Below are 50,683 nucleotides of genomic sequence, written 5' to 3'. Positions count from 1 at the left end.
CTCTACGCTGAAATTGGGAAATTAACCAAACACATTATTGCATCTATTGCCCGAAGGCAATATATTTTGATGGCTTTATCTGTAGCTGGCTTTTAGAGAATTGGTATTACTCAAAACATCCCAACTATTGAGCCAAACCTCTACTTCCCCTACTCTCCCTACTCTCACAAGGGAATGTAAAAAACCTACCCCAATGAGCGTAACCCCACCCGCTATTTGTGACAATTGCGTAAGTCCTCAAGCCGTAATACCAGTCTAATCAACGGTTAAGTCTCAGTATACTGAACATGAATCAAAACGGATTTCTCTAGCTAGATTCGGGTTTGACTGGGTATTTGCCGATGATAAAAATTTGTCCTGATTTCATGTTTTTCCAGGAGTATCTAAGAAATTAGGTGATTCATTTTACCTGTAGTTGGGTTCTATTTGGTACTAATTAAGATTTTGAGGAAAAGAAATAAACTAACTTTTATTTACTGATCATCTGTGCAAATGCCTGAATAATGACCATAGAATTCACTGGGAAAGACCAACTGTATAATAAATTGCCAATATTTAAAATGATTTACGGCTTATTTCATCCTCAAGACAGTTAAAAATTTATATCATCTTTGGGAATTTAGACTTTGATATATAGCAATTAAATAGGAGAAATAATGGCAATGAAACATGGGAGAAATAAGGGCATATTCGGTAAGATATTTTTGTCTGTTGTGTTGGTACCAACCTTATTTGTTGCGGCTATATCTTATCGGGTAGGTGCTGAAGATACAGGCTTATGTTTTATGGTGACATCTTCAGGTAAAACTGTGAGTTTAGGTAAATTGTGCGGTAAAACTGCCCAGAAACCAGAGACGAATACAGCCGCTATCACAACTGAAGCACCAGAGAACAAAGAACATAAATCATCTGGATTGAAGAGTAATAAAAAAATAGACACTAGAGTAGCACGAATTCCTATTAAACGGCGAATCGGCAGAACTCCAGTAATAGAGGTAAATTTTAATAATAAACAGTCTTTCGATATGATTTTAGACACTGGTGCAAATAGCACTTTAATTACCCGCAAAATGGCTAATAAATTGAATATTAAAACTACTGGTTCAATTGCTGCACAAATTGCTGACGGTAGTCAAATCAAATTATTAACTGGACAGGTAAAGTCTATAGCAGTGAGTGGAATGGTAGCTCAAAATTTAGAAGTAGCGATCGCACCTAACGCAGGAATTGGACTATTAGGCCATGATTTCTTTGGTGAATATGACATTAAGTTATCAGCAAAGGAAGTGGAGTTTCATCGGCGCTAAATTAAAACGCGATTAAAAAAAATAAAACTTATAAAAACTTAATTTGACAGGTAAAGAAACAGAAAAAACTCAGTTAAGCATTTAAGCGCGCTCGGCGAAAATCCTCTGTCAAAATGATTGTAGAGATGTTCTGCTATAACGTCTCTACGAGGGTTTCAAACCAAGCATATTTAATTACCACCAGATGTCTAATTACCTTCATAACACTATGAGCGATCGCCCTGGGAAGGTTAACATAGCTGAAAACTCTGAAAAAGCTCGTAAAGTATTCCTTTGGGCTTTGGAGTATTGAATTTTCACTTTCACCTTGCCCTAGCAGTCTCTCCCAGAATGATGAGTGAGAGGGGACAGAAACCTGATAGATTTAGCTATCAGCGAGTAAAAAACTTGTAAAGATGAAAGTCCTGGTTATTGGTGGCGATGGGTATTGCGGTTGGGCAACCGCACTCTACCTTTCTAATAGAGGTTACGAAGTTGGTATTTTAGACAGTTTGGTGCGCCGACACTGGGATAATGAACTAGGTGTCGAAACTTTGACTCCGATCGCACCAATTCAGCAACGTATTCAGCGCTGGCAAGACTTGACTGGTAAATCTATTGACTTGTTCACTGGCGATATTACGAATTACGGCTTCCTGTCCAAAGCATTACACAAGTTCCAACCAGAGGCCATAGTGCATTTTGGTGAACAGCGTTCCGCACCATTTTCCATGATTGACCGTGAACACGCTGTTCTCACTCAGGTGAACAATGTCGTAGGTACATTGAACCTGCTGTATGCAATGCGGGAAGACTTCCCAGACTGCCATTTGGTCAAACTGGGAACTATGGGTGAATATGGTACACCCAATATAGATATTGAAGAAGGCTATATCACCATTGAGCACAATGGTCGCAAAGATACCCTCCCGTATCCCAAGCAACCAGGCTCAATGTATCACTTGAGTAAAGTCCATGATAGCCATAATATCCATTTTGCCTGCCGCATTTGGGGTTTACGGGCCACAGATTTAAATCAAGGCGTGGTTTATGGTGTCCTCACCGAAGAAACCGGTATGGACGAACTGCTAATCAATCGTCTTGATTATGACGGTGTATTTGGAACTGCACTCAACCGCTTCTGTATTCAAGCCGCAGTCGGTCATCCCCTCACAGTCTACGGTAAAGGCGGACAAACCCGTGGCTTCTTGGATATTCGGGATACAGTACGATGTATTGAGATAGCGATCGCTAACCCTGCTCAAGCTGGAGAATTCCGTGTCTTCAACCAATTTACTGAACAATTCAGTGTTGGTGATTTGGCAATGATGGTGAAAAAAGCAGGTACTGCCATGGGATTGAATGTAGAAATCAACAACATTGACAACCCCAGAGTAGAAAAAGAAGAACATTACTTCAACGCCAAAAACACCAAACTCCTCGATTTAGGTTTACAACCCCACTACCTTTCTGATTCCTTATTGGATTCATTGTTAAACTTTGCCGTCAAGTATCAGAAACGAGTAGATTTCAACCAAATTTTACCCAAAGTATCTTGGCATAGAAACTAGTGGAAAATTGGGAACAATGAATTAGGTGACAGGGAACAGGTGACAGGTGACAGAAAGAGAGGGGGTGTAGAGAAGAGGGGGAGGAAAAATGAAGATATTCCTCCTTGTCCTCCTTATCCCCCTTGTCCCCCTTGTCCTCCGTTTCCCCCCCTGCCTTCTGCCTTCTGCCTTCTGCCTGCACTCAATCATTTTCTATGAGAATTGCCCTATTCACCGAAACCTTTTTGCCCAAGGTTGACGGCATTGTGACACGTTTACGTCACACCGTTGACCATCTCCAACGTGATGGAAATCAAGTATTGGTAGTAGCCCCTGAGGGAGGGATTAAAGAACATAAAGGAGCGAAAGTTTACGGCGTTAGTGGTTTTCCCTTACCTTTGTATCCAGAGTTGAAAATGGCCTTACCTCGTCCTGCCATTGGTCATGCCTTAGAAGAATTTCAACCGGATATTATTCATGTTGTTAATCCAGCAGTTTTAGGACTCTCTGGGATTTTTTATAGCAAAGTATTAAAAATTCCTTTGGTGGCATCCTATCATACCCATTTACCCCAATATCTCCAGCACTATGGCTTAGGAATGTTAGAAGGGTTACTATGGGAATTACTGAAGGGGGCCCATAACCAAGCGATGTTAAATTTGTGTACATCGACAGCAATGATGGCTGAATTGACAGCCCACGGCATTGAACGGGTAGATTTATGGCAGAGGGGAGTGGATACAGAATTGTTTCACCCAGACCGTGCCAGTTTAGAAATGCGATCGCGATTATCTCAAAATCACTTAGATAGTCCCTTGCTACTCTACGTCGGCCGCTTGTCTGCGGAAAAGGAAATTGAACGCATCAAGCCGATTTTACAAGCTATTCCCCATGCCAGATTAGCCTTGGTGGGAGATGGCCCCCATCGTTCCACATTAGAAAAACACTTTGCTGGTACCAATACCCTATTCGTAGGCTATCTGATGGGAGAAGAATTAGCCTCAGCCTTTGCCAGTGCTGATGCCTTTATTTTTCCCTCCCGAACTGAGACACTAGGATTAGTGCTTTTAGAAGCAATGGCTGCTGGTTGTCCGGTGGTTGCTGCCCGTTCTGGTGGAATTCCTGATATTGTTACTGATGGGGTCAATGGTTATCTTTTTGATCCCAAAGCTGATATCCAGGCCGCCATTGATGCTACAGTTCTGCTGTTAGAACAACAGCAAAAAGCAGCCATTATCCGTCAAAATGCTCGTCAAGAAGCGGAAAAATGGGGTTGGAGCGCAGCTACACGCCAACTGCAACATTACTATCAAAAAGTCGTTTCTACACCGACTCTGACAACAGCTAGCTAAAATTTTGGTTTGCTCTCAAGGCGGGATAAAACCCGCCCTAAAGCTCAAAAAATGCCAAATTTCCCACGTAATCACATATTTATGAATGATTAAACCCACAGTTAACATTTAAACTCCCATGACACTTCCTACCCCTGGTAGCGTCTTGGCTACATTAACGGAACTAAATCAAGTTAACCAAACCCAGGACTTGCTCAGTCGGGTAACAGAACTGTCGGTTAACGAGTTTGTGTGCTTACTGGACTTTATCACCGCAGAATTCCAGCAATTTCTTAGAGCTATTGATTTACTCAATAATGAAGCTTTAGAAAGCATGTTGGAGAAAGTCCTGCAAGCTATTACGTTGAAAATTGGTCAAATTCTCCAAGCAGAACACACAGCCATCTTTTTAGTTGATAATGATAAAGGTCAACTGTGGTCAAAGGTTCCTCAAGATAATAGCCAAAAGTTTTTAGAAATTCGTATTCCTATTAATGTTGGCATTCCTGGTCATGTAGCGACTACAGGCGAATATTTAAATATATCAGAAATATATTCTCATCCTTTATTTAGCCCAGAATTAGAGCAACAAATGGGCTATAAAATTCATAATATTTTATGTATGCCAGTGGTCAGCAGCAAAAATAAAATTGTTGCTGTAGTCCAATTGGTAAATAAAGCAGGTGATGTTCCTTTTACTCAGGAAGATGAAGAATCCTTTCGGGATTTTGCTGCTTCTATCGGCATTATCTTAGAAAGTTGTCAATCTTTTTATGTTGCCGCTCGTAATCAGCGTGGAGCTACAGCTTTATTAAGAGCTACCCAAACCTTAGGGCAAAGTTTGGATTTAGAAGCCACTTTGCAAATGGTGATGGAACAGGCGAGAATTTTAATGCAAGCTGATAGAAGTACCCTGTTTTTGTATCGCAAAGAAATGGGGGAATTGTGGACAAAAGTAGCAGCAGCAGATGGTCAACATTTAATTGAAATTCGCATTCCGTCTAACCGGGGTATAGCTGGTTATGTGGCTTCTACAGGACAAGCTTTGAATATTCCTGATGCTTATAAAGACCCCAGGTTTGACCCGACTACAGATAAAAAAACGGGTTATTTAACTAGAAATATTTTATGTTTACCTGTATTCAACTCCGCCAATGAATTGATTGGAGTCACGCAATTAATTAATAAACATCAAGGTAGTTTTACAACTTCCGATGAAGAATTTATGCGAGCGTTTAATATTCAAGCGGGAATCGCTTTAGAAAATGCTCGTTTATTTGAAAATGTGTTATTAGAAAGACAATACCAAAAAGATATTCTCCAAAGTTTATCTAATGCGGTAATTTCTACAGATATGCAAGGACAAATCGTTACTATTAATGATGCGGCGTTAGAGTTACTAGGTTGTCCTTTACAAGCAACAAATAGTAAATATAATAAAATTCTCTGGGAACAAAATTTAATCGGTCGTCCCGTGTGGGAAATTGTGCCACTGGAAAACTTGCAAATGCGTTTGGAAGACAGTTTAAAACATGGTGCTAGACATTATGTTCCAGAGCAAAGTTTAATAGTGGGATTATATGAAGAAGTTAATAATGTTGCTTCTCTAGGATGGAGAGGGAAGAAGTTAATTTTAGCCATACGCGATCGCACCAATCCCGATATTTTCATCCCCTGGAATCAACCCCTAATTCCCCATTTACATAGGTTGCGTGGGGATGCAGTCACACTATTAGAGCGCAGTATTAATCTCACTGTGAATCCCTTAACCAACCCAGAAGGAGGCGTGCGGGGAGGGTTGGTGGTATTGGAAGATATCAGCCGAGAAAAACGGATGAAAAACACCATGTACCGTTATCTTACACCCCATGTAGCCGAGCAGGTGATGGCTCTTGGTGAAGATACTTTAATGGTAGGTGAACGGAAAGAGGTGACGATTTTATTTTCTGATATTCGCGGTTACACCACACTCACAGAAAATTTGGGTGCAGCTGAGGTGGTATCGCTGCTGAATCAGTATTTTGAAACTATGGTGGAAGCAGTTTTTAACTATGAAGGAACCTTAGATAAGTTTATTGGCGACGCTTTGATGGCGGTATTTGGTGCACCTCTACCACTGACAGAAAATCACGCTTGGCGAGCAATTCAGTCGGCTTTGGATATGCGACGGCGGTTGCAAGAATTTAACCATAGAAGAATTATTCAGTCCCAACCACAAATTCATATTGGTATAGGCATTAGTTCTGGAGAAGTGGTATCAGGAAATATTGGTTCCCACAAACGGATGGACTATACAGTCATTGGTGATGGAGTCAATTTAAGTTCTCGATTGGAAGGTGTTACCAAAGAATATGGCTGTGATATTCTGTTGAGCGAGTTTACATACAAATTATGTAGCGATCGCATTTGGGCCCGGCAACTGGATAAAATTCGCGTCAAAGGTAAACACCAAGCCGTAGATATTTATGAATTAATTGGCGATCGCACCATACCCCTAGATGCTGATACCGAAGAATTTCTGCACCTCTATCATACTGGACGCACAGCTTATTTAGAGCGAGATTTTCCACAAGCGATCGCTTATTTTACAGCCGCTCAACACCTCAACCCCACAGACCAAGCCGTTAACCTCCATCTAGAACGTGCCCACAATTATCAAAAAAGCCCACCACCAGAAACCTGGGATGGTGTGTGGACAATGTTAGGGAAGTAGAAGAAAAGTGTAGAAGTCAGAAAAAATTTCTGCTCCTACACCCTATTTTTCTTAAGCAATCAAAGTGAAATTGCTACTGGTCAAAGTAATTTCAGGATTACCTAAACGAGCAAACTCAAACACCGACGCTGCACCCAAAACATTACCATTTTGGTTATAGAATAAGCTGCCAGTGCTTTGACTAAAGACAATACGAGCATTACTTGCATCTACAAAACCATCATCACTCACCACCGCAAAATCAGTTAAAGCTTGTCCGGCAGCATTTGTTACAGCAGTGAAGGTCGCCTTTTTCAAAACGATTGAGTCTAATCCAACTTCAAACTGACTAATGTAATCTACACCTAAAGTAGTGCTAAATGCTCCACTACCTTGGAATAAATATTTATCATTGCCAACATCTCCCGTCAGAACATCATCACCTAGTCCTCCCCACAGGGTGTCATTGCCACTACCACCAGAGAGCATATCATTACCAGCTTCTCCCCACAGTCGGTCATCACCAATGCCACCAGAGAGAATATCATTACCATTGCCACCATTCAGAGTGTCATTTCCCCCTAAACCTTGCAATTGGTCATTGCCATCACCACCATTGAGGGTATTGCTTAAACTATTACCTGTGAGACGGTCATTACCTATGCCACCTGTGGCATTTTCAATCACATTATTGGCAGAGAGAATCAACTTGAGATTGCTATTAACTGTTTGTGATGTAGTAACTCCCAAATTGATATTTGCAGCTACAGTTGTGCCACTAAAGCTAATAGTATCAATTCCCCCTGTGGTAGTTTCGCTAATAGTATCCGTTCCCAAGGCAGTTGTAGCTGTGAAAATGTAAGTATCATTGCCAGTTAGACCTGCAAGGGTATTATTGCCACTATTGCCTCTGATGACGTTACTGCTTGCATTTCCAGTCCCATTGATAGCTGCGGTGCCCGTGAGAGTCAGATTTTCGACATTGGTGGGTAAGGTAGTGGTGACAGATGCAGTTAAGGTATCGGTGATAGTTGTAGTTGCAGTGTGATTTGTACCCAAGGTGGCATTAGTTGGACTACTCAGCTTCAGAGTGAAGGTTTCATCAGCTTCATTAATGGCATTATTGAGAATGGAAATGCTAATAACTTGACTGGTCACACCAGGGTTAAAAGTCAGGGTTCCCGTCCTAGCAGTATAGTCACTACCAGCTATTGCAGTACCGTTAGCAGTGGCATAGTTAACAGTAATTGTTTGGGTGCTGGGGTTGGAGAGAGTAACGGTGTAGGTAACAGTTTGGGAACTTGTCAAACCTTCCACAACCTTTTGGTTCAGACTAATATTCAGAGTTGGGAGGGGGTCTGTATCAGCAATATTCACCGTTGCACTAGTAGTTGCACCAAGAGTGTATCCTGTCCCTAAACCTAAATTGAGGGTAACTGTTTCTGTTAACTCATCTATATTGTCATTAGTGGGATTAACAGTCACCGTTGCAGTGCTACTACCTGCGGCAAAAGTAACTGTACCAGTGAGATTGGTGTAGTCTGTACCATTAATAGCGGTTCCTAAAAGAGTGTATTTTACCGTCAAGGCATTGGTTGTACTACCTGTTCTTGTCAGGGTAAAAACACCAGAGTTTGGACTTTCACTAGCACTACTATCTGTTGCCGCAACAGTAATGACAGGAAAATCATCAGCAAGAGTAATAATTTGATCTGAAAACTGCACTCTTTGAACTCCAGATAAAGTATCTATGCCATCACGATTACTTATTGAATCCGTAATGGTGAATACACCGCCTGTGCTGCTAATTTGATATTCAGAACGAGCACCTGAATAAATAGCAATATCGTTGCCAGCACCTCCATAGAGAGTATCATTACCAAGCCCCCCAGTTAATCTATCATCACCCTGTTCAGCGAATAAACGGTCATTACCATCTTGACCGCGTAGGGTATCGTTACCTAAACCACCAAACAAATCATCACGAGCGGTAGAGCCGGTGATATTGTCATTCACAACTGCTGTTCTAAAGTTAAAATCACTGGCTTGAAGTTGACCTTTGGTAATGCCATCAATTTTCAGTTGATAAGAATAATTACCGCTATTAGAGTGGCTGTAGTAAGTAGTAATGACGGCATCACCTTCAATATCCTCATTGGTGAGAAGTAAGAGGGTATTATAGTCACTAATACCAATAGTTCTCAGGTCAATTTTGTCTTGTCCCTTGACAAAATCAGCGACTAAATCTTGGTTAAAAGCCAGAGTCGAATCATCAAAGTATTCGAGGACAAATTGATCGTTACCTGTGCCACCATAAAGGGTATCATTGCCAAACCCACCAAATAAGATATCATCACCTTGTTCAGCGAATAAACGGTCATTGCCATCTTGACCGCGCAGGGTATCGTTACCTAAACCACCAAACAAATCATCACGAGCGGTAGAGCCTGTAATATTGTCATCAACAACTGCTGTTCTCAAGATAAAATCACTGGCTTGAAGTTGATCTTTGGTAATACCATCAATTTTCAGTTGATAAGAATAATTACCACTATTAGAGTGGCTGTAGTAAGTAGTAATGACGGCATCACCTTCAATATCATCATCGGTGAGAAGTAAGAGGGTGTTATAGTCACCGATACCAATAGTTCTCAGGTCAATTTTGTCTTGTCCCTTAACAAAATCAGTGACTAAATCTTGGTTAAAAGTTATAGTCGAATCATCAAAGTATTCGAGGACAAATTGATCGTTACCTGTGCCACCATAAAGGGTATCATTGCCAAACCCACCGAATAAGATATCATCACCCTGTTCAGCGAATAAACGGTCATTGCCATCTTGACCGCGCAGGGTATCGTTGCCTAAACCACCAAACAAATCATCACGCGCGTTAGAGCCGGTGATACTGTCATTCACAACTGCTGTTCTAAAGATAAAATCACTGGCTTGAAGTTGACCTTTGGGAATACCATCAATTTTCAGTTGATAAGAATAATTACCGCTATTAGAGTGGCTGTAGTAAGTAGTAATGACTGCATCACCTTCAATATCCTCATTGGTGAGAAGTAGAATAGTGTTATAGTCACCAATACCAATAGTTCTCAGGTCAATTTTGTCTTGTCCCTTAACAAAATCAGTGACTAAATCTTGGTTAAAAGTTATAGTCGAATCATCAAAGTATTCAAGGACAAATTGATCGTTACCTGTGCCACCATAAAGGGTATCATTGCCAAGCCCACCAAATAAGATATCATCACCTTGTTCAGCAAATAAACGGTCATTGCCATCTTGACCGCGCAGGGTATCGTTACCTAAACCACCAAACAAATCATCACGCGCATTAGAGCCTGTGAGACTGTCATTCACAACTGCTGTTCTAAAGTTAAAATCACTGGCTTGAAGTTGACCTTTGGGAATACCATCAATTTTCAGTTGATAAGAATAATTACCACTATTAGAGTGGCTGTAGTAAGTAGTAATGACTGCATCACTTTCAATATCCTCATTGGTGAGAAGTAAGATGGTGTTATAGTCACTAATACCAATATTGCTCAGATCAATTTTGTCTTGTCCCTTAACAAAATCAGTGACTAAATCTTGGTTAAAAGTTATAGTCGAATCATCAAAGTATTCGAGGACAAATTGATCGTTACCTGTGCCACCAGTCAGGATATCGTTTCCCAGTCCCCCAAATAATTGATCATTGCCACCTTGTCCAGACAGAGTATCATTGCCATTTAAACCTTGAATGATATCGTTATCAGAACTTCCTGTGAGATTGTCATTACTTGATGTCCCTGTCTGTTGTTCTACCTGAAGAGTTTGCCCGTCCACAGTAATAGTTGCGCTATCATCTTCATTCTTCAATGACTGTAGAGTCCCAGAGTCTAAGTTGTAACCCTGCACTAACTCTGCAAATATTGCTCCCTCATCTCCAGCACTATCTATGAGGTTAATTTGAGCATCAACAAAATGTCCGATTTCTTCTAACAACAGCTGAGTCAGGGTTGCTGACGTAGCAGTAGCTAAAAAGCTATTTGATAGATAAATCTGATTAGTGCTACTGGCATAAGCACCGTTAGCATGACCAAGAATGGTACTGTCCAGAATTTCTATTTGGGGAATTTGACTAAAATCTCCTGCTTGCCATTGAGAACGTAGAGTTTCGGCAGCACTGTGATTATATTGTGTACCAAAGGCAGTATCAAAGGCTTGCCAGAAGTTATCTGCACGAGAAAAAGCACTTAGTTGGTTATGGACTAGACTCAGAGATGATTCGATTAAAATACTGAAGGACATAATGTAGTACGTTACCAAGAGACTCACTTAGTATAAAGACTGCTTTAGGAATCGTCACTGTTCCAGAGAAAATGATTTTAAATGTTTTTGTGCTTCATCACGTTTATTCTCGTTAATACGTTTTATTTAGTAAGTTAATTTGATGCTACCCAATAGAACTTTGGGATTAGATGCTAAACAATGATGTAAAAACTGCATAGATAAAAGATAGAAACTAGTGAATTTATTTTCAATAAATGGCATTAATTACAAAATTTCCGACTAAAAAAGCAGCTATTTATATGTCAGATTTCATAGAATTAATAATGGAGTTTTTTGTTTATCTCCTATAGAGTTTGCCTTGCATTAACCGTATACCCTATAGGTTTACAGATGGTAAATTGTCAACTTAATTTATATCGATTTTCTGATAAAATCAAAACCTCGACTCCTTTAACATAGATTAACGTATGAGCAAGGGAACTCTATTCGATAAAGTTTGGGATTTACACACCGTTGGTACACTTCCTTCAGGACGATCGCAGCTATTCATTGGTTTACACCTTATTCACGAAGTTACCAGTCCCCAAGCCTTTGCTATGCTCAAAGAAAGGGGTTTAAAAGTTTTATTCCCACAACGCACAGTAGCAACTGTGGATCATATCGTGCCGACTGAGAACCAAGCCCGTCCTTTTGTGGATAGCATGGCGGAAGAAATGATCCAGGCGCTAGAAAAGAATTGTCAAGATAACGGTATTACTTTCTATAACATTGGTTCTGGTAATCAGGGGATCGTCCATGTGATTGCCCCGGAATTGGGTCTAACTCAACCAGGAATGACGATCGCTTGTGGTGATAGCCACACCTCTAGTCATGGCGCTTTTGGGGCGATCGCTTTTGGTATTGGTACCAGTCAAGTTAGAGACGTTCTCGCCTCCCAAACCTTGGCTTTATCCAAGTTGAAAGTCCGCAAAATCGAGGTTAACGGTACCCTCAACCCCGGTGTTTACGCCAAAGATGTAATTTTGCATATCATTCGCACCCTTGGAGTGAAAGGTGGTGTAGGTTACGCCTACGAATACGCAGGAACCACCTTCGAGCAAATGAATATGGAAGAACGGATGACCGTTTGCAACATGGCCATTGAGGGCGGTGCTAGATGCGGCTATGTAAATCCCGATCATGTCACCTACGAATATTTAAAAGGTAGAGATTTTGCCCCCACAGGTGCAGCTTGGGATCAAGCTGTGGCTTGGTGGGAATCAATTAAGAGTGATGCTGATGCTGAATATGATGATGTAGTCGTCTTTGATGCTAAAGACATTCCTCCTACTGTCACCTGGGGAATTACTCCTGGTCAGGGCATTGGCGTGGATCAAACCGTACCCAGTCCTGAAGAAATGGCTCAAGAAGATAGATTTGTAGCAGAAGAAGCTTACAAATACATGGATTTATATCCCGGTCAGCCTATCAAAGGGACAAAAATAGATGTTTGTTTTATTGGTAGTTGCACCAATGGACGCATCACTGACCTGCGGGAAGCAGCAAAAATTGCCAAAGGGCGCAAAGTTGCAGAAGGGGTAAAAGCTTTTGTAGTGCCAGGTTCAGAACGAGTCAAGCAGGAAGCAGAAGCGGAAGGATTAGATAAAATCTTTGTCGACGCTGGGTTTGAATGGCGGGAACCTGGTTGTTCCATGTGCTTGGCCATGAACCCCGACAAACTCCAAGGCAGACAAATCAGCGCATCTTCTTCTAATCGCAACTTTAAAGGTAGACAAGGTTCCGCTTCTGGTCGGACTTTGCTGATGAGTCCAGCTATGGTAGTCACTGCGGCCATTGCAGGAGAAGTCGCAGATGTGCGGGAATTGCTTCAATAGGTGACAGGTGAAAACTATGGTTAGTGAAATTAAAACTATTTCTGGACGTGCTTTACCCTTGATTGGGAATGATATCGACACTGATCGCATTATCCCCGCACGCTATCTCAAAGCCATTACCTTTGACGGCTTAGGTGAAGCTGCGTTTATTGATGACCGCAAAGCCTTGAATGGTAAACATCCTTTTGATTTGCCCCAATATCAAGGAGCGAAAATATTAATAGTGAATCGGAATTTTGGTTGTGGTTCCTCACGGGAACATGCACCACAAGCGATCGCTAAATGGGGCATCACTGCATTAATTGGCGAAAGTTTTGCAGAAATCTTTTTTGGTAACTGTGTGGCTATGGGCATTCCTTGCGTAACAGCTGATTCAGCCACAGTCAAACAGTTGCAGGAATTGGTAGAGGCTGGTTTGCCGACCCATTCAGGCACCAATAATGATGCTTCTAAACCCGCCCCTACTGTCACCATCGATTTAGAAAAATTACAGGTGCAAATCGGCGATTTTACTGCCACAGTTCACATAGATGAAGGAACTAGAACCGCCTTTACCTCAGGTACTTGGGACGCTTGCGGCCAGTTGGTAGCCAATGCAGAACAAGTGAAGGCAACTGCTGCGAAATTACCTTACATTGCTTGGGGAAAATTAGCAGCTAGTTAAAATATAAATTCCAGACCTTGCACCTATCCACCCCCGCAGTAGACGACTTATAACTACAAGGGTGAAGGTGTAAAGGTTAGTGGCTACAATTTAGATAAAAATTATTGGTACTTGATTCTACCTCGGCAGGTAGCCAGCCCTCAGTAGGGTTTACAGGCAGAATGAAGTCCAACACCCTTACCTTAGAGATTTAAGCCATTTGGTTTTCAATTGCCCACCGTGCTAATTCAGTACGGTTGTGGAGGTTGGTTTTACCCAACATATTGGAAACGTGGCTTTCCACAGTCCGCTGACTAACATTTAATTCTTCAGCGATTTCCCGATTAGCCAATCCTCTGGCTACAAACTGCACCACCTTGAGTTCGGTTGGTGTGAGTTGAACATCGAAGGGAACTTGGATGCGAGATCCATTTTCTCCTCCCTTAGATTGATGTTCCTTCCAACGGATAGTTTGTTTGAGTGAAGATTCTACTTGCGCTACGAGTTCTTCTGGTTCAAAGGGCTTTACCATATAGACATCAGCACCTTTGTTGAGACCTTTAACTCGGTCTGCACTTTGTCCCTTAGCTGAGAGGAAGAGAACAGGAATCCAGCTAGTGCGTTCGTTTTGCCGTACTTGCTCAACAAAAGTATATCCGTCCATTTCCGGCATCATCACGTCACAGATAATCATATCTGGAACTTCGTGTTCTAAGATTTCCAGAGCTTCTCGTCCGTTTTCAGCTGTGATGACTTCATATCCCCGGAATTCTAAGTAGTCCTTCACCAGCAAGATGAGGTTAGGGTCATCATCAATAAGTAGAAGTCGTTTGTGATCTTTCATGCTGGGTTCTTTCATAGCAGTGGCACTTGTCGCGCTACAATCCATCAAGGTCTTGAATAGTTATCCTTTATGGTGGATTATTGAGATGTTGTCTCTTTTCCCACTTAACTTGCCTTTACAGCCTGAAAGTCTCAAAAAGTATTGGTCACTTTTAAAAGACTGATAGCTGTTGGGCAAAAGTCCAGTAAGGACACGTAGAGCAGTAGTATTTATAATGCGCTATTATATATCGCTTTGAAAGACGCAGGCTAAAAAACTCTGATTAAATCATAATCATTGTATTTCTTAAAGTTAGTGTTGCCTGAAGATGACCCTAGCTCAAAACTAACCCGCGCTTTCATTCGCGTACTGCTGCTACACAATATCCTTCGGATGTTAGACCTCAGAGGGAGGTTGACTGTCAACCGGGGAATTTACAGGCAAAGGATGGGTTAAAAATAAATTTTCTTCCATCATCCGGCCGATTCAGTGAGCTTAGACATTTCCTCAGTGACTTCTGGGTCAAATTGGACGAACCCAGACTACAACTGATTGAATAGCCTTCTTTCTCGAACAACCTACCGGCAAGCTTTAGACTTGGGTACTCAAGAGGAGATTGGGGTGACTAGTTGAGCATCTGATGGAGTAATGGCTCCCACAAAAGCTGTTATCAGTATCCCCAGAATTCCAGACTAGCTTGTTTTGAGCAGTATTGGACAACTCTCTGCTCAGATCCACCAATGAGATGTTGCTGAAAGTTTGCTAGTCCTAGAGTTTCTACACAATTACCCAGGTCTTGACCCATCGGAGGTTGATTACGCCTGGGAGTGATTTGGGAGTTCTGACTCACTGTATTGTTACTCATTGAGTGGCTCCCTGATTACTGTTCTATAACAATTTCCCGACTTTGCAAATAAAGTTGTCCATATAAAAATATTCATTACTTACGGAACAGAACCTGATAATTAAAACAATTAGGTATTAATACTTAAGTAGCCTAATCTAGCCCTAGTTCGGGAACCCGTACATAAGGAATTGTTGCCATTGGCCGCTTCCCTTCGGTAAATTAGCACTCAGAAGTTGAGAGTGCTAACAAGGCGAGAAAATTTCGTATGGCAGCTGTATCTCTAAGCGTATCTACAGTTAAACCTTTAGGCGATCGCGTATTTGTAAAAGTGAGCGCCTCTGAAGAAAAGACCGCAGGTGGTCTGTATTTGCCCGACACCGCAAAGGAAAAGCCCCAAGTAGGCGAAGTAGTTGCCCTTGGCCCTGGCAAGCGTAACGACGACGGTAGCCGTCAGGAATTGGAAGTCAAAGTTGGTGATAAAGTGCTGTACTCCAAGTACGCTGGCACTGACATCAAGCTCGGCACTGAAGAATATGTTCTTCTTTCTGAGAAAGATATTCTCGCAGTCGTTGGCTAATTCGGTGATTAGGGGCTGAAAAATTCAAAATTCAACTAGATGTTTCCTCATTTGTGGATGATTCTCATTTGAATTTTGAATTGGCAAACAGTGAAACCCCACTGACAACTAAGAACTAACCAATAAGCAATTCAAGAGAATTAAAAGACCTATGGCAAAGCGTATTATCTACAACGAAAACGCCCGTCGCGCTCTAGAGCGAGGCATTGACATCCTAGCTGAAGCAGTGGCTGTTACCCTTGGGCCCAAAGGTCGTAACGTAGTCCTAGAGAAAAAGTTTGGTGCGCCCCAAATCGTTAACGATGGTGTAACCATTGCTAAAGAAATTGAATTAGAAGACCACATTGAAAACACTGGCGTTTCTTTGATTCGTCAAGCTGCTTCCAAGACCAACGACGCTGCTGGTGATGGTACCACCACTGCTACCGTTTTGGCTCATGCCATTGTAAAAGAAGGTCTGCGGAACGTAGCTGCTGGTGCTAACGCTATTCTGTTGAAGCGTGGTATCGACAAAGCAACAGCTTTCTTGGTAGAAAAGATTGCTGAACACGCTCGCCAAGTTGAAGATTCTAAAGCGATCGCTCAAGTTGGTTCCATCTCTGCTGGTAACGACGAAGAAGTCGGCAGCATGATTGCTCAAGCAATGGACAAGGTGGGCAAAGAAGGCGTAATTTCCCTAGAAGAAGGGAAGTCTATGACCACCGAATTGGAAATCACCGAAGGGATGCGCTTTGACAAAGGCTACATCTCTCCTTACTTCGCCACCGATGCAGAACGCATGGAAGCGATTTTTGATGAGCCTTACATCCTGTTGACCGACAAGAAGATTGCTTTAGTACAAGACTTAGTACCTGTACTTGAGCAAGTTGCTCGCGCTGGTCGTCCCTTGGTCATCATCGCTGAAGATATTGAAAAAGAAGCTTTAGCAACCTTGGTGGTTAACCGTCTCCGTGGTGTACTCAACGTAGCTGCCGTTAAAGCACCTGGATTTGGCGATCGTCGTAAGTCTATGCTGGAAGATATCGCTATCCTCACCGGCGGTCAAGTGATCACCGAAGATGCTGGTCTGAAGCTAGAAAACACCAAGCTAGATAGCTTAGGTAAAGCTCGCCGCATCACCATCACCAAAGACAACACCACAATTGTCGCTGAAGGTAACGAAGCTGGTGTAAAAGCTCGTTGCGAACAAATCCGTCGTCAGATGGATGAAACAGAATCTTCCTACGACAAAGAAAAACTGCAAGAGCGTTTAGCTAAATTATCCGGTGGTGTAGCTGTCATCAAAGTTGGTGCAGCAACCGAAACCGAAATGAAAGATAAGAAACTGCGCTTAGAAGACGCTATCAACGCTACCAAGGCTGCTGTAGAAGAAGGTATCGTTCCCGGTGGTGGTACAACCTTAGCTCACCTCGCTCCTCAATTGGAAACTTGGGCTAACAGCAACCTGTCTAACGAAGAATTGACCGGTGCTTTAATCGTTGCACGTGCATTACCCGCACCTCTGAAGAGAATTGCTGAAAACGCAGGTCAGAACGGTGCTGTAATTGCTGAACGTGTGAAAGAGAAAGACTTTAACGTAGGCTACAACGCTGCAACCAACGAATTCGTTGACTTGTTGGCTGCTGGTATCGTTGACCCTGCTAAAGTAACCCGTTCCGCACTGCAAAACGCTGCTTCCATCGCAGGCATGGTGTTGACAACCGAATGTATCGTTGTTGACAAGCCAGAACCTAAGGATGCTGCTCCTGCTGCTGGTGCTGGTGCTGGTGGAGACTTCGATTACTAAAATCTAAAATCTTTTCCTAGTATCAATAACTGCCGCTTCCGCAAGGGGGCGGCTGTTTTTTTTGGAAATCGAACCGCAGAGGACGCAGAGGGAAGATTTTGTTTAAGTTCCTCTAATCTTCAAAAGTTCGTTTAGTTGACTGTTTAAGTCTGGAGAGCCATTGATGGATGATAAACTTCTCCTTTGTAGGGTTGCCAAATATAACCAGAGCTAAATTCTTGGAAACCTGATAATGTTTCTAATCCTTGTGTCAGTTCTGTAGATAAAACTAATCCTGGAATAGATAAATTAGGTAAGTCTTCTATCAGTTCACTATAGGTTCTAAATTCATCAACTTCTACACCAACTAAAGCATAACGAAACGGAAAAAGAAAGCCTTTGTCTTCACATAGTAAGTTAACAGAGTGTAGGTGTTCATAGAGTAAGTTGCCTAACTCTGTCATTAGACCAGCAGTTTTAGGATGGTCTATTCCTACTTCACTAATATTATTTGGGTAAACCCGACACCACCAGTTGTTCTCTATATCTCGAAAAGTATCTACACGACATTGGTATTGGCGAGTCTTGTAGTCTATATATGTTAACCATTGGAAATATCCAGCAAATATAATGGCACTTTTTTCATCAGAACCGATCTCTGCCGATAAACTAAATATCCATGCCATGCCTGTAGCCTCCTATTGTAATAGTTCTAATCAACTCTTTCCCAATAATTTTGGGTATTTGCTAAGGCTAATTCGTACTTTTCTAGTAACATTGTAACTCTTGGCAAAATGCTAACGTGAGTTGGACTATCCTGAACAGCTTGTAAATCTCCGGTAATGTTGATGTCATCAACTTGCCATAAGGGGTCTTTGCCAATTCCACCAAATTTGGCTGGTTTGCGATTTGGTGGTAAAACTTCAATTGATAGAGAAACAGACATTCCTTTTGTATCTTTAACAGCAACAGCAACTACTTCTCCGCAAGATTCACGTTCTGACTCTGGTAATAAATAGCCTTGCTTATCTAGATAACCTAAAGGCATTTGTTCAACATTTATATCAATGCCTAGTCTAACTCCTAATAGTCTGGCAGACCGACCGATTTTGGGCTTACCATTTTCATCCATCATGCCTCTATAGTAGAGTTTTACCATTGGCTAATATTACAAGACTATACTTGTGATGTTTTTTGCTGTTGTTTTTGACGGTTAGCTAGCGCTTCCCCCAGTAAAATCGCGGCCATTTGGCTTTTAGTTCTTTGCTCTTTTTTGGCAATCTCCTCTAATGCTTGCCATGTCTCGTCAGGAATTACGGCGTTAAGTTTTTTACTCATGGATAACAGATATATATGTTATGGTATCATCTCATCACACATCATACCATGACGTGATATACTAAATTTAGTAATATCCAAAATAGTTTTTAGTCTTTATCTAAAAAAATATGTTCCTTATTCGATCTAATTCCTAAATTCTTATCCAAAAATTTTCAATGATATAATTCTATACAACAAATATATAATTTTATGAGGAAATTAAACCATGAATCAAGGTATTAACCATCAATATAACTATCAAAAATTAACGACTATAGTCAATAACTTAATTGACAATAACCCTCTTTATCTAGAGAACTTAGATAAACAGAAAATGATTAAAGAAATGAATAAAATTTTCGATCCTAACTCTGTACCTGATGTTAATAGTATTTCAGAAGCAGAACTAACTAAACGAATTAAAAGTATTTTATCCTTACATTTAGTCTCAGGAATGCTGAATGATTTTACTCCAGAACAAATGCAAATATTTGATGAATCTGTAAAACGTGGTAGTTAAATGGGTTATTTATTAGATACGAATATTGTTTCAGCATCGCTAAAGCAAAATTTAAAAATTGCATTAAAAATCACTGAAATGCGTCGTCAAGGTGAATTACTTGCCATAAGTGGCATAACTTACTATGAAATTCAAAGAGGACTTATCCGAACCAACGCCACGAAAAAACTAGCTTTATTTCAGCAATTTTGCCAAGATTATCCGATTTTATTTTTAAATGATTTGAGAATTTTTGAAAAAGCTTCAGAAATTCATGCTGATTTAACAAGCGGAGGAAAAATCATTCAAGATGCAGATATTCTGATAGCTGCTACAGCCATAATTGGTAATTTAACTTTAGTCTCTAATGATTCTGATTTAACTAGAGTTAAAGATTTACAGTTGGAAAATTGGTTGGTTGTTTAATGTAGGTTGGGTTGACGATAGGAAACCCAAAAATTGAAGATTTTTGGTTCTTCGGTACTTTTTATGGAGAACCCAGTTCCAAATCATTGAAAACCTTATTGTGTAGGCATTTCATTAAAAATATTACGCATAATATTTTATAAGCCTTGCCTCGTAAGGGTTTTGTGGTAATCAATCTTCAATTACCATAAAATCTACGCAAGAACCACATTTTTTCTGAATTAGGATGTCCAGGATTTGAGTATTTTCAGGATTTTTGAAGAAAGTGATTTTAAGAATCCATCCTGCATATTATTTAACATCTTATCCAATTTATCCCATATAAGTTGATTCCAGATATTTTCATTGGTGTTATCTGTGAATATTTCCTTGTCTTGTTTTTGATCAGTTTCAACAAATTTATCCCACGGATCTTGATTGTTTACTTTTTGACTATCGAATTTATCCCAAACATTTGATGAATTAGTATCAAGTTTACTCCAAGGATCTGAATTTCCAACAGCTACCTTGCTAGATTGATTTTTATGTTGTTCTAAGATATCCCAATTAGGACTATTCAAATCTATAATCGGAATTGATCCAGTATTTTGTTGTATTGTTATTGTATTAGGTAGAAAATCCCATTCGATTTTAGCCCCAGTGTAAGCACTAACTAAATTTTCCAGTGGTGGTAATTTTTCAATATCTGATTCCTGACAAAGTTTCTCTAATTCTAAAGTTAAATACTGAACTTCATCTGACAGTTGTTTAAGTTCTTTAAATATTTTTGATAAATGTGGTTTTTCTAAATCTTTGTCAGAAAAAAGTAGTCTTTCTTCAAGTTCTATGTTTTGCCAATAACTTGGTTTTTCGGAAATAGCCAGCAATGATAAGTAAATAATAAGTTCGGAAAAATAGTCAGATTTTGGACTAAGTTTGACTAACTTATTTCTCTGAGAATGTTGATATCCAGGCAATCCTTTAATATTATCTTTTTCGTTTTTTAATTCTGGAACATACAAACCATCATAGTCAATTAAGCATATATCTCCGTTTTTTCTGATCATAATATTACCATGTTGTAAATCTCCATGAGAAATATGATTGTCATGGAGAATTGTTACCATTTCTAAGAATTTAGCAGCAAAATTACGGATATGAATAGGATGCTTAATATTATTAGCTATAAATTTTTTAAAGCTAATACCATCAATCCATTCCATTCTAATAATTGGAAATTTTTGTCCATTGACTAAAATTCCCTGTTCTTTGTAAGCAAAATCAACAAAGTAAGGAAGTTTAACTTTTTTTAGGTAGTTATCAATTTCTATGTACCTAATTTTTAAATCACCTAAATCCTCTACCCAGCATTTAAGAGCATAATTAGTTGTGTTAGTTTTAATTTTATAAACAATAGCTTTACCTCCATTGTATGAAAGTAAAATATTAGGATTATGGGTTTGCATCATGGGTTTTCCTACTTTCAAAACATCATCAAGTAGGAATCTGTCAAGGTTTCTTACAGATGTATCATATTCGTTTCTCAATGGATATTTCATTATTGTATATCCTTCTTTTTTATATACCCTTCAAGCCTTAATTTATACCAATCTTTTACTGCATCAAATTCAATTTCCTCGAATATTGATGGCTTTTCTAATTTTCCTAAAAGAGTCTTATCTAAATCTTCTTTTTGAGTATGAGGTATAGGTAATAATCTAATTTTATCAGCATTAATTTTAACTTCGCCCTTTCTACAATTTTCACAACTTTTATCAACTATTCTTGTATAAGCATAAAAGTTTGTTTGAAATTTAATCCATGTGCCTCCTTCTTCGAGGATTAATACTTCAGGTGAATTAGATAGTGATTGTACAATAACATCTGTAAAATTTTGATCTTTATAAATGCTAATTTCTTCTTTCATTCTGATAAATTTATGTACATATTTAGTAGATGCAGTAGTTGTATTTATTTGATTATGGTCTGAGTTGCTAGTATTGGTTCTGTGAATGAAGAACCATAATGGCAAAAGTAAAATTCCTAAAACAAAAACTATACGCTGGCGTTTCAAGCTTGAGTTTTGCTCTTGTAATTCATTAATTCTTAAAACAAGTTCATCGTTACTAATTTGAACTTTTGTAATGCTTTTATGTGTAATATTATGAGATAAAATAGAAGAAATAAGCCGATACCAAATATGAGGAATTAAATTGTTAAAACTTGCATTTATTTGAGGATAATTTTGATTTATTATAGGTGTTGTACATTCGGTTTTATCTTGAGATAATTCATGATGTCTCTTGCTGGTTTCTGTTGATTCTAAATAAGAGTTATCTTCTATTTCAGATTGTTTATAATTTAAATATTGAAAAGGTTGAGTATTTCCTTCTTTTTCATGTGTTGTTTCTAAAGAAGATGGGTATATGATGCTATTAGGTATAGATAAAATTAACAATGTGACATCATCATTTTTCATTTTTATACTTTGAGCATTTCTAGCAGATGTCACAAAACTTTCAAATTTATCTTGTGAAGCAGAAATACTTAGCAAAGTTTCAAAAATGTTAAACCTATGTTCTACACATTTAAAAATGTATTCTGCTAAAGCATCTGTAGCTAGGAGCAAGTAAGTGTTATTTGTGGATATTGTCTGATTTAAAGATAGTTGATAAAAAGCTGGTTGAAATTGATTATCTTTGGGATAACTTGCAAAATATCCTGGACGATCATTAAAATCTTTTGATGCTTTTAATAAATATGTTGCAGTCAGTTGATATTTGTTACCTGATTGATCACCTTCGACAATAAATAAACAACTATCTCCTACAAGAGACAGTTTTAGTTTATCTGCAATAAATTGTAAACCGATAAATGTGGATGTTGCTGATTCATGGAAATTCAAACGATTTTGATTTGTTACCCAAACAGGGCTATTTTCATTTTTAGCTTTTATGATTCGCTTTTCTACCTCTAAAAGCCATTTTTCTTGAATGGGTTGCAACCATGTAGTCCAGTTATTTGGGTTAATATCAGGGTTTTGGCAAAAATGATTTACCAAAAGTTCTGCCCATATACTGGGATAAAAGGATTGACTTGCACCATCAGTGATAGCAAAACAATTATTTTCGGGGTTAACTTGAAAATAATCCTGACAATCATTAATACTTTCATTTTCTTTATGCGTCCTACCATGAAAAATTATTTTGATTGACATCTTCTTGTTAACCCCGAATAATATTGAATGATAGAAAACTTTAGCGCAAAGCTCCTAAAGAGCCAAAATTGAGAATTCTGATCAATGTTTCTGCATCAGCATTAAATACAAAGCCTCTAGAACCTGGCTGAACATTAAAACCTACATCTTTAGCTCTAGTAGAAAGATTTTCTGGTAGTACAGAGGAAATATCAAACAAAAAGTTTGCAAATTTATTACCACTAAATCCAGTATTAATGTTTGGCAACTCTATCTTACCTGCTGATACTGTGTCAATATGTGCATTCATAATAATTACATTGCCATCAGTGGTTTTGAGTTGTGCTAATTTTTTAGCTTTAGCAGCAGCACTATCTAAATCGTCAGGCTCTCCATCAGTAATATTAATAACAATAGGTGGAAAACTATTTGGATTGTTAGCAATAAATTTTTCTACACCTTGATAAGCTTGTTTAAAAGCTTCTGCCATATTTGTAGAGCCATTGGCAATAGGATTTACAAACACTCTAACCACTTCATCCACTTCAACCAGTCCACCCGCACCATCAGACACTTTCTTCTTGACAGTGGTTGTATTTGGATTTTTAGCTAAATCAGATATCTTATCCAGAAATAGTACGCTTACGCGAGATCCATAGCCAACCACAGCGACATAACATCTATCTCTAATATCATCACCAACTGTACAAGCCGTAATAATTTCTGCTATAACTCTATTAACTGCTAATGCTGCAAAGTTAGCTTTAGTAGATCCGCCATAAGCATCTGACATTGAACCTGATTGATCAATTAGGATAACTATAAAACCTGGTTTAGAACTGCTTAATTGCTCTTGGTACACAATTATATTACCCCTACAGACTTTCAGTAGCTAAAATCATTACTTTGCATAAATGGTATCTCGTAATGATTTAAGCTTATTTGCTTATATATAGTATTGTCCAAGTCTGAGAGTGAGATATAATTTAATACACAATAATTCATATAAAAGAACTATATAAACATGTAAAATAATAGTGATCTGAATGGAAGACGAAGATATCTAGAATGTAGGCGCAATCAGCTTCATAGATTTCTTCCCTGGTTGATAATACTTACCCTATTGATGCAAACAGAACTTCTGCGTAGTGTACGAAAAATATGGGTTGGAGATTGCTTGATTGCGGTCGCAATGATGAAAATACGTTTATCTTACCTAAGTTCTAGAAAATATAGCCTGCAAATTTTATTTGAGAGATGAATACCTTTTATCTCTGCTATAGACAAGAAAAACATGGGCAGTATCAAAATTGTCAATGCTGCTAGTGGTGATTTGCGGAAATCTCAGTTAAAACAGGTATTGTAGGCAAATCACGGGAAAATTACATGTCCCTTGCAATTTCCGATACTAAGGTGACATCTGTATCCAGGTCAGCACAGCTAGGAAAAATCAAGCTGCTTGGTACTTTGGTATGCAGCATAGTTTTTAGTACCTGTTCTCCCTTCCTTACCTTACCTGTTGTCAGTCAGACTCCCAACCCCCCGGCCACAAGTTCAACGAATAGTTTGGGTCAACAACTGCTGCAACAAATTTATCAATGCTTACTGGAGAAAGTCCCTGAACCGCAAAAAACTACGCCTGATAGACTGCAAATAGTTGCTTCCGAATGTGTGTTGCAGACTATCATGCTAGACTCTAGCGGAAAATATCGGCCAGATGCAAGCGATCGCTTCGCTGCTTTAATAGAAGCAACTCGTGTCAAGCTTCCCCAACAAGTCACCAGGGGAAAAGCTAATGTTCAACTCAATTTTCTGCCTACCAATGGCATTTTTACCGTTCCTGTGAAAATCGGTAATCAAACTCAAAATTTCTTATTAGATACTGGTTCTGGTCAAACTATCATTGATTCCCAAATTGCTCAACAAATTGCTCTACGTTTAAATCTGCCAAGTATCTCTATTCCCTCAGAAATTCTAAAACATAAACCAGTAGTTGGAAATAATCTTGGTCAAGCACCGGCTAATGTACATATTTTACCACCAGTATCTATTCAGTCTGCCAGTGTGAGTGGTCTTTATGCTTTGGGATTACCAACAGACAGATTACCAACTAAGATATCTGGTATTTTGGGTCTAGATTTTTTGAGTAATTTTGATGTTATTCTCAATCCTCGACAGCGACAATTACAACTTTTATCTCCTTCCCCAACAGTACCAGACGCGATTCCACTTGTAGGCAGTTTTGGGGTATTAACTACCCAAGTTTACATTAATGGGGAAGGCCCATTTCGATTTATTGTGGATACTGGTGCTTCAGCTATGATTTTATCCAAGCGGTTAGCACAAAGATTAAACTTAGATGACCCCAGACTAGACAAAACTGAAGAAGTATTTGGTTTTGGTGGTAGTGAAAAAGTCAAAAAAATTAAACTATCTAAACTAAATGTACAACAACATCAAGCTTATGTAATTGATGCGTTGATTTTAGAATCTAGTCCCCTGTTAAAAGTGCCAGGAGTAGAAGGAGTAATTGGACAAAACTTCTTGAATAGATATAAACAACACTGGCGGTTTAGTAAAAGAAATGGGTTAGGATTAGTGGAAGCAGGAAGTTTAGTTTTAACCCCATATTAATAATATGAAAAAATTAATTCCCATTCTGTCTATAATCTTCTGCTGTACGTGGTTGGTAAGTTGTGGTAATTCATCTGCTGATGCAGATAAAGAAACTAAAATAGATGCAGTTTCTCAGTCTCAACCACAAACAACAACCCAACCAGTGACTAATAGTGAACCTGAAGACAAGGAAACTGAAGAATCAGAGTCAGCAAATTCTGAAAATCAGGAAGAAGAAACACAATTAGCCAACAACACAACTACTAGGGAAAACAATAAATCTAAAAATAAACCTGTTAAACAACTTCAGGTTGGTACAGTTACAGAATTAGTTAATGGTGACCTACTTTGTTATGCAACTTTAGTAGATGATAAAGGTACTCCACATAATGTAGGTGCATCTTTTGAGATTTGTGCAGATAGTGCAAAATATCTGAATAAGAAAGTTAGAGTATCCTACGAAATAGCTTCTGTCAATGATTGTGAAAGTGCAGAACCTTGTGGTAAAACTCGCAAGGAATCTATTATTACGAAAATGGATGTTATAGATGAGAAGTCATCTGAGAAATCATCCACTGATTCGCAGAATCAAGCAAAGAATAGTGATTCCCAAACTTTAAGTAATGGTGAATGGACTATCACTATTGGTAATTCTGATTCCTGGACAGGGGTAAATGGCACAGGCAACCTCAGTTATAAAGGTTGTGATGCTAAGGGTAAATGTTTAAACCTCACAGGAGGAAAAGTCGTTTGTCGGGATGGTAAATGTTTAACTGGTTGGGCAAATGGTGACTATACTTATGTTTTAGAACAGCCAATGAGTGAAGATAGTAATAATAGTAGTGAGGAAACTACTCTCACTGTGAGAAAAGGTGATAATGAAATTTTAAAGGCTACAGGATTTAAATCTGTCCCTGCTAATTAAATTATCGTTGTTAATAGATAGCCGTAGACAAGGTAGTTAGGACATTAACTCAAACTACAACATAGACACCTGTCACCTGTCACCTGTTACCTGTTACCTGTTACCTGTCACCCAATTCTGGAAAAATTCTGTCCCCTGTATTATGGTCGAAAATAAATAATTGACTCAAATCTAGCTGTAAATTTAATTTTTCTCCTGGATGTAAGCGCATACCTCCGGGAACTTGGATATTTAACAATGTTGAGGAACTGGGTAAACTAGCTCTTATTAAGGTTTCTCTTCCTAATGGTTCGACAACTTTTACTTCCACTACCAGTGAAGATAAATCAGGGGTAATGTGAATATGTTCTGGTCGAATACCTAAATTCACATTTTGACCAGGATTTAAATTTAATTTGGTTTGAACGTCAGAGGGAATTGCTAATATTTGTCCGTTAATATCAAAATTTTCACCCTTATAAATAGCTGCCAAAATATTCATAGGTGGATTGCCTACAAATGTAGCTACCATTTCATTGGCAGGAGAGGCGTAAACCGTTTGTGGGTCGCCAATTTGTTGAATTCTGCCCCGATTTAAAACCACGATTTTATCTGCTAAAGTCATGGCTTCGATTTGGTCGTGGGTGACGTAAATTGTTGTAATTCCTAATTGTTGATGTAATTGTTTTAATTCTGCCCTAGTATCATCTCGCAATTGGGCATCTAAATTAGATAAAGGTTCATCCATTAAAAATAATTGTGGTTGACGCGCGATCGCTCTTCCTAATGCTACCCGTTGCTGTTGTCCCCCAGATAATTGCTTGGGTTTACGGTCTAGCAAATGTTCTAGAGAAAGCGATCGCGCTACCGTCAAGACCCGTTCTTGAATCATATTGCGGTCAACCTTCCGCATCTCCAGGCCAAAAGCGATGTTTTCCCTCACAGACATGTGGGGATAGAGGGCGTAATTTTGAAATACCATCGCCACATCCCGTTGTCTAGCGGGCACATCATTCACCAAGCGATCGCCTATAAACACTTGTCCTGATGTCACCGTTTCTAGTCCAGCTACACTCCGCAAAATCGTTGATTTACCGCAACCAGAAGGCCCCACCAAGACCCAAAATTCCCCATCAGGGATTTTAAATGTAATGTCTTCTATAGCGGTAACTTGATTGAATTTCCGATTCACCTGGTCTAGCTGAACTGTTGCCATGCTTAATTAATCCCCTGAACTTGCATTTTCTGATGTTTGGGCAACAAGCAATCACCCTTTCTGACTTCCCAATCGCTTCTAGCCTTGATATCCCCATAAGGGAAGACTGAATTGACAGTGGGAGAATTGCCAGGGAGATAAAGACTTTTCAGCCTGTTCCCTGTTCCCTATTACTAAGTTTTATGCCAAGCAGGGTGTGAAAGTAAAGAAGCAATTACACGCACACCCCGTAATTGATTAGACAAAGGTAAATGACCCTTGGGGGCGCTTAAATCCCAAATAAATTCATTGGGATATCTTGTCCATTTGATACCTTCCTTCCAGCCAATTTTGCTCCATAAGCTGTCCCAGTTCTTGCCTAAACTTAGCCAAATATCTCGCTGGACAGAATAGCCAAATTTACCTTCAGAATGAACCAGCCAAAGCCGATTAATTGTTTGTAAGTCCTGAATGGGTAAAGTATCCACCTCTGTGAAATACAACCATTTTCTCTGTGCTGCTTGTGGCCCTGCCAATTCGCACAAATTTTGATTAGTGAGGCGATCGGCGGCTTGGTAGTCTTGACGGGCTAAAAGCTCTTGCAAAGGATTGTAATTGATCCCACAGTCTGATTTTAGAGGTACAATTCCCTCAGGAAAATTAGTTTGTAGAAATTCTCTGGCTGTAGGTGCATCACAGTTGTAGAGTGCTTGGTAGGCTTTGCCATCAATCCAAGTTGCTGGGGTATCGCGACGTTTTAGTAAAAATTCCTTCAACACTTCTAACCCCTCATTACCCATTTCAGCTAACTGCGGGATGAGTTGTTGTTGGATTTTTTCAGACCCAGCGATTAACTGGAGGCGAAGAGAGTCGATGTCATTAGCAGTGCCTGATACAATCATTGGGTCTGTCATGCCATTACTCGTGTTAGCGTGAGCGTGAACAAGCTGTTTCAGCTATCGGTTATTCTACAAAACGAAGCACAGATAGCGAAAAGTAGTTTACAGAATAGAGGGGAAGTTTGAAAGCCCCTGAGCATGTTTCTGGATAGAGAGAAACATCTAGGCTAGAAAGTGGGCATAGGCAAAGTCTGCCGCAAAATCATCAAGACTCAGGGCTGCTTTGATTCCCACCTTAGCCATAAATACTGTATCAGTTACCGTAGGGGATAATCTGCGCCTCATGACTGGGTGAAGACAAGGCAAAGCAAAATTCTGTAAACCTGCCACAGGAATATTTTCTCATTTTGTGCAGCAGGATCTGTATTTGGAGCGTGTGAAGATATGTACGAAAAGATTACCCCCCCAACAGCCGGAGCAAAAATCACCTTTAAAAACGGTGAACCAGTTGTGCCTGATAATCCTATTATTCCTTTTATTCGGGGGGATGGTACAGGGATAGATATCTGGCCTGCCGCGCAAAAAGTCATGGATGCGGCTGTTGCCAAAGCATACAACGGTAAACGTCAAATTAGTTGGTTTAAGGTTTACGCTGGGGATGAGGCCTGTGATTTATACGGCACTTACCAGTATTTACCCCAAGATACCCTCACCGCCATTCAAGAATATGGAGTTGCTATTAAAGGGCCTTTGACCACACCTGTAGGCGGGGGAATTCGCTCTTTAAACGTAGCATTGCGACAAATTTTTGACCTTTATGCTTGTGTGCGTCCTTGCCGTTATTACGCAGGAACACCATCTCCCCACAAAAATCCAGAAAAACTGGATGTAATCGTCTATCGGGAAAACACAGAGGATATTTATTTAGGGATTGAGTGGAAGCAGGGAAGTGAAATAGGCGATCGCTTAATTTCTATTCTCAACAAAGAACTCATCCCCGCAACCCCAGAACACGGTAAAAAGCAAATTCCCCTCGACGCTGGGATTGGCATCAAACCCATCAGTAAAAGCGGTTCCCAGCGTTTAGTCAGACGTGCCATCAAACACGCCTTACAACTGCCCAAAGACAAGCAACAGGTCACACTGGTGCATAAGGGCAACATCATGAAGTACACCGAAGGTGCTTTCCGGGACTGGGGTTATGAATTAGCTACCACCGAGTTTCGTCAAGAAACCGTCACTGAACGGGAATCTTGGATTTTGAGCAACAAGGAGAAAAACCCCAATCTTTCCTTGGAAGACAACGCGCGGCAAATTGACCCTGGTTTTGATGCTTTAACCCAGGAGAAGAAAGCCCAAATCGTTAAGGAAGTGGAAACAGTCCTCAATGCTATTTGGTCAACCCACGGTAACGGCCAATGGAAAGACAAGGTGATGGTTAATGACCGCATCGCCGACAGTATTTTCCAACAAATCCAAACTCGACCAGATGAGTATTCTATTCTGGCCACAATGAACTTAAATGGCGATTACTTGTCCGATGCGGCTGCGGCTATTGTTGGTGGGTTAGGCATGGGGCCAGGGGCAAATATAGGCGATGCCTGTGCGGTTTTTGAAGCCACCCATGGTACAGCACCCAAACACGCAGGTCTAGACCGAATTAACCCAGGTTCTGTAATACTTTCCGGTGTGATGATGCTGGAATATCTGGGTTGGCAAGAAGCGGCAGACTTGATTAAAAAAGGTTTAGGAGATGCGATCGCTAATCGTCAAGTCACCTACGACCTCGCACGGTTATTAGAACCACCCGTAGAACCATTAAAGTGTTCTGAATTTGCTGACGCAATCATCAAACATTTCGGTTAATTTCAGTTAATTATCGGGGCGGGGTTTCCCCGTCCTATCAATTATTTTTTATTTATAAAAAACTCAGATAAAGCTGCATTGAATTAAGGTTAGCAACAGATGATTTAGAAACTCTGCGACAGAAAATGCAAGAATATATGGATGCAGGGATAAAACTAGGATAGTTAATAAATCCTCAACAGCAACAAGTAGAAATTTATCGTTTAGGACAAAAGGTAGAATTGCGAAATTTGCCTACAGAATTATTAGGTGAAGACATATTACCAGGATTTAGTTTGAGTTTAGATCGTTATTGAAATATCCAATTTAAAAGTGTGATTTCATCACCCAACGTCATTTTGCCTCCACCAAGTTTCATGTTTTGTAGGGGCGGGTTTATCAATATCTTGAATTGCTCAACCAGGGTACTTGTGAACCCGCCCCTACCATCACCATTGACTGTGAGTTTCAGTCGAATGGTTTGATCCCTAATTTCTTGATAAAACCAAGAACAGCTTTAACTCAAATTCCGGTAAATTACTGATCAGGGTAAATAACACTGACTAGTCGCTGAAAAGTAGCAATGACAAGGGTTTGAAGGGATTTACTCTTTTATTTTTGCTATAGAAGGTGAAAATTCAACAGAAATTAGACTTGTCTTGGTTTGACTAAGAGTAAAAGATGCTCCCATATCAAAACCACCAAGATTTTGTAATAATCCTTCTGTCAGTCCCATTTTTCCTGAAATTGAGTAAGAATTATCATTAGTTAATTCAATTGACGCTGTTAAGCATTTTCCATATAAACGAGCATGAACAACTGCTGCCCAAGCTGGCTCATAAGGAAGCCAACTATATGCCTCTTCATTAAATCGACTTTGTAGTTCTGGAGTCCAATTAATTCCCCCAAGAGAGAAAGTTCTCGTTGATTCGTTTAATTCATTAATATCTCTTTTTAATTCTGCTTTTACACCACCTGTTCCAGTAATTGCGGCATTAGCTGTAGTATCAGATGTAGTTTTCCCTAACTGTTTTTCTTGAATTGTAATTTTTGTTGCCCCTAAATCTACTAATAAGCGAATTAGTTCAGCTTCTCTTTCTGCATAAAGTAACGAATCAAAGGTTTCAATTGGAATGTATTTCTTATTTTTAGATTCTAGGGGATGTGCCCTATAGAACCTTCCTGGCAATGGATGACCTGGAGAAAACTCAAAGTCTTCAGGTATAGATGAATAAGGAATCTCTCCTAAAAACGCAGACCAATCTTCTAAATTAAGCTCCTTTATTACTTTACTAATATCTGCTGTTAAATCATTTTTTTGTTGGTTAGTATAAACAACATCTCTTTTTGATTCTTTATTTTGGTTTTTATCCTCATTATTTGATTCTCTTTTTATATTAAGAATATCTCCTAATACTAATGTAGTGATTACACCAAGTGGTAGAGGTATAATTAAATCAGCTAATAACGCAACTCCTATTCTAGTCATTTTCTTAGCAATCTTATAATAGGTTAGTTTATTATCTTCATCAAAACTAGCAACATTAGTTATTGCCGAAGATACTGTGTCTTGCAGAGTAACAGATTCAATTGGTAAAATGTAAAGTAAAGGTTTTTGCTTTTCTTTAGACATTTTCGTACACCCTATAAGTATGAGTTAATTATCTATGATAAGTTATCAAAATCATCGATTCTGACGGAATTACCTGAACCAGAATTTGTATAGGAAACCGGAAAAGATAAATATGTTGGCTTTTCAAAACAGTTTTTAAAATTTAATATTCTAAAAACAGGGAAAGCGATCATACTCTCATATCATTTTACTTTGAAGATACACATAATTAAAAAACTCCCAACTCTGGCGATATCTGAATTTTAAGGTTTTCAATTATGTGCAACCTCAATGAAAATTCATATCAGACCGTATCGCTGGTATTGGGATATGGTAAAGTCACGTTACTGATTTTGTTATTAGGTCAAAATTAAAAAAGTAAAATAGAGATACTGAAGATTGCTTCATATCAATAACGCAAAGCTTCGCTAACGAAATCACATTTGATATTTAATGAGGTTGGCCTAGTTATAAGTCAATAGTACATAAGAACTAAAATCAAAGCATTACACTTCATTGCAAATTGAGAAGATGGGTAAAAAAATCATGATAACTTTTGATAATGTCCAGTAAATGCACAAGATTCGTTAAAGGAGAACATAGTGGCAATGGAATCCAATGTCTTAACGGGCGCAGGTGTAGAAGAAAACCAAGATTTCAGCGAATATGTTGCTAATCTCCAGTTGCACATGACTCTTCAAGCTCGCAACCTGGTTCCACCCCTCAAGCAGACATTAGCCGATAGTCGCCAACAATTGCTGCATCAAACTCAGGCTCATTTTGAAAAGCTGGCTTCAAGACAAGGATTTTAAAACAGCTGGAAATTCAACAGCTTTTTAACCGGAATTCCCATACAATGACAGCAGATATTGTTGTGTCCACATCAATGGTGTACTGACAATCTCTGCTTTTTATACTTTTTTTACGTATTTAGTTACGAAAATCACTCTTTGGAAGCAAGAGTTTAGGAGCAGAAAGCCGTTAAGATAGTTGCAGTACATCACTCATTGTATTTATTTAAGGTTAAATGGCGGCTTGAATCAAAATGACATCAATACTCCCTAGAAACCTCAGCGTTGTGATCCGTCCTGTCCAGTATCGGGATTTGGATGGTATTGAGCGCATTACTCAAGACTCTTTCACAACCCTGTCACCTCAACAGGCGAATTTTGCCATGGAGCAAATGCAATGGCTACGTCGCTGGTATGGGTTGCTTAAATTTTTGAGTTGGTTTCCCAATCCCTTAAAGTACCGCTTCTGTGGTTATGTAGCGGAACAAGGGAGGACACTTTTAGGGATGATTCAAGTGTCACCATTTAACCGCACCCGCAGCACTTGGCGCATTGATCGGGTGATGTTGGAGCGGAGTGGCGATAAGCTGGGCATAGGCTCACAGTTATTGCGCCATTGCTTTGAATCAATTTTAGAAGCGAGAACTTGGATATTAGAAGTTAATATCAACGATATTGAAGGGTTGGCTCTCTATCGGCAAAATGGATTTCAGCGTCTAGCAGAAATGACTTACTGGGAAATTAGCCCAGAGTTGCTAGGGGAATTGGCGCAAGGTGAACCAGATTTACCCAATCTGTTACCAGTTAGTAATGCTGATGCTCAGTTACTCTATCAATTAGATACTGCATCCATGCCCCCTTTGGTGCGTCAGGTGTTTGACCGCCACACCCATGATTTTAAAACTAGTTTGTTTGGTGCGATCGCTGATGGTATTAAGCAATGGGCAACTAAAACAGAAGTTGTCAGCGGTTACGTCTTTGAACCCCAGCGCAAAGCAGCTATCGGTTATTTTCAAATCCAGCTAGAGCGTCAAGGTGACACGCCCCACGTGGCTACCCTCACCGTTCACCCTGCTTATACTTGGTTATATCCAGAATTATTGTCTCAATTGGCTCGCATCGCCCAAGATTTCCCTCAACAAGGTTTAAGGTTGGCTTCTTCTGACTACCAACCAGAGCGAGAAGAGTATTTGGAAAGTATTGGAGCCAAGCGGATTGAACATACTCTGATTATGTCACGCTCAGTGTGGCACAAACTCAGAGAATCTAAATTCGTTTCCTTAGAGGGAATTCAATGGCCGGAAGTGCTACAAGGGCTACAACCAGCCCGGAAACCAATTCCTGGTGGGATGTCCTGGGTAGAACCAGACACACAAAAACATTCTGACCGCATTGTGCCCAACAAGTCAGATATAGTGTCTTTGCCTAACAAAAACTTAAATCTAGATGCATCTTGCCAGTCCGATTCAGCAGATGCTCACCAGGAGTAAAAATCGCGTGATGCCTCAAACTCAATCAAAGTCATTTGTCTCAGCCCTTGGTTTAGATGTAGGTAGTAAAAGGATTGGTGTAGCGGGTTGTGATGGTACTGGCTTGATTGCAACGGGTATTACCACCATTGAACGCAAATCTTTCCGCGAGGATGTAGAGCTAATTCAAAAACTCGTGAGCGATCGCCAAGTGCAGGTTCTGGTTATTGGTCTACCATATTCTATGGATGGGTCTTTAGGATTTCAAGCCAGACAGGTGAAGAAATTTGCTCAGAGGTTGGCTCAAACCCTTAACTTGCCTTTGGAATATGTAGATGAGCGATTAACCTCATACCAAGCAGAACAAATGCTAATTGCTGAAAATCGTTCACCATCCCGTAACAAAGGCTTGATTGATCGCAAAGCTGCGGCATTGATTTTGCAACAATGGCTAGACACTAGACGCAGTTTGATTCATAGACCAGTAGCCTGTGTTGAAGATTGATACCTATTAACATGGTATTCTGAAAACTATTACTCAACTGTATCTCTAGATTTGTAATGAAAATTGTCTGTAATTTCCCACAGCAATGATTATCACAGTCACGAGTATTGATAAAGTTACATCTTGGAGCTATGTTTTCCTCTCAATTTCCTGAAGAAAATGATCACGACTACGAAGGTTCTATCACTTTAAGAGATGAACAGGGGCGATCGCTTGATTGTTATATTGAGCATTCCCTGTCGGTAGATGGGCAAGATTATGTTTTACTTCTACCTGTTGACTCACCGATAGAAATTTTTGCTTGGCAAGATAATGGTGCTGAAGAAGAAGCAATTTTGGTAGAAGATGATGCCACAATTGACAAAATTTTTAGTACAGCCCAAGCAGTTCTATCAGAGCAGAATTTAATCTTGAAAAATACTGCTTATGCGTTAACAGTCGCAGGTGAGTTACCCCCTGTTGAGGAATCGGAACTTTTCACTTTAGAAATAGAAGATGATGAGTCGAATTTAGAACCGGAACAACTACAACTCATCACTACTTTCTACTATGAAGAGCAGGAGTATGCAATCTATACTCCCCTAGATCCACTACTCTTCTTTGCGCGGATTACCAAAACCGGCGATCCAGAACTACTCTCCCCTGAGGAGTTTCGTCAAGTTCAGCCCCTACTAGAAGAACATCTGTTTAATCAAGTTGAATAACCATCAGAGAAAATTAAAAAATAAAGATTAAAAATACAATTTTTAATTGGGAATTTTTGATTTTCGATTTCTCCCTTGCCAACCTATAGCAGGTGACACTTCGACTGCGCTCAGTGCATCGCAGGTAACAGGTGACAGGTGACAGGTGACAGAGCTAAAAGCCTTTGTTTGTCTAAGTTTTAGTGTTAGTTAATGTCCTAAGCGCTCTGTCCATTGCTATATTTTTTGTCTTAACCAACTCATATTTTTTTGTATGTTGGATGAGAAATGTGGCAGTAGTAATTTCTTGCTAGTATCTGGGTTTTGTAGATCCCTGGAGGGCAATTATTTTGCCCTATGAGATCCGATTGTTCAGATAAGTAGATAAGCAGGGAGAAAAAATCCTTACTTTGATGCAATAAAACTGTGAATTAGGTAGATTTCATGGGTAGGGGTTGAACATATCTAAATCCTGGCAGAAATCATTTACATATTTCATATTTGATCAAAAATATCAAGCATCATCGCAAATTCTTATTTATTCTGCACTCTCGATGTAGCTCAATAATCAATAATATGAGTTTAGCTCATAAAATTTAGATGACTCAGGGAACTGGAAAGAAGGTGTAACTCTTAACTATGAATTGGACGAATCTCCTACAGCCTGATTTGATTTTGACAGGTTCAGTCTTAAACTTAACACCGGATATTATTCAAGAATATGGTCTAAAAGGTCTGGTATTAGATGTAGATGACACCTTAGTCCCAATTAGAGTTGCTTCGGCTTCCCCAGAATTACAAAAATGGGTAGAAGAAATACGTGGACATGTTTCATTATGGTTAGTCAGCAATAATTTAAGTGAAGCGCGTATTGGTGGAATTGCTCGTTCTTTGAATTTACCCTACTATCTTGGTGCTGCCAAACCTTCCCGTCGTAAACTGAGAGCAGCACTAGAGGAAATGAAATTACCTGTGGAAAAAGTGGGGATGGTAGGCGATCGCTTATTTACTGATGTCCTAGCTGGTAATCGCTTAGGTATGTTTACTATTTTAGTAGAACCGATAGTTCATCCTGATGTCACCGACTTGCGTAATCACCCAGTGCGTAACTTTGAAGTATGGATATCAGAGATATTAGGTGCGTCCATTACACCTAAGCATACAAAAATTCATAAAGATTGATAATTTGTCAGCAAAGTAAATCTAAAAAAATAGTTAAGAATCCCTCGCCTTATTCAAAAATCGCAGAAGATTATGTATAAATAACATGGAGTCAAGCAAAATAAAGACTCTAAAAAATAGTAAATAAGTATATTTATGTGCAGCGTCATTCCTCACCATATAGAGGGTTGGCGCTGTACAATTTTTTGTGTTAATTGTCTGGAAATGACCAATGACTAAAACAATAGTTGTAAAAATCGGTACTTCTAGTCTGACCCAACCAGAAACAGGACAATTAGCTCTTTCGACAATTGCTACCTTAGCAGAAACTCTCTGCGATTTACGGCGACAGGGGCATTATGTAATTTTAGTTTCCTCTGGTGCTGTCGGTGTAGGTTGTGCGCGACTAGGTTTAACAGAACGTCCGAAAGCGATCGCCTTAAAACAAGCAGTAGCAGCGGTGGGACAAGGTAGACTCATGCGTGTATACGATGATCTATTCTCCATTTTGCAACAACCCATAGCTCAGGTGTTGTTGACTCGTGCCGATTTAGTACAACGTAACCGTTATCTTAATGCTTATAACACCTTTCAAGAACTGCTGGGACTAGGGGTAATACCCGTAGTAAATGAAAATGATACGGTTGCTGTAGAAGAATTAAAATTTGGTGACAATGATACCCTCTCTGCATTAGTAGCCAGTTTGGTAGAGGCAGATTGGTTATTTTTGTTGACTGATGTGGATAGATTGTATTCCGCTGATCCCCGTATTGTACCTGACGCAAAACCCATCAGTTTAGTTAGCAGCATTAAGGAATTAGCAGAGTTACAAATCCAGACTGGTTCCCAAGGTTCTCAATGGGGTACTGGTGGGATGGTAACCAAAATTTCCGCAGCGAGAATAGCCATAGCGGCAGGAGTACGTACTGTCATCACCCAAGGACGCTTTCCTCGCAACATTGAGAAAATTATTCAAGGGGAACCCATAGGCACACATTTTGAACCCCAACCAGAACCAACTTCCGCTAGGAAACGCTGGATAGCTTATGGTTTAGTACCGATGGGTAAATTATATCTAGACCAAGGTGCAACCACAGCTATTTCCCAAGCTGGAAAATCTTTATTAGCAGCAGGAATTAAAGCTGTAGAAGGAGATTTTGATACTCAAGACGCAGTGCAACTGTGTGATATTCATGGGAATGAAATTGCTAGAGGACTAGTCAATTACAACAGTGTGGAACTGGAAAAGATTCGCGGTTGTCATTCACGGGATATTGCTGGAATTTTAGGTTATGAGGGTGCAGAAACGGTCATTCACCGGGACAATTTGGTTTTGATTTAGGACAAAGTTTGATTTTTCGGTGAATTAGAGCATTACTGAAGATAATCCCCACAAAGCAATTCCTGTCCCCACAACACAAATTATCCCCGTTATACCTGCCAAGGGTTTTTGATATTTTCCTGTCCAAATTTCGGAAACTTTCCCGGTATAGCTAATTAAGCCTACTGTATCTATGGTAGCGATCGCCCATACCCAACCCGTATGTAGTCCCCAGGCTATACCTAAATGATTTCCATCCACCAATCTTGCTATTACTAACACCATTCCCATCAACCATAATCCTGGTAACTGGGGTAAAGTTTCTTTTTGCTCCCAAATTAGATGTAGCACAGCAAAAATCATGCTGGAAAGGACTGCTGCCACCCATAGGGGATAATCTTTGTCTAGAGTTGTCAATAAGAAGCCACGAAAAATTAACTCTTCTATCCCACCCACAAATAAAGCTACTAAGGAAATTGGGAGGATGTGGGATTTGATTAAACTAATCTTCTCTGTTTCTAAATTGCACCAACCAAGCTGCAATTGACATCCAAACACTAAAAGTATACCTATTACACCAGCTAACAAACCCAGTAGTAAAGACTGGAGAATTGAAACCTGATTTACCCAACCATAACTAGTAAAAGACCCTAGTCCTAACCACTGTATCCCCCAGAAAATTAAAGGTGCGAGGAGATAAAGAGAGACGATGAGGGGTATTTTTTGCGATGGTGCTAGGGGTTGGTTTGGTTGCCATCGGAGTGCGATCGCTAATATTCCTGCAAATGGCAGCCATAATACTAGCCAAAATAGAAAAAAAGCCACGACCAACAACACTGCACTACCTTGAATGTACACCAGCACAGTGTTGGCCATTGGCTCTAATAACAATATGGAGGTAGGGAAAAAAAACACGATAGATATGTGGCAAAAATAAAGTGCTGGATACTTAATCAAGACTTTACTAGAATACAGGACTCTTACAACAGGTAGAATCAAATTTTCTTTCATCATCTGTTGCAGATGTAGGTATAGTACATCCAGTATTCATAGCCTATATATCCCCACCCTAGAGAAAAATCATATTAGCATTCAGTCATCAGTCATGATCCCAAGCTCATAAATAGATGACGAGATTTGGCTCTACTTGTAATTCATACACATATAGTGATGAGCAAGACGAAATCCAAGACTTGATCACCTATCAGCAGACTGCAAATAGTAGCCAATTCAACAGTATTGAATCGGTAAGCAGAAATTGCTAATTATCGTCTTCGCTGATAGGATAGCTAATCACTCATCCATGACGACTGAATACTAACAAACTTATTCCTCTTCATCTAAATCAGATTCATCTGAGTCTTCATCGACTGAGGTTAGTTTCTTGTCACTTTCACCTAATTGAATCAAGTGAATGTGCTTGTAACCCAGTCTAATTTCAAACTCATCACCAGGCTTTAATCCCATTGCTTTAGTGTAAGTTGCACCAATCACAATTTGACCGTTTTGATGAACACTGACCCGATATGTCGGTTCGCGACCACGTCCATCTTTTGGTGCTTCTGGACTTAAGGGAATGCCCCTAGCAGATAGCAACGCATCATAAAAATCGGTGAGATTAACACGCACCTGATTATTTTTTGTAACGGTGTAATAACCACACTGCTTTGCTCTTTCTCGACGTGGTAAAGTTGAAAGTTCTTTTACTTTCGCTAGCAGTGCTTTTCCTGTTAATGGGGCAATTGCAGTTTCAGTCATTATGCTCAAATTTTCCTTATCTCTCCAAGCTGATCAACAATGTCTTCTTATCCCCAGATTTGGCCTCTTAGCTACTGCACAGAGATGGTGAAGACTAGAGGGTGAATAGTGATTCCCTGCTGATTATGAAGCCCAAGCAAACCTATTGTGTAATCACAATAGATTATAGAGTCATGGTTCCCACAGATATTTATTTTTGGTATTTTGACGGCACTTTTAACCATCATTCGCCATGAAAAAACAAATTATTTTCTCTTTGGCGCTACTGTAGTGGTGTAACTTCAAGCCACCTTTACAAATCAGGTTAGTTATACTACGAAAAAGTCGTAGCTCCGTTAAATTGCAGGTTTTTCACGCTTATTGCTGGTCTTTATTGCTTTCGAGTTATAGAGTTATCTCTATTAATTATCTCCAGCTTAGGACAAGCAAAGTATTTAGGTTTGGTCTTACGGACACACCCTTTCGTCCTGCCAGTAGAGACTTATTTTTTAGTCCCCACATTACTTAATAACAAAACAGCAAGAGCCGCGCTTAAACGGTTTTTAATACTGGCTTTGTTACTGCGTAATTGTATATTAAATACTAGCATGGACTAATAATAGCAAACTATTTATTTTTTTTTGAATAAAACTTTGATCAGCAACTTTTATTTAAATTCCTGGATTTACACAGCCAAAAACCAGATGATATTTTTTATAGCCTTGGTGGGCGGAGGATTTTGGAGTCAATCATTTTATAAAAATTAATCTAATTGGATTAGCTGCTTTGAGGGATAAGTAAAATTCAATGTTTTTTTTGATTGACTGGAGACAGAAAACAGGTGGATTTTTCCATCGGTTGATTGCTGAAGCCGCAAAAATCTGAGTTGATTCTGTACTTCTGTCTAGAGGAAGAATCAATTTACCACATCTATCAGCTGTTTGATAGCCATCAATAGAAGATGTTTATCTGCTTTAACACTTCTATATAATTAATTTTCACATTTGCCCCAACTGGGGAAAGAATTTTTTGATTGGATCTGAGAAAGGTTGACAACTTGATTGGATCGTAGCTCCAGGTCAACTAAAATTTTTTATGGTTATCCTGGAACTGGAATCATTAACTCTCACCCTGTCCGTTTATTAGCAGCTGAGATTGAATCATAGTTCAAGACAGTAAAGTCCTAATCAACAACTGCGGTACTGAATTCGTGATTTCCAAGGGATGAGAAGCAATTTTCAGACTATAGCTGGTAGCAATGGAAATTATTTTTAAGATTTATCGGCAGCAACAAAATTCTACCCCTGTTTTCCAGACTTTTCTTTTACAAGTAGAACCAGGTAATACAATTCTCGATTGTCTCAATCAAATTAAATGGGAACAGGATGGAACTTTAGCATTTCGCAAAAATTGCCGTAATACAATTTGTGGCAGTTGTGGTATGCGAATTAATGGACGTTCTGCTTTAGCTTGTAAAGAAAATGTAGGCAGCGAACTAGCCAGATTAGCAAAAATATCGTCATCAAAAGCGGAAACTAATCCTTTGCCAGAAATGACGATCGCACCCTTGGGTAATATGCCTGTGATTAAAGATTTAGTTGTAGACATGAGTAGTTTCTGGAATAATTTAGAAGCAGTTGCTCCCTATGTGAGCACAGCAGCCCGGCAAATACCAGAAAGAGAATTTTTACAAACACCACAAGAGCGATCGCTCCTGGATCAAACAGGTAATTGTATTATGTGCGGCGCTTGTTACTCTGAATGTAATGCCCGCGAAATTAATTCCGACTTTGTGGGACCCCATGCCCTGGCCAAAGCATATCGGATGGTGGCAGATTCCCGCGATACTAATACAGAAAATCGCCTGGAAAACTATAACGAGGGGACAAAAGGAGTTTGGGGTTGTACTCGTTGTTTTTACTGCGACTCCGTTTGTCCCATGGAAGTAGCACCATTAGAACAAATTACCAAAATTAAACAAGAAATTCTCGACCGCAAACAAGCACAAGACAGTCGGTCAATTCGCCACCGCAAAGTATTGGTAGATTTAGTCAAAGCAGGTGGATGGATTGATGAACGCCAATTTGGCTTAAATGTGGTTGGTAATTATTTCCGTGACCTGAGAGGCTTACTCAGTCTTGCACCTTTAGGTTTACGAATGCTAATTCGTGGCAAATTTCCCCTCTCCTTTGAGCCATCAGAAGGGACAGAACAAGTGCGATCGCTGATTGAGTCGGTGCAGGAGAAAGAAGTTTAGGAGTATGCCTCCGGCACGCTACGCGAACAGAAGAATGAAGAAGGTTAGTACGCTGGCTTATCTTGGTTCTTGAGGGATATTCAATGGTTGACCAAAACGGTCATACACTAAAATATCCCATTGACCATTGTTGCTATATTCAAAGGCAATTCTGGTGCCATCGGCACTAATTGTAGGGTTGCGAAGTTCTGCTTGGAGATTAGGGGTTAAATTGCGCGATTGGCGAGTTTCTCGGTCGTAGAGGAAAATTGCTGAACGTCCTTGACGACTAGCAGCAAAGACGATAAATCGACCATCTTCAGAAACACCGGGATGGGAGGCGATAGTATCTAAAGCATTTAACCCAGGTAAATCAATCAAATTTCGGGTCAGAGTATCAAACATATATACATCTTGACTACCCCGGCGATCGCTAGTTAAGACAATATATCTTCCTGCTGTTTGGGGGTTTAATTCTGAGGCTAGACTATTTAAACCCCTGCCCCCGGCATCAAATGGGTAACTCAACAGCCGGGGGTAGCCAAAACAACCGGTTAATAAATTAGACGAGAGCAATACCAATATAAATAGAGAATATTTATTCATCGGTTAATACCGTTTCATTTTTGCACTTTCATAAAGATGCGTGGTTAGGAGTAGAGCGCAATGCTAAACCCTAATTTCCAAAACGGATTTGTAATTTTTTTATTGATTACTGCGGCGGTACATTCACAGTTGCACCATTGGGAATATCTAACTCTACTGTCGGGCCTCGGTCAAGAACTTCCACATCCCACTGACCGCGACTCGCAGACTCAAAAGCTATATATCGTCCATCGGGGCTGATATGGGGATTGCGTATCCAGCCACGATAGGTAGGAGTGAGAATTTGTGATTGCTGAGTGGCGCGATCATAGAGAGTCACCACAGGTCTACCTTGGTCACTAGTTAAGTAACAAATATAACGTCCGGTATAACTCAAGCTAGGACTTTCGGCAATTGTTTCTCCACGATTTAACCCAGGAGTCCGAATCAAAGTTTGGGTTTCTAGGTCAAACACCAACAACTGTTGATTACCATACCGATTGGAAACAAATGCTAAAAAACGACCATTTCCACTCAACGCCGGTTGTTCATCAGTGAAACGGCTATTGAGAGAAGCGGGGCCTATAGGAATATCATTAGCACCGCAGGAGACAAGCAAGCTCGTCAAACCAAAAATCAGGCTCCAATGAAAAGGTCGTTGGAGCCAAAACGTAGGCGTAAATGTTTTCACATCAACTGTTTTCCGTCGCCGTAGTGACTACCACACCCCAAAAGATTTAGATATCGTCATCATCAAAATTAGTAGAATTATCTGACTCGTCATTTGGCTTTTCAATTGGGTTATACGGTACGTAATCAGTTGGTATAGCCTCATCATCGTCAAGCGATCGCCTGGGATTAGAATCAACCGGTCTACGGCGCTTCCTTGTCGTCCTTGGTGTCACATCATCCTCACTCACCTCTGGACGCTGGGGTCTATTACTAGTGCGACGTGAGGGCTTTCTCGTCTCATCTTGTCCTGATGTATTATCCCAATCATTCACTTCCCTAGCACTAGAACCCCAGTTGTCTTCATCCTCAATTTCTGGGGAACGAGTCACAGGACGACTGTTAGTAGGACGACGTTTTCTCTCCGTAGTTTCTGGCTTTTCTCGACTGCGACGTTCAGCACGACGGGGAGCTTCATCTTCGTAGTAATCATCTCGTTGGGAACGTTCTTCCTTACTACCAGGAATTCGCCTACGGACAGGACGGTCTTCCTCATCGTAATAAGGTAGGGGTTCTAAATCCGCATCCATCTCCGCTTCTTGATAATTTCTGCGCTTAGAGTAGGAATAACGCCCACTCACATCACGCTCATCATCCACAATCGGAGTATTACGTTTGGCTTGTTGAGTAGCTATACTCCGTAAACGGATACTTTCCACTGCAAAAAATACTGTCGTACCAACCAACAGCAGCTGACCGAATTGCAAAATTGGATCAAGCCGCCAGCCTTGGAATACTAAAATAAAGCCACACAGTAAACCCACTGCTGCAAAAAAGATATCCTGATCCCTTGACAGTTCTGGACGTACTGAGCGGAGAAAATACAGTGCTGCCCCAGCCACAGCCAGGAAAATTCCTAGAATACTGGCTGAGTTCGCCCCAAAATTTACCTGAGCCAGAACACTGGCTGAGTTCAGCCCAAAATTTATCATTGCTGTTTTCCCAATATCAAATCTATGTTAGCGAGTCACACTTCAAATCTCCACCGTTGCCAGGAACCATAAACCCTTGAGCTTACCACTTAAAAACCTTTGCCTATCAGCAAAAGCCATCCTTTTAAGAATAGCTTACTGATAGACAACAGGTAGTGAGAGTTACTGTGACTCAACCAAGCATTAATTACGCTGGATTTTATCTTTCTGACTGATGAAAATCAAACCAACAGTGGCAGGGATTACAACTATTGCCGCACCCCACACCAAGCTCCAAAGAAAGTTTGCTAAAGATGGTGTCATAGTTCTCAACCTTTTTTTACACACTTCTTCCTAATTTTAATGGTGTATCAGTTTCTTGAGAAGCCGTTCAGCATTACATAATCAATACTTTCCTCTGACTTCCATACAGAAAATGACAGCATTTAGTTAAAATTAGAGAGAAAATAGTTTACAAAGCTTAAAAATTTTAAGCTTTTGAGTTTTTGTTTGCTTCACAGATAGTAGCTCAAACCGATGACTGGTGTTAACCTGATTTCTTTGATTCTTGGCCCCGTCTTGGGAGTGATGACGTTTTTGTTTATTTTCCGCATCATTCTCACTTGGTATCCACAAGTGGATCTTAATCGCTTGCCTTTTAATCTAATCGCTTGGCCGACAGAACCCTTTCTAGTTTTATTACGCAAAATCATACAACCCATTGGTGGGGTAGATATTACTCCCATTATTTGGGTGGGTATTTTTAGCTTAATTCGAGAAATTCTCTTAGGTCAGCAAGGATTACTGACCATGATGTCTCGTGTGAGTTAAGAGTAATTGGTATTGGGTACTGGGATGTTTTCACTCACCAATTACCAATTACCAAGACCTGAATTACTTGTTACTTACCTAAATTATTCATCTCCTGGACAAAATTGGTGTAAATATTGCCCTGCACAAACTGTGGATTCTCCATGATTTTCTGGTGGAAGGGGATGGTGGTGGGTAGCCCAGTAATGGCACATTCCCTGAGCGCCCGCTTCATCCGGTTAATGGCTGTAGACCTATCTGGCCCCCAAACAATTAATTTACCAATGAGAGAATCATAGTATGGGGGAATTTGGTAGTCTGTGTAGACATGGGAATCAATCCGCACCCCAGGCCCTCCAGGGGGTAGATAACCGCTAATTCTCCCAGGAGCAGGACGAAAATCATGGTCTGGGTCTTCGGCATTAATCCGGCATTCTATGGCGTGACCTCTTAAAATTACTTGGTCTTGAGTCAGTCTGAGTCTTTCTCCTTGAGCAATACGGATTTGTTCCACCAGCAGGTCTATCCCGGTGATCATCTCGGTGACAGGATGTTCAACTTGGATGCGGGTGTTCATTTCCATGAAGTAAAATTTGCCGTGCTTATCTAAGAGAAATTCTATGGTGCCGGCTCCAGTGTAGTTAATGAATTGAGCAGCTTTGACCGCAGCTTCTCCCATTTTTTCCCGTAGGTCTGAATCAAGAGCAGGACTAGGGGCCTCTTCTAGCAATTTTTGATTGCGACGCTGAATAGAGCAGTCTCTTTCTCCTAAGTGAATAACATTACCGTAGTTATCCGCCAAAATTTGAAACTCGATATGGCGGGGACGTTCGATAAATTTTTCTATATAGAGACCAGCGTTACCAAAAGCTGCACCTGCTTCCGATTGAGCCGCTAGGAATAGTTTTGAGAATTCTTCTTCGGAACGCACTAGACGCATTCCTCGACCACCACCACCAGCTGTGGCTTTAATCATCACCGGGTAGCCAATTTCTTTAGCGATCGCTAACCCTTCCTGCTCTGATTCTACCAAGCCATCACTGCCAGGTACAGTGGGCACTCCTGCCCTCTGCATCGTTTCCTTAGCCGTTGATTTATCCCCCATTAAGCGAATCGCTTCCGGGGTCGGGCCAATAAAGGCAATGTGATGATCAGCGCAAATTTCCGCAAACCGAGCATTCTCAGATAAAAAACCATAACCAGGATGAATAGCAGTAGCATTTCTGGTTAAAGCTGCGGCAATAATATTGGGAATATTTAAATAGCTTTTTCCACTGGCAGGTTCCCCAATACAAACCGCTTCATCAGCTAGTTGAACATGGAGAGCATTTCGGTCAACAGTAGAGTGAATGGCAACCGTCGCAATTCCCATTTCCTCACAGGCTCGGAGAATGCGAAGGGCGATTTCTCCTCGATTGGCAATTAATATTTTGTCAAACTTCATTTTCTAGCTTCGATATCAGTACCAGTAGATTGACATTTTCTCCCATCCCATTCACTTAAAGCTGTCGCATTAATGCAAATTCTGATAGAAGATTTCCGCCCCCCATTCTCAGTAGAGTTGAGGATTGGTTTGGTTGCCTCCACGAGTTGTGTACTAGACTAACAAGATTTCTAGCGTCAGTCTTGAGCAGTTTCCCGAAATTGGCTGTAGTGAGTTAACCGTAACTGGTCTTATCACTCTATTCCTTTTCATATCACTTGTGCGGCCATCTAATTTCTATTTATTTCCCAAGAAACCGGAAAAAATTTGTGAAAAATTTTGCTGAAATATTGCACTGTATCTATCTTGTTGTGCTATATTGTTTATTCAGGCAACCCGTGCGGATGTGGCGGAATTGGTATACGCGCACGCTTGAGGTGCGTGTGGCTTTGCCTTGCGAGTTCGAGTCTCGCCATCCGCATATTAAAGGTGATATGGGCAAGTTAAAAGGACGAGTTTTACACCGAACCTTTTTGCTTGCCCTTGTTGCGTTTGGGGGGAAGAAGTTCAGAAGTTACAGAAGTTGCAGGAGTTACAGAATAATTAATGCCATTGCGGCTGAACTTCTGTTCACGTTCACTTAGTGTGCCGGAGGCATACTTCTGTACGGGCGGGTTTACCAAAATTCTCGTTCATAGTTGATGATATGTGTAAACCCGCCCCTACTGACTTCTGTTCGCGCAGGGTGGCGTAGGCATACTCCTGTACGGGCGGGTTTACCAAAATTCTCGTTCATAGTTGATGATATGTGTAAACCCGCCCCTACTGACTTCTGTTCGCCCAGCGTGCCGTAGGCATACTCCTGAACTTCTGAACTCCTGAACTCCTGAACTTCTTCTTCCCTAGTAGATACAATCGAGGTTATGTCAAAATAGGTGTGGTTTTATTTCTACTGCCATGCCTCAAAATCACTATGTTACTAGGGCAGGTATGAAGAGATAGAACAGGGATGTATCCGGCATTTGCCCTCACGGAGATTGTGACCTGATGTTGCTATGCCTAAGAATTGAAAACTTTGCCCTAATTGACCAGTTAGAATTGGAATTTGGGCCGGGACTGAATGTATTGACAGGGGAAACTGGTGCGGGAAAGTCGATTATTTTAGATGCACTGGATGCGGTTTTGGGTGGGAAGGTGTCTAGTCGAGTATTACGCACAGGAACCCACCGGGCATTGGTAGAGGGGACTTTCGCGGTTAATCCTCCCTTGGCAGCTTGGTTGAGTGAGCAGGAAATTGATTTAATTGATGATAATTCTGTGGTGATTAGCCGGGAAATTACGGCGACAACAAGTAATATTCGCAGTCGTTCACGGGTAAATGGGGTGTTGGTGAACCGTCAGTTGATGGTAGGATTGCGCGATCGCTTGGTGGAAATCACGGCCCAAGGACAAACTGTACAAGTAGGGCAATCTGCTCAAGTCCGGGATTGGTTAGATTTATATGGTGGTGAGGCTTTAATTGAACAACGTCACAAAGTAGCCGCGGCTTACAATGCCTATCATCAAGCACACCAAACCTTAGAAAAACGCCGCACTTCGGAACGGGAAAGACTACAACAATTAGATTTACTGACTTATCAAGTCCAAGAATTGGGTGCAGCTAATCTCGCCGATCCCCAAGAAATGGAACAATTAAGTCAAGAACGGGAACGCTTGAACCATGTTGTTGATTTACAACAGATGAGTTACAAGGTTTATCAAGATTTGTATCAAAATGATGATGAAAGCCCCACCGCATCTGATTTGTTGGCAGATAGTGAAACCAAATTAAATCACATGGTGGAGTTTGACTCCCAATTAGAAACGTTGCTGGAATTGGTGCGCGATGCTCAAGCGGCTGTGGTGGAGGTGGGGAGACAAATTAATGCCTATGGGGAAAATTTAGAAGCTGATCCCCAAAGATTAGAGGAAGTAGAAGAAAGAATTCGGGAATTAAAACAAATTTGTCGCAAGTATGGCCCCACTCTAGGAGAAGCGATCGCATACTATGAGCGTATCCAAGTTGAGTTGGCAGAACTGAACGATAATGAACAGTCAATAGAAATTTTAGAACAGCAAGAACAAGCCTTTTTACAATATCTTTTAGAGGTTAGTCAGCAATTAACCCAACTGCGTCGCCAAAGTGCAGCTAATTTAGAATTCCGCTTAATTGCCGAACTGAAACCTTTAGCAATGGATAAAGTCAAGTTTCAAATTGATATTTCTGCCGTTGCCCCCACTGCCACAGGTGCAGATAAAATTACCTTTATGTTTAGCCCCAACCCCGGTGAACCACTGCAACCATTAACAGAAATTGCCTCTGGGGGGGAAATGAGCCGCTTTTTATTGGCGCTGAAGGCTTGTTTTACTCAAGCGGATGCAGCAGCCACAATGGTATTTGATGAAATTGATGTGGGTGTCTCTGGTAGAGTTGCCCAAGCTATAGCGGAGAAGTTACACCAACTCAGTAGTAGTCATCAAGTATTGTGTGTGACTCACCAACCTCTAGTGGCAGCGATGGCAGACCGCCATTTTCGTGTCGATAAACAAGTAATTAATCAAGGGAAGGGCAATAAAACCAGCAATGGCAGTGCTGAACAACGTACTGTGGTGCGAGTTACGAGTTTAGATAACTTAAGCACCAGACGAGAAGAACTAGCACTGTTAGCGGGGGGAAAATCAGCCAACGAAGCGATCGCCTTTGCAGAGTCATTATTACTACAAGCAGCTAATCACCGACAAATTAAGGAGAAGGGTTGAGGAAGGGATAATCAGTGTAACCTTGCTCTAAATTCTGTTCTCCTTTGCCATAAACTGTGGCAAAATCCGGGGCATTGAAGACAGCATCAATGGCAAAACGTTCAGGTAAGTCTGGGTTAGCAATGAACAGCTTGCCAAAGGAAACTAAATCTGCCCCACCTGTGGCGAGAATTTGATTAGCTGTCGATTTGTCATAACCACCATTGGTAATGATTAACCCTTGATATAAGGGACGAAAAGTGGAAATCACGGGATTGATCACATCACCGGTGGCTAAATCTTGTTCGTTGGGTTCCATTAAATGAATATAAGCCAGGGAAAAGCGATTTAGTTGCTCAATCACATAACTGAATGTGGCTTTAGGGTTAGAGTCTTCCATCCCATAAAATGTATTGCTGGGAGATAATTTAATCCCGACGCGATCGCCTTCCCACACTTGACAAACTGCCTCCACTACCTCCAGCAGAAAACGAGCGCGGTTTTCAATGGCACCCCCATATTGATCAGTTCTTTGATTAGACCCATCTTGCAGAAACTGGTCAATTAAATAACCAAACGCCCCATGTAACTCAATGCCATCAAACCCAGCTTCTAGGGCATTTACCGCACCTTGGCGAAATTGTTCGACAATTGGGGGTATTTCCTCAGTTTCTAACGCACGGGGTGTTTCTAGATTAACTTTACCCATGGGAGTATGTAGAGTTCCCACAGCAGCGATCGCACTGGGAGCAACAGGCAATTCACCATTGAGTAAAGAAGGATGTGCTACCCGTCCACTGTGCCACAGTTGTAGAAAAATTTTACCACCCTGACCATGAACTGCTCCTGTTATCTGCCTCCAAGCACTTACTTGTGCTGGTGAGTAAATACCGGGACAGTTAATATATCCATGACTGAGGGGCGAAATCATCGTGCATTCGGTCACAATTAACCCAGCTGAAGCCCTTTGAGCATAATATTCTGCCATCAACGATGTGGGAATTGACCCAACTGCCCGCAACCGCGTCATCGGTGCCATAACTATGCGGTTTGGTAAGGTGTATCTACCTAATTGCACAGGTGCAAACAAATCTATTGTTGAACTCATCATGATCAACTCAGTTTCTAGTCTAAAAACGCTCAATCCTTGGCTACTTCAGGCTAAAATAACTGCGGCACAAACACAATAAGGTACCAAATGGTGCGTGGGGGAAATGTTAGACGACTTTCCAGAACCAGAATTATTCACTCTCAATTGTCCAACTCAACAAATTTTGGATGTGATAGCTGATAAGTGGAGTGTAATTGTGTTGTATTGTTTAGCCTACCGTTCACGAAGATACACAGAAATTCAACGTCGCATTGAAGGAATTTCCCAAAAGGTGCTGACTCAAACCCTGCGGAAATTAGAACGGCATGGATTAATTGAACGTCAGGTATTATC

The 50,683-nt window shown here is 40.3% G+C and carries 44 protein-coding genes, 1 tRNA gene and 1 pseudogene (1 of these 46 running past the window's edge); 25 read left to right on the top strand and 21 right to left on the bottom strand.

All coding sequences use genetic code 11. The features are described from left to right. Positions 1–656: 656 nt before the first annotated feature. The 4 genes from H6G73_RS13225 (at position 657) to H6G73_RS13210 (ending at position 6,880) form a co-directional block, all read left to right on the top strand. Entirely contained in the window at positions 657–1,307 is a 651-nt protein-coding gene (locus tag H6G73_RS13225; protein ID WP_242034191.1) for a retropepsin-like aspartic protease family protein, read from the top strand. A gap of 395 nt (positions 1,308–1,702) precedes the next feature. Next, complete coding sequence (locus H6G73_RS13220; RefSeq protein ID WP_190605115.1) at positions 1,703–2,857, top strand: NAD-dependent epimerase/dehydratase family protein; 1,155 nt, start codon at positions 1,703–1,705, stop codon at positions 2,855–2,857. 194 nt (positions 2,858–3,051) lie between these two features. Further along, a complete protein-coding gene (locus H6G73_RS13215) occupies positions 3,052–4,188 on the top strand; it encodes a glycosyltransferase family 4 protein (RefSeq protein WP_190605113.1) in 1,137 nt (378 codons plus the stop codon). Between the two features lie 118 nt (positions 4,189–4,306). Beyond that, entirely contained in the window at positions 4,307–6,880 is a 2,574-nt protein-coding gene (locus tag H6G73_RS13210) for a GAF domain-containing protein (protein ID WP_190605111.1), read from the top strand. Positions 6,881–6,931: 51 nt separating this feature from the next. Here the strand turns inward: H6G73_RS13210 and H6G73_RS13205 are convergent, their stop codons facing one another. Further along, on the bottom strand, positions 6,932–11,158 hold the full coding sequence (locus tag H6G73_RS13205) for a M10 family metallopeptidase C-terminal domain-containing protein (protein ID WP_190605109.1): 4,227 nt from the start codon (positions 11,156–11,158) through the stop codon (positions 6,932–6,934). Positions 11,159–11,607: 449 nt separating this feature from the next. Between H6G73_RS13205 and leuC the strand changes: the two genes are divergently transcribed. Together leuC and leuD are read left to right on the top strand one after the other, a co-directional pair. Continuing rightward, positions 11,608–13,014 carry a 3-isopropylmalate dehydratase large subunit gene (leuC, locus tag H6G73_RS13200; RefSeq protein ID WP_190605107.1) on the top strand — a complete coding sequence of 469 codons (1,407 nt, stop codon included), beginning with the start codon at positions 11,608–11,610 and terminating at the stop codon, positions 13,012–13,014. 16 nt (positions 13,015–13,030) lie between these two features. Further along, a complete protein-coding gene (gene leuD / locus H6G73_RS13195) occupies positions 13,031–13,678 on the top strand; it encodes a 3-isopropylmalate dehydratase small subunit (protein WP_190605105.1) in 648 nt (215 codons plus the stop codon). 190 nt (positions 13,679–13,868) lie between these two features. On the opposite strand, the gene H6G73_RS13190 is transcribed toward leuD, so the two are convergent. Continuing rightward, positions 13,869–14,546 (bottom strand): response regulator transcription factor, encoded by a 678-nt coding sequence (locus H6G73_RS13190; protein ID WP_190605121.1) that lies wholly within the window; start codon positions 14,544–14,546, stop codon positions 13,869–13,871. Positions 14,547–15,150: 604 nt separating this feature from the next. Next, positions 15,151–15,345, bottom strand: coding sequence for a hypothetical protein (locus tag H6G73_RS13185; protein WP_190605103.1), 195 nt, complete (start codon positions 15,343–15,345; stop codon positions 15,151–15,153). Positions 15,346–15,592: 247 nt separating this feature from the next. Here H6G73_RS13185 and groES point away from each other — a divergent pair, with 247 nt between their 5' ends. Both groES and groL read left to right on the top strand, forming a co-directional pair. Further along, complete coding sequence (gene groES / locus H6G73_RS13180) at positions 15,593–15,904, top strand: co-chaperone GroES (RefSeq protein WP_190605101.1); 312 nt, start codon at positions 15,593–15,595, stop codon at positions 15,902–15,904. Positions 15,905–16,055: 151 nt separating this feature from the next. Beyond that, positions 16,056–17,690 carry a chaperonin GroEL gene (gene groL, locus H6G73_RS13175; RefSeq protein WP_190605099.1) on the top strand — a complete coding sequence of 545 codons (1,635 nt, stop codon included), beginning with the start codon at positions 16,056–16,058 and terminating at the stop codon, positions 17,688–17,690. 143 nt (positions 17,691–17,833) lie between these two features. Here groL and H6G73_RS13170 read toward each other — a convergent pair whose 3' ends face one another. From H6G73_RS13170 to H6G73_RS13160, 3 genes are read right to left on the bottom strand one after another with little or no spacing between them, the layout of a single operon-like run. Further along, positions 17,834–18,355, bottom strand: a complete 522-nt coding sequence (locus tag H6G73_RS13170) for a hypothetical protein (protein ID WP_242034190.1) — start codon at positions 18,353–18,355, stop codon at positions 17,834–17,836. 26 nt (positions 18,356–18,381) lie between these two features. Beyond that, positions 18,382–18,828 (bottom strand): Tse2 family ADP-ribosyltransferase toxin, encoded by a 447-nt coding sequence (locus H6G73_RS13165; RefSeq protein ID WP_190605097.1) that lies wholly within the window; start codon positions 18,826–18,828, stop codon positions 18,382–18,384. A 17-nt stretch (positions 18,829–18,845) separates the two neighbouring features. After that, positions 18,846–19,007 carry a ribbon-helix-helix domain-containing protein gene (locus tag H6G73_RS13160; RefSeq protein ID WP_190605095.1) on the bottom strand — a complete coding sequence of 54 codons (162 nt, stop codon included), beginning with the start codon at positions 19,005–19,007 and terminating at the stop codon, positions 18,846–18,848. A gap of 208 nt (positions 19,008–19,215) precedes the next feature. Between H6G73_RS13160 and H6G73_RS13155 the strand changes: the two genes are divergently transcribed. Both H6G73_RS13155 and H6G73_RS13150 read left to right on the top strand, forming a co-directional pair. After that, the gene (locus H6G73_RS13155) at positions 19,216–19,509 is read left to right on the top strand and encodes a hypothetical protein (protein WP_190605093.1); all 294 of its coding nucleotides are present in this window, start codon (positions 19,216–19,218) and stop codon (positions 19,507–19,509) included. Then, on the top strand, positions 19,510–19,914 hold the full coding sequence (locus H6G73_RS13150; RefSeq protein ID WP_190605090.1) for a PIN domain-containing protein: 405 nt from the start codon (positions 19,510–19,512) through the stop codon (positions 19,912–19,914). Between the two features lie 221 nt (positions 19,915–20,135). Here the strand turns inward: H6G73_RS13150 and H6G73_RS13145 are convergent, their stop codons facing one another. The 3 genes from H6G73_RS13145 to H6G73_RS13135 are packed head-to-tail and all read right to left on the bottom strand — an operon-like array spanning position 20,136 to position 23,951. Next, positions 20,136–21,452 (bottom strand): protein kinase domain-containing protein, encoded by a 1,317-nt coding sequence (locus tag H6G73_RS13145; RefSeq protein WP_190605088.1) that lies wholly within the window; start codon positions 21,450–21,452, stop codon positions 20,136–20,138. Beyond that, positions 21,452–23,110, bottom strand: a complete 1,659-nt coding sequence (locus H6G73_RS13140; protein ID WP_190605086.1) for a protein phosphatase 2C family protein — start codon at positions 23,108–23,110, stop codon at positions 21,452–21,454. The genes H6G73_RS13145 and H6G73_RS13140 overlap by 1 nt, the downstream gene beginning before the upstream one ends. A 40-nt stretch (positions 23,111–23,150) precedes the next feature. Next, positions 23,151–23,951, bottom strand: a complete 801-nt coding sequence (locus H6G73_RS13135) for a vWA domain-containing protein (RefSeq protein WP_190605084.1) — start codon at positions 23,949–23,951, stop codon at positions 23,151–23,153. Between the two features lie 524 nt (positions 23,952–24,475). On the opposite strand from H6G73_RS13135, the gene H6G73_RS13130 reads away from it, so the two are divergent. Both H6G73_RS13130 and H6G73_RS13125 read left to right on the top strand, forming a co-directional pair. Next, a complete protein-coding gene (locus H6G73_RS13130; protein ID WP_190605082.1) occupies positions 24,476–25,723 on the top strand; it encodes a retropepsin-like aspartic protease in 1,248 nt (415 codons plus the stop codon). Positions 25,724–25,727: 4 nt separating this feature from the next. After that, positions 25,728–26,630 carry a hypothetical protein gene (locus H6G73_RS13125; protein ID WP_190605080.1) on the top strand — a complete coding sequence of 301 codons (903 nt, stop codon included), beginning with the start codon at positions 25,728–25,730 and terminating at the stop codon, positions 26,628–26,630. A gap of 100 nt (positions 26,631–26,730) precedes the next feature. Here H6G73_RS13125 and H6G73_RS13120 read toward each other — a convergent pair whose 3' ends face one another. The 3 genes from H6G73_RS13120 to H6G73_RS13110 all read right to left on the bottom strand — a co-directional run bounded on the left by H6G73_RS13120 (position 26,731) and on the right by H6G73_RS13110 (position 29,033). After that, a complete protein-coding gene (locus H6G73_RS13120; RefSeq protein WP_190605078.1) occupies positions 26,731–27,825 on the bottom strand; it encodes an ABC transporter ATP-binding protein in 1,095 nt (364 codons plus the stop codon). Positions 27,826–27,998: 173 nt separating this feature from the next. After that, positions 27,999–28,718 (bottom strand): GUN4 domain-containing protein, encoded by a 720-nt coding sequence (locus H6G73_RS13115; RefSeq protein ID WP_190605076.1) that lies wholly within the window; start codon positions 28,716–28,718, stop codon positions 27,999–28,001. A gap of 147 nt (positions 28,719–28,865) precedes the next feature. Further along, positions 28,866–29,033: a hypothetical protein gene (locus tag H6G73_RS13110; RefSeq protein ID WP_190605074.1), complete on the bottom strand. Its 168-nt coding sequence runs from the start codon at positions 29,031–29,033 to the stop codon at positions 28,866–28,868. A 54-nt stretch (positions 29,034–29,087) separates the two neighbouring features. Here H6G73_RS13110 and H6G73_RS13105 point away from each other — a divergent pair, with 54 nt between their 5' ends. Further along, complete coding sequence (locus tag H6G73_RS13105) at positions 29,088–30,509, top strand: NADP-dependent isocitrate dehydrogenase (RefSeq protein WP_190605072.1); 1,422 nt, start codon at positions 29,088–29,090, stop codon at positions 30,507–30,509. 77 nt (positions 30,510–30,586) lie between these two features. Beyond that, positions 30,587–30,805, top strand: a pseudogene (locus H6G73_RS24440) (Uma2 family endonuclease); the annotation flags it as partial. 287 nt (positions 30,806–31,092) lie between these two features. On the opposite strand, the gene H6G73_RS13100 reads toward H6G73_RS24440, so the two are convergent. After that, positions 31,093–32,121, bottom strand: coding sequence for a hypothetical protein (locus tag H6G73_RS13100; protein WP_190605071.1), 1,029 nt, complete (start codon positions 32,119–32,121; stop codon positions 31,093–31,095). 587 nt (positions 32,122–32,708) lie between these two features. On the opposite strand from H6G73_RS13100, the gene H6G73_RS13095 reads away from it, so the two are divergent. The 6 genes from H6G73_RS13095 (at position 32,709) to proB (ending at position 38,051) form a co-directional block, all read left to right on the top strand. Beyond that, positions 32,709–32,912, top strand: a complete 204-nt coding sequence (locus H6G73_RS13095) for a hypothetical protein (protein WP_190605068.1) — start codon at positions 32,709–32,711, stop codon at positions 32,910–32,912. A 233-nt stretch (positions 32,913–33,145) separates the two neighbouring features. Then, the gene (locus H6G73_RS13090; RefSeq protein WP_190605066.1) at positions 33,146–34,381 is read left to right on the top strand and encodes a GNAT family N-acetyltransferase; all 1,236 of its coding nucleotides are present in this window, start codon (positions 33,146–33,148) and stop codon (positions 34,379–34,381) included. A 7-nt stretch (positions 34,382–34,388) separates the two neighbouring features. Beyond that, entirely contained in the window at positions 34,389–34,865 is a 477-nt protein-coding gene (gene ruvX, locus H6G73_RS13085; protein WP_190605064.1) for a Holliday junction resolvase RuvX, read from the top strand. Positions 34,866–34,996: 131 nt separating this feature from the next. After that, a complete protein-coding gene (locus H6G73_RS13080; RefSeq protein ID WP_190605062.1) occupies positions 34,997–35,569 on the top strand; it encodes a DUF3727 domain-containing protein in 573 nt (190 codons plus the stop codon). A 618-nt stretch (positions 35,570–36,187) separates the two neighbouring features. After that, positions 36,188–36,730: a YqeG family HAD IIIA-type phosphatase gene (locus tag H6G73_RS13075; protein ID WP_190605059.1), complete on the top strand. Its 543-nt coding sequence runs from the start codon at positions 36,188–36,190 to the stop codon at positions 36,728–36,730. Positions 36,731–36,941: 211 nt separating this feature from the next. After that, entirely contained in the window at positions 36,942–38,051 is a 1,110-nt protein-coding gene (proB, locus tag H6G73_RS13070) for a glutamate 5-kinase (RefSeq protein WP_190605057.1), read from the top strand. Between the two features lie 24 nt (positions 38,052–38,075). On the opposite strand, the gene H6G73_RS13065 is transcribed toward proB, so the two are convergent. Together H6G73_RS13065 and H6G73_RS13060 are read right to left on the bottom strand one after the other, a co-directional pair. Next, complete coding sequence (locus tag H6G73_RS13065; RefSeq protein WP_190605055.1) at positions 38,076–38,906, bottom strand: CPBP family intramembrane glutamic endopeptidase; 831 nt, start codon at positions 38,904–38,906, stop codon at positions 38,076–38,078. 450 nt (positions 38,907–39,356) lie between these two features. Continuing rightward, a complete protein-coding gene (locus tag H6G73_RS13060; protein WP_190605053.1) occupies positions 39,357–39,788 on the bottom strand; it encodes an AbrB family transcriptional regulator in 432 nt (143 codons plus the stop codon). Positions 39,789–41,025: 1,237 nt separating this feature from the next. Between H6G73_RS13060 and H6G73_RS13055 the strand changes: the two genes are divergently transcribed. Beyond that, positions 41,026–42,024, top strand: a complete 999-nt coding sequence (locus H6G73_RS13055; protein ID WP_190605051.1) for a succinate dehydrogenase/fumarate reductase iron-sulfur subunit — start codon at positions 41,026–41,028, stop codon at positions 42,022–42,024. Between the two features lie 57 nt (positions 42,025–42,081). Here the strand turns inward: H6G73_RS13055 and H6G73_RS13050 are convergent, their stop codons facing one another. From H6G73_RS13050 to psbX, 4 genes are all read right to left on the bottom strand, one after another. Next, positions 42,082–42,609, bottom strand: coding sequence for a TolB family protein (locus H6G73_RS13050; RefSeq protein ID WP_190605049.1), 528 nt, complete (start codon positions 42,607–42,609; stop codon positions 42,082–42,084). 106 nt (positions 42,610–42,715) lie between these two features. Then, entirely contained in the window at positions 42,716–43,279 is a 564-nt protein-coding gene (locus tag H6G73_RS13045) for a PD40 domain-containing protein (protein ID WP_190605047.1), read from the bottom strand. A 46-nt stretch (positions 43,280–43,325) separates the two neighbouring features. Then, the gene (locus H6G73_RS13040; protein ID WP_190605044.1) at positions 43,326–44,249 is read right to left on the bottom strand and encodes a Ycf66 family protein; all 924 of its coding nucleotides are present in this window, start codon (positions 44,247–44,249) and stop codon (positions 43,326–43,328) included. Between the two features lie 183 nt (positions 44,250–44,432). Next, entirely contained in the window at positions 44,433–44,552 is a 120-nt protein-coding gene (gene psbX / locus H6G73_RS13035; RefSeq protein ID WP_190605042.1) for a photosystem II reaction center X protein, read from the bottom strand. A 213-nt stretch (positions 44,553–44,765) separates the two neighbouring features. Here psbX and H6G73_RS13030 point away from each other — a divergent pair, with 213 nt between their 5' ends. Beyond that, on the top strand, positions 44,766–45,059 hold the full coding sequence (locus H6G73_RS13030; RefSeq protein ID WP_190605040.1) for a YggT family protein: 294 nt from the start codon (positions 44,766–44,768) through the stop codon (positions 45,057–45,059). 70 nt (positions 45,060–45,129) lie between these two features. Here the strand turns inward: H6G73_RS13030 and accC are convergent, their stop codons facing one another. Further along, positions 45,130–46,482 carry an acetyl-CoA carboxylase biotin carboxylase subunit gene (gene accC / locus H6G73_RS13025; RefSeq protein WP_190605038.1) on the bottom strand — a complete coding sequence of 451 codons (1,353 nt, stop codon included), beginning with the start codon at positions 46,480–46,482 and terminating at the stop codon, positions 45,130–45,132. A gap of 379 nt (positions 46,483–46,861) precedes the next feature. Here accC and H6G73_RS13020 point away from each other — a divergent pair. Both H6G73_RS13020 and recN read left to right on the top strand, forming a co-directional pair. Next, positions 46,862–46,942 (top strand) — tRNA-Leu (locus H6G73_RS13020). 566 nt (positions 46,943–47,508) lie between these two features. Beyond that, positions 47,509–49,260 (top strand): DNA repair protein RecN, encoded by a 1,752-nt coding sequence (gene recN, locus H6G73_RS13015; protein ID WP_190605036.1) that lies wholly within the window; start codon positions 47,509–47,511, stop codon positions 49,258–49,260. Here recN and H6G73_RS13010 read toward each other — a convergent pair. Next, complete coding sequence (locus H6G73_RS13010; protein WP_190605119.1) at positions 49,244–50,347, bottom strand: alkene reductase; 1,104 nt, start codon at positions 50,345–50,347, stop codon at positions 49,244–49,246. The genes recN and H6G73_RS13010 overlap by 17 nt on opposite strands. A gap of 106 nt (positions 50,348–50,453) precedes the next feature. Between H6G73_RS13010 and H6G73_RS13005 the strand changes: the two genes are divergently transcribed. Then, positions 50,454–50,683, top strand: the 5' portion of a protein-coding gene (locus H6G73_RS13005) for a winged helix-turn-helix transcriptional regulator (protein WP_190605034.1). The gene runs 145 nt beyond the window's last position; the window shows 230 of its 375 coding nt (coding positions 1–230); its start codon is at positions 50,454–50,456; its stop codon lies beyond the right edge, outside the window.

The sequence above is a fragment of the Richelia sinica FACHB-800 genome, from assembly GCF_014698825.1.
Lineage (GTDB): Bacteria > Cyanobacteriota > Cyanobacteriia > Cyanobacteriales > Nostocaceae > FACHB-800.
This window is presented reverse-complemented; position numbering and strand designations above follow the sequence as displayed.

Coding starts and splice junctions, on each gene's coding strand:
- H6G73_RS13225 (WP_242034191.1), top strand. CDS start 657: ATGGCAATGAAACATGGGAGAAATAAGGGCATATTCGGTAAGATATTT.
- H6G73_RS13220 (WP_190605115.1), top strand. CDS start 1,703: ATGAAAGTCCTGGTTATTGGTGGCGATGGGTATTGCGGTTGGGCAACC.
- H6G73_RS13215 (WP_190605113.1), top strand. CDS start 3,052: ATGAGAATTGCCCTATTCACCGAAACCTTTTTGCCCAAGGTTGACGGC.
- H6G73_RS13210 (WP_190605111.1), top strand. CDS start 4,307: ATGACACTTCCTACCCCTGGTAGCGTCTTGGCTACATTAACGGAACTA.
- H6G73_RS13205 (WP_190605109.1), bottom strand. CDS start 11,158: ATGTCCTTCAGTATTTTAATCGAATCATCTCTGAGTCTAGTCCATAAC.
- leuC (WP_190605107.1), top strand. CDS start 11,608: ATGAGCAAGGGAACTCTATTCGATAAAGTTTGGGATTTACACACCGTT.
- leuD (WP_190605105.1), top strand. CDS start 13,031: ATGGTTAGTGAAATTAAAACTATTTCTGGACGTGCTTTACCCTTGATT.
- H6G73_RS13190 (WP_190605121.1), bottom strand. CDS start 14,546: ATGGATTGTAGCGCGACAAGTGCCACTGCTATGAAAGAACCCAGCATG.
- H6G73_RS13185 (WP_190605103.1), bottom strand. CDS start 15,345: ATGAGTAACAATACAGTGAGTCAGAACTCCCAAATCACTCCCAGGCGT.
- groES (WP_190605101.1), top strand. CDS start 15,593: ATGGCAGCTGTATCTCTAAGCGTATCTACAGTTAAACCTTTAGGCGAT.
- groL (WP_190605099.1), top strand. CDS start 16,056: ATGGCAAAGCGTATTATCTACAACGAAAACGCCCGTCGCGCTCTAGAG.
- H6G73_RS13170 (WP_242034190.1), bottom strand. CDS start 18,355: ATGGCATGGATATTTAGTTTATCGGCAGAGATCGGTTCTGATGAAAAA.
- H6G73_RS13165 (WP_190605097.1), bottom strand. CDS start 18,828: ATGGTAAAACTCTACTATAGAGGCATGATGGATGAAAATGGTAAGCCC.
- H6G73_RS13160 (WP_190605095.1), bottom strand. CDS start 19,007: ATGAGTAAAAAACTTAACGCCGTAATTCCTGACGAGACATGGCAAGCA.
- H6G73_RS13155 (WP_190605093.1), top strand. CDS start 19,216: ATGAATCAAGGTATTAACCATCAATATAACTATCAAAAATTAACGACT.
- H6G73_RS13150 (WP_190605090.1), top strand. CDS start 19,510: ATGGGTTATTTATTAGATACGAATATTGTTTCAGCATCGCTAAAGCAA.
- H6G73_RS13145 (WP_190605088.1), bottom strand. CDS start 21,452: ATGAAATATCCATTGAGAAACGAATATGATACATCTGTAAGAAACCTT.
- H6G73_RS13140 (WP_190605086.1), bottom strand. CDS start 23,110: ATGTCAATCAAAATAATTTTTCATGGTAGGACGCATAAAGAAAATGAA.
- H6G73_RS13130 (WP_190605082.1), top strand. CDS start 24,476: ATGTCCCTTGCAATTTCCGATACTAAGGTGACATCTGTATCCAGGTCA.
- H6G73_RS13125 (WP_190605080.1), top strand. CDS start 25,728: ATGAAAAAATTAATTCCCATTCTGTCTATAATCTTCTGCTGTACGTGG.
- H6G73_RS13120 (WP_190605078.1), bottom strand. CDS start 27,825: ATGGCAACAGTTCAGCTAGACCAGGTGAATCGGAAATTCAATCAAGTT.
- H6G73_RS13115 (WP_190605076.1), bottom strand. CDS start 28,718: ATGACAGACCCAATGATTGTATCAGGCACTGCTAATGACATCGACTCT.
- H6G73_RS13105 (WP_190605072.1), top strand. CDS start 29,088: ATGTACGAAAAGATTACCCCCCCAACAGCCGGAGCAAAAATCACCTTT.
- H6G73_RS13100 (WP_190605071.1), bottom strand. CDS start 32,121: ATGTCTAAAGAAAAGCAAAAACCTTTACTTTACATTTTACCAATTGAA.
- H6G73_RS13095 (WP_190605068.1), top strand. CDS start 32,709: ATGGAATCCAATGTCTTAACGGGCGCAGGTGTAGAAGAAAACCAAGAT.
- H6G73_RS13090 (WP_190605066.1), top strand. CDS start 33,146: ATGACATCAATACTCCCTAGAAACCTCAGCGTTGTGATCCGTCCTGTC.
- H6G73_RS13080 (WP_190605062.1), top strand. CDS start 34,997: ATGTTTTCCTCTCAATTTCCTGAAGAAAATGATCACGACTACGAAGGT.
- H6G73_RS13075 (WP_190605059.1), top strand. CDS start 36,188: ATGAATTGGACGAATCTCCTACAGCCTGATTTGATTTTGACAGGTTCA.
- proB (WP_190605057.1), top strand. CDS start 36,942: ATGACTAAAACAATAGTTGTAAAAATCGGTACTTCTAGTCTGACCCAA.
- H6G73_RS13065 (WP_190605055.1), bottom strand. CDS start 38,906: ATGGCCAACACTGTGCTGGTGTACATTCAAGGTAGTGCAGTGTTGTTG.
- H6G73_RS13060 (WP_190605053.1), bottom strand. CDS start 39,788: ATGACTGAAACTGCAATTGCCCCATTAACAGGAAAAGCACTGCTAGCG.
- H6G73_RS13055 (WP_190605051.1), top strand. CDS start 41,026: ATGGAAATTATTTTTAAGATTTATCGGCAGCAACAAAATTCTACCCCT.
- H6G73_RS13050 (WP_190605049.1), bottom strand. CDS start 42,609: ATGAATAAATATTCTCTATTTATATTGGTATTGCTCTCGTCTAATTTA.
- H6G73_RS13040 (WP_190605044.1), bottom strand. CDS start 44,249: ATGATAAATTTTGGGCTGAACTCAGCCAGTGTTCTGGCTCAGGTAAAT.
- psbX (WP_190605042.1), bottom strand. CDS start 44,552: ATGACACCATCTTTAGCAAACTTTCTTTGGAGCTTGGTGTGGGGTGCG.
- H6G73_RS13030 (WP_190605040.1), top strand. CDS start 44,766: ATGACTGGTGTTAACCTGATTTCTTTGATTCTTGGCCCCGTCTTGGGA.
- accC (WP_190605038.1), bottom strand. CDS start 46,482: ATGAAGTTTGACAAAATATTAATTGCCAATCGAGGAGAAATCGCCCTT.
- recN (WP_190605036.1), top strand. CDS start 47,509: ATGTTGCTATGCCTAAGAATTGAAAACTTTGCCCTAATTGACCAGTTA.
- H6G73_RS13010 (WP_190605119.1), bottom strand. CDS start 50,347: ATGAGTTCAACAATAGATTTGTTTGCACCTGTGCAATTAGGTAGATAC.